This is a genomic window from Candidatus Marithrix sp. Canyon 246 (assembly GCF_001723685.1).
In the GTDB taxonomy this organism is placed as follows: domain Bacteria; phylum Pseudomonadota; class Gammaproteobacteria; order Beggiatoales; family Beggiatoaceae; genus Marithrix.
The window spans coordinates 1-50,374 of the sequence record NZ_MCBX01000020.1; the positions used below are offsets into that span (position 1 = coordinate 1).

Annotated in this window: 44 protein-coding genes and 2 pseudogenes; 34 read left to right on the top strand and 12 right to left on the bottom strand. The window is 32.8% G+C overall.

Annotated features, from left to right (window positions below):
* The 4 genes from BHU68_RS17300 to BHU68_RS10875 form a co-directional block, all read left to right on the top strand.
* A partial coding sequence (locus tag BHU68_RS17300; RefSeq protein WP_171900397.1) for a hypothetical protein occupies positions 1 to 581 on the top strand: 581 nt, incomplete at its 5' end.
* 9 nt (positions 582 to 590) lie between these two features.
* Positions 591 to 767 carry a hypothetical protein gene (locus tag BHU68_RS17305; RefSeq protein WP_171899629.1) on the top strand — a complete coding sequence of 59 codons (177 nt, stop codon included), beginning with the start codon at positions 591 to 593 and terminating at the stop codon, positions 765 to 767.
* A gap of 190 nt (positions 768 to 957) precedes the next feature.
* Positions 958 to 1,206, top strand: a complete 249-nt coding sequence (locus BHU68_RS10870) for a hypothetical protein (protein WP_069470805.1) — start codon at positions 958 to 960, stop codon at positions 1,204 to 1,206.
* Positions 1,207 to 1,305: 99 nt separating this feature from the next.
* Positions 1,306 to 2,610, top strand: coding sequence for a Do family serine endopeptidase (locus BHU68_RS10875; protein ID WP_069470804.1), 1,305 nt, complete (start codon positions 1,306 to 1,308; stop codon positions 2,608 to 2,610).
* A 48-nt stretch (positions 2,611 to 2,658) separates the two neighbouring features.
* Here the strand turns inward: BHU68_RS10875 and BHU68_RS10880 are convergent, their stop codons facing one another.
* Positions 2,659 to 3,525: a hypothetical protein gene (locus tag BHU68_RS10880; protein ID WP_069470803.1), complete on the bottom strand. Its 867-nt coding sequence runs from the start codon at positions 3,523 to 3,525 to the stop codon at positions 2,659 to 2,661.
* A 61-nt stretch (positions 3,526 to 3,586) separates the two neighbouring features.
* On the opposite strand from BHU68_RS10880, the gene mrcB reads away from it, so the two are divergent.
* Positions 3,587 to 5,884 (top strand): penicillin-binding protein 1B, encoded by a 2,298-nt coding sequence (gene mrcB, locus BHU68_RS10885; RefSeq protein ID WP_069470802.1) that lies wholly within the window; start codon positions 3,587 to 3,589, stop codon positions 5,882 to 5,884.
* Positions 5,885 to 5,903: 19 nt separating this feature from the next.
* Positions 5,904 to 6,308, top strand: a complete 405-nt coding sequence (locus BHU68_RS10890) for a tetratricopeptide repeat protein (protein WP_069470801.1) — start codon at positions 5,904 to 5,906, stop codon at positions 6,306 to 6,308.
* On the opposite strand, the gene bioD is transcribed toward BHU68_RS10890, so the two are convergent.
* Genes bioD through BHU68_RS10905 form a run of 3 tightly spaced genes read right to left on the bottom strand, consistent with a single transcriptional unit; the run spans position 6,294 to position 7,590 of the window.
* A complete protein-coding gene (gene bioD / locus BHU68_RS10895) occupies positions 6,294 to 6,899 on the bottom strand; it encodes a dethiobiotin synthase (RefSeq protein ID WP_069470800.1) in 606 nt (201 codons plus the stop codon). The genes BHU68_RS10890 and bioD overlap by 15 nt on opposite strands.
* 41 nt (positions 6,900 to 6,940) lie before the next feature.
* Positions 6,941 to 7,156 (bottom strand): hypothetical protein, encoded by a 216-nt coding sequence (locus BHU68_RS10900; protein WP_069470799.1) that lies wholly within the window; start codon positions 7,154 to 7,156, stop codon positions 6,941 to 6,943.
* The gene (locus tag BHU68_RS10905; RefSeq protein ID WP_069470798.1) at positions 7,153 to 7,590 is read right to left on the bottom strand and encodes an AAA family ATPase; all 438 of its coding nucleotides are present in this window, start codon (positions 7,588 to 7,590) and stop codon (positions 7,153 to 7,155) included. Before BHU68_RS10905 ends, BHU68_RS10900 begins: the two co-directional genes overlap by 4 nt.
* A 58-nt stretch (positions 7,591 to 7,648) precedes the next feature.
* Here BHU68_RS10905 and BHU68_RS10910 point away from each other — a divergent pair, with 58 nt between their 5' ends.
* Positions 7,649 to 8,251, top strand: a complete 603-nt coding sequence (locus BHU68_RS10910) for a hypothetical protein (RefSeq protein ID WP_069470797.1) — start codon at positions 7,649 to 7,651, stop codon at positions 8,249 to 8,251.
* Between the two features lie 19 nt (positions 8,252 to 8,270).
* The gene (locus BHU68_RS10915) at positions 8,271 to 9,416 is read left to right on the top strand and encodes an NnrS family protein (RefSeq protein ID WP_069470796.1); all 1,146 of its coding nucleotides are present in this window, start codon (positions 8,271 to 8,273) and stop codon (positions 9,414 to 9,416) included.
* Here BHU68_RS10915 and BHU68_RS10920 read toward each other — a convergent pair.
* Positions 9,391 to 9,984 carry an acyltransferase gene (locus BHU68_RS10920; RefSeq protein WP_069470831.1) on the bottom strand — a complete coding sequence of 198 codons (594 nt, stop codon included), beginning with the start codon at positions 9,982 to 9,984 and terminating at the stop codon, positions 9,391 to 9,393. The two genes, BHU68_RS10915 and BHU68_RS10920, sit on opposite strands and share 26 nt — an antisense overlap.
* A 402-nt stretch (positions 9,985 to 10,386) precedes the next feature.
* Here BHU68_RS10920 and BHU68_RS10925 point away from each other — a divergent pair, with 402 nt between their 5' ends.
* From BHU68_RS10925 to BHU68_RS10960, 9 genes are all read left to right on the top strand, one after another.
* Positions 10,387 to 11,460 carry a hypothetical protein gene (locus tag BHU68_RS10925; protein WP_069472945.1) on the top strand — a complete coding sequence of 358 codons (1,074 nt, stop codon included), beginning with the start codon at positions 10,387 to 10,389 and terminating at the stop codon, positions 11,458 to 11,460.
* 758 nt (positions 11,461 to 12,218) lie between these two features.
* Positions 12,219 to 15,905: a hybrid sensor histidine kinase/response regulator gene (locus tag BHU68_RS10930; protein WP_069470794.1), complete on the top strand. Its 3,687-nt coding sequence runs from the start codon at positions 12,219 to 12,221 to the stop codon at positions 15,903 to 15,905.
* Between the two features lie 88 nt (positions 15,906 to 15,993).
* Positions 15,994 to 20,991: an ATP-binding protein gene (locus BHU68_RS10935; protein ID WP_069470793.1), complete on the top strand. Its 4,998-nt coding sequence runs from the start codon at positions 15,994 to 15,996 to the stop codon at positions 20,989 to 20,991.
* On the top strand, positions 20,984 to 22,765 hold the full coding sequence (locus tag BHU68_RS10940; RefSeq protein ID WP_069470792.1) for a response regulator: 1,782 nt from the start codon (positions 20,984 to 20,986) through the stop codon (positions 22,763 to 22,765). Before BHU68_RS10935 ends, BHU68_RS10940 begins: the two co-directional genes overlap by 8 nt.
* Positions 22,766 to 22,770: 5 nt before the next feature.
* Positions 22,771 to 24,768 (top strand): NAD-dependent DNA ligase LigA, encoded by a 1,998-nt coding sequence (ligA, locus tag BHU68_RS10945; RefSeq protein WP_069470791.1) that lies wholly within the window; start codon positions 22,771 to 22,773, stop codon positions 24,766 to 24,768.
* Positions 24,761 to 26,932: an AAA family ATPase gene (locus tag BHU68_RS10950; protein WP_069470790.1), complete on the top strand. Its 2,172-nt coding sequence runs from the start codon at positions 24,761 to 24,763 to the stop codon at positions 26,930 to 26,932. The genes ligA and BHU68_RS10950 overlap by 8 nt, the downstream gene beginning before the upstream one ends.
* Before the next feature lie 162 nt (positions 26,933 to 27,094).
* Entirely contained in the window at positions 27,095 to 27,253 is a 159-nt protein-coding gene (locus tag BHU68_RS17310; protein ID WP_171899529.1) for a hypothetical protein, read from the top strand.
* Between the two features lie 109 nt (positions 27,254 to 27,362).
* On the top strand, positions 27,363 to 28,187 hold the full coding sequence (gene ppk2 / locus BHU68_RS10955; protein WP_102135602.1) for a polyphosphate kinase 2: 825 nt from the start codon (positions 27,363 to 27,365) through the stop codon (positions 28,185 to 28,187).
* A 3-nt stretch (positions 28,188 to 28,190) separates the two neighbouring features.
* Complete coding sequence (locus tag BHU68_RS10960) at positions 28,191 to 28,400, top strand: hypothetical protein (protein WP_069470789.1); 210 nt, start codon at positions 28,191 to 28,193, stop codon at positions 28,398 to 28,400.
* 55 nt (positions 28,401 to 28,455) lie between these two features.
* Here the strand turns inward: BHU68_RS10960 and BHU68_RS10965 are convergent, their stop codons facing one another.
* Positions 28,456 to 29,085, bottom strand: coding sequence for a hypothetical protein (locus BHU68_RS10965; protein WP_069470788.1), 630 nt, complete (start codon positions 29,083 to 29,085; stop codon positions 28,456 to 28,458).
* 291 nt (positions 29,086 to 29,376) lie between these two features.
* Here BHU68_RS10965 and BHU68_RS10970 point away from each other — a divergent pair.
* From BHU68_RS10970 to BHU68_RS10985, 4 genes and pseudogenes are all read left to right on the top strand, one after another.
* A pseudogene (locus tag BHU68_RS10970) lies at positions 29,377 to 29,835 on the top strand (ribonuclease PH); the annotation flags it as partial.
* A 101-nt stretch (positions 29,836 to 29,936) separates the two neighbouring features.
* Positions 29,937 to 30,224 (top strand): hypothetical protein, encoded by a 288-nt coding sequence (locus BHU68_RS10975; protein WP_069470786.1) that lies wholly within the window; start codon positions 29,937 to 29,939, stop codon positions 30,222 to 30,224.
* A complete protein-coding gene (locus tag BHU68_RS10980; protein ID WP_069470785.1) occupies positions 30,221 to 30,811 on the top strand; it encodes a DUF4340 domain-containing protein in 591 nt (196 codons plus the stop codon). Before BHU68_RS10975 ends, BHU68_RS10980 begins: the two co-directional genes overlap by 4 nt.
* Positions 30,812 to 31,167: 356 nt before the next feature.
* The gene (locus tag BHU68_RS10985; RefSeq protein WP_069470784.1) at positions 31,168 to 32,613 is read left to right on the top strand and encodes an RNA-binding domain-containing protein; all 1,446 of its coding nucleotides are present in this window, start codon (positions 31,168 to 31,170) and stop codon (positions 32,611 to 32,613) included.
* Positions 32,614 to 32,777: 164 nt separating this feature from the next.
* Here BHU68_RS10985 and BHU68_RS10990 read toward each other — a convergent pair whose 3' ends face one another.
* From BHU68_RS10990 to BHU68_RS11005, 3 genes are all read right to left on the bottom strand, one after another.
* Positions 32,778 to 33,008, bottom strand: a complete 231-nt coding sequence (locus tag BHU68_RS10990; protein ID WP_069470783.1) for an antibiotic biosynthesis monooxygenase family protein — start codon at positions 33,006 to 33,008, stop codon at positions 32,778 to 32,780.
* Between the two features lie 227 nt (positions 33,009 to 33,235).
* On the bottom strand, positions 33,236 to 34,321 hold the full coding sequence (locus BHU68_RS11000; protein ID WP_069470781.1) for a restriction endonuclease, SacI family: 1,086 nt from the start codon (positions 34,319 to 34,321) through the stop codon (positions 33,236 to 33,238).
* Position 34,322: 1 nt separating this feature from the next.
* On the bottom strand, positions 34,323 to 35,414 hold the full coding sequence (locus BHU68_RS11005) for a DNA cytosine methyltransferase (protein ID WP_069470780.1): 1,092 nt from the start codon (positions 35,412 to 35,414) through the stop codon (positions 34,323 to 34,325).
* 425 nt (positions 35,415 to 35,839) lie between these two features.
* Here BHU68_RS11005 and rph point away from each other — a divergent pair, with 425 nt between their 5' ends.
* The 6 genes from rph (at position 35,840) to BHU68_RS11035 (ending at position 41,988) form a co-directional block, all read left to right on the top strand.
* Positions 35,840 to 36,553 (top strand): ribonuclease PH, encoded by a 714-nt coding sequence (gene rph, locus BHU68_RS11010; RefSeq protein ID WP_069470779.1) that lies wholly within the window; start codon positions 35,840 to 35,842, stop codon positions 36,551 to 36,553.
* A gap of 163 nt (positions 36,554 to 36,716) precedes the next feature.
* Positions 36,717 to 37,676, top strand: coding sequence for a DUF4340 domain-containing protein (locus tag BHU68_RS11015; protein ID WP_069470778.1), 960 nt, complete (start codon positions 36,717 to 36,719; stop codon positions 37,674 to 37,676).
* Positions 37,677 to 37,720: 44 nt separating this feature from the next.
* The gene (gene yajC / locus BHU68_RS11020; protein WP_069470777.1) at positions 37,721 to 38,044 is read left to right on the top strand and encodes a preprotein translocase subunit YajC; all 324 of its coding nucleotides are present in this window, start codon (positions 37,721 to 37,723) and stop codon (positions 38,042 to 38,044) included.
* Positions 38,041 to 39,864, top strand: a complete 1,824-nt coding sequence (gene secD, locus BHU68_RS11025) for a protein translocase subunit SecD (protein WP_069470776.1) — start codon at positions 38,041 to 38,043, stop codon at positions 39,862 to 39,864. The genes yajC and secD overlap by 4 nt, the downstream gene beginning before the upstream one ends.
* A gap of 23 nt (positions 39,865 to 39,887) precedes the next feature.
* Positions 39,888 to 40,823, top strand: a complete 936-nt coding sequence (secF, locus tag BHU68_RS11030; RefSeq protein ID WP_069470775.1) for a protein translocase subunit SecF — start codon at positions 39,888 to 39,890, stop codon at positions 40,821 to 40,823.
* Between the two features lie 61 nt (positions 40,824 to 40,884).
* Positions 40,885 to 41,988, top strand: coding sequence for an FIST signal transduction protein (locus BHU68_RS11035; RefSeq protein WP_069470774.1), 1,104 nt, complete (start codon positions 40,885 to 40,887; stop codon positions 41,986 to 41,988).
* Here the strand turns inward: BHU68_RS11035 and BHU68_RS11040 are convergent.
* Positions 41,974 to 42,162 carry a hypothetical protein gene (locus BHU68_RS11040; protein ID WP_069470767.1) on the bottom strand — a complete coding sequence of 63 codons (189 nt, stop codon included), beginning with the start codon at positions 42,160 to 42,162 and terminating at the stop codon, positions 41,974 to 41,976. The genes BHU68_RS11035 and BHU68_RS11040 overlap by 15 nt on opposite strands.
* Before the next feature lie 36 nt (positions 42,163 to 42,198).
* Here BHU68_RS11040 and bioC point away from each other — a divergent pair, with 36 nt between their 5' ends.
* The 5 genes from bioC (at position 42,199) to BHU68_RS11065 (ending at position 48,678) form a co-directional block, all read left to right on the top strand.
* Positions 42,199 to 43,020 carry a malonyl-ACP O-methyltransferase BioC gene (gene bioC / locus BHU68_RS11045; RefSeq protein ID WP_069470773.1) on the top strand — a complete coding sequence of 274 codons (822 nt, stop codon included), beginning with the start codon at positions 42,199 to 42,201 and terminating at the stop codon, positions 43,018 to 43,020.
* A 674-nt stretch (positions 43,021 to 43,694) separates the two neighbouring features.
* Positions 43,695 to 44,891 (top strand): poly-gamma-glutamate synthase PgsB, encoded by a 1,197-nt coding sequence (gene pgsB / locus BHU68_RS11050; RefSeq protein WP_069470772.1) that lies wholly within the window; start codon positions 43,695 to 43,697, stop codon positions 44,889 to 44,891.
* Positions 44,892 to 44,906: 15 nt separating this feature from the next.
* Positions 44,907 to 45,365, top strand: coding sequence for a poly-gamma-glutamate biosynthesis protein PgsC (pgsC, locus tag BHU68_RS11055; RefSeq protein ID WP_069470771.1), 459 nt, complete (start codon positions 44,907 to 44,909; stop codon positions 45,363 to 45,365).
* On the top strand, positions 45,362 to 46,498 hold the full coding sequence (gene pgsW, locus BHU68_RS11060) for a poly-gamma-glutamate system protein (RefSeq protein ID WP_069470770.1): 1,137 nt from the start codon (positions 45,362 to 45,364) through the stop codon (positions 46,496 to 46,498). The genes pgsC and pgsW overlap by 4 nt, the downstream gene beginning before the upstream one ends.
* Before the next feature lie 32 nt (positions 46,499 to 46,530).
* Positions 46,531 to 48,678, top strand: coding sequence for a CapA family protein (locus BHU68_RS11065; protein ID WP_069470769.1), 2,148 nt, complete (start codon positions 46,531 to 46,533; stop codon positions 48,676 to 48,678).
* A gap of 93 nt (positions 48,679 to 48,771) precedes the next feature.
* On the opposite strand, the pseudogene BHU68_RS18370 reads toward BHU68_RS11065, so the two are convergent.
* Positions 48,772 to 48,885, bottom strand: a pseudogene (locus BHU68_RS18370) (hypothetical protein); the annotation flags it as partial.
* 268 nt (positions 48,886 to 49,153) lie between these two features.
* On the opposite strand from BHU68_RS18370, the gene BHU68_RS11070 reads away from it, so the two are divergent.
* Positions 49,154 to 49,438 (top strand): FIST C-terminal domain-containing protein, encoded by a 285-nt coding sequence (locus tag BHU68_RS11070; RefSeq protein ID WP_069470768.1) that lies wholly within the window; start codon positions 49,154 to 49,156, stop codon positions 49,436 to 49,438.
* On the opposite strand, the gene BHU68_RS11075 is transcribed toward BHU68_RS11070, so the two are convergent.
* Positions 49,424 to 49,612 (bottom strand): hypothetical protein, encoded by a 189-nt coding sequence (locus BHU68_RS11075; RefSeq protein WP_069470767.1) that lies wholly within the window; start codon positions 49,610 to 49,612, stop codon positions 49,424 to 49,426. The genes BHU68_RS11070 and BHU68_RS11075 overlap by 15 nt on opposite strands.
* A gap of 36 nt (positions 49,613 to 49,648) precedes the next feature.
* On the opposite strand from BHU68_RS11075, the gene BHU68_RS11080 reads away from it, so the two are divergent.
* Positions 49,649 to 50,200 (top strand): hypothetical protein, encoded by a 552-nt coding sequence (locus tag BHU68_RS11080; protein ID WP_069470766.1) that lies wholly within the window; start codon positions 49,649 to 49,651, stop codon positions 50,198 to 50,200.
* The last annotated feature ends 174 nt before the right edge of the window (positions 50,201 to 50,374 follow it).

The following is a 50,374-nucleotide window of genomic DNA, read 5'->3' on the forward strand; positions in this document are numbered from 1 at the left end:
AATTTGGCGTAAAAGAATCAATTACAGCTCTAGTTGATGATGTTGACTTTCTGCTTCAAAATAAAGGAATAGAAGGAAGTCACGATTTAATGTGGGATACTGCCTGTCATGCACCACATCGCTTTGCGGATTTGTATGATCAACGAATTTTAGTAATTTTAGATGAATTTCAAAATATTACTAAATATATATATCGAGATGAAAAATGTAAAGAAGAACCAGATGAAACTCTAGCCGGTAGTTATCATTCTCTTGCTGAGTCAAAAATAGCTCCAATGCTAGTAACTGGTTCCTATGCTGGTTGGCTATTAAAGGTTATTAGTCAATATTTAGAAGCTGGAAGACTAAGTCAAATACGTTTTTCTCCTTATTTAACTGAAGATGAAGGTTTGGAAGCAGTCTATAAATATGCTTCATTTTATGAAGAGCCGATTACTAATGACACTGCTATGCAAATTAATAAATTGTGTATGGCTGATCCATTCTTTATCTCTTGCGTAATAATCAGTAGTTATGAAGATAAAGATTTAACCACCTCAAAAGGAGTAGCAGATACAGTTGATTATGAAATTTCAGAATAAAATTCTGAAATGTACTTAACTTGGGGAGAATATATTCATCATACTGTCAATGAAGTTAATGATAAAAATGCTAAAAATATTTTATTATTTTTGAGTAAAAATAATGAAAAATATTTTACACCCAAAGACTTGAAAGACAAGTTAGGTTTGAATTTAGAAGTGAATGAAATTCATAAACACACATAGATTTAAAAGAAGCTGATTTGATTACTAGGGCTATTTAATATTACTTTCGAGGCTAAAGTTTTTTGGAAAATAAATCTACGGATTTGCACCTAATTTTAAACAAGAGTTTGCTGATCAAATTGCTGAATTAAAGAAGGAAAACCAAAAAGTTAAAGAAAGAGTTCATATTCAGCGTGAAGATGGCAAAAATATGGAACTTGATATTGTAGCTGAATCTTCATGTGGCACCTTGGTTCTGGTGGAAGTTAAAAAAACTAAGACCAAAATCGGTTTAAATCAGATTGAAGACTTTCAAGAAAAAGTTGATGTTTATAAAACTCTTTTTCCTGACACTATTGTTTTAGCGTCTTATTTATCTTTGGGTGGTTTTACTGATGAGGCTAGTGATTTTTGTTTGCAACATGTAATTGCTGTGGCTGAGAGAATTGAGGAATTGTAATTAAACAGCCTTACCGGGCATGGTAGTAACATAAGATTATATTGAAATTTTTACTATTTAAATTTATAATTAAAGTATCTACTACTCAAATTATGAACTATGTATAAAATAAATTCCTATTTAATCTCTTTATTGCTACTAATAACTGGGCAATTTGCATTTGCTCAATTACCAATGGGTGTACCTAGCCTTGCACCAATGTTAAGAACCGTTACACCGGCAGTCGTCAATATATCATCAAGCAGTCGTAGTCGTGTTAGCAGCCCTTTATTTAATGATCCTTTTTTCCGCCATTTTTTTGATTTACCTGATGTAAAGGAAAAGAAAGAACAGAGTCGTGGTTCTGGAGTTATTATTAATGCACGCAAAGGTTATGTATTAACAAATAATCATGTTATTGCAAAAGCAACTAAAATAGCTGTAACCTTGCGTGATGGTCGTAAATATACTGCGAAACTAATTGGAGCTGATCCTGAAACTGATGTTGCCTTATTAAAAATTCCAGCACAAAACTTAACTGCTATACCATTAGCTAATTCAGATCGATTAGAGGTTGGTGATTTTGTAGTTGCGATTGGTAATCCTTTTGGTTTAGGGCAAACTGTAACTTCTGGAATTGTCAGTGCTTTAGGGCGTACCGGCTTAGGTATTGAGGGTTATGAAGATTTTATTCAAACAGATGCCTCAATTAATCCCGGCAACTCAGGTGGTGCATTAGTAGATTTAAGAGGTAAATTAGTTGGTATTAATACAGCAATTTTAGCACCAAATGGTAATAGTGTAGGAATTGGCTTTGCCATACCCAGCAATATGGTAAGCCAAGTTGTAAAGCATTTAGTTAGATATGGTGAAGTAAGACGAGGTAGCTTAGGCATACACATACAACAATTAAATCCACAATTAGCACGTGCATTTGGAGTACAGGGTAAAAAGGGTGGTGTGATAGCTAAAGTTCTACCCGGTTCCGCTGCAAGTAAAGCCGGTTTACGTTCCAGTGATGTAATCATAGCAATTAATAATAAACCGGTAAAATCAGCTGCTGATATTAGAAATCGTATTGGTTTATTAAGCATTGGAGAAAGAGTGAGAATAAGAGTTATACGTAAAAGACGTACTTATAATTTCACCGCAGTAATTGCAGATAATAGAATTAAAGGTAGAGCTATTAGTAATTATTTACAAGGTTTATCTTTAAAAGATACATCAAAAGGCATAAAGGTAGTAAAAGTCACTAAAAATACCACTGCTGGGAAAATTGGCTTTCTGAAAGGTGATTTTATATCAGGTTTTAATGGCAGAAAACTCAAACAAATATCTGAATTAAAAAGAATGTTTAAATACATTAACCCACGTTCACTACAGGTACAACGTAATAATAGACTATTATCAGTTCAATTGAAATAAATAGTGCGACCAAACCTGACAGGTTTTTAAAACCTGTCAGGTTTATAGTTAAATTAATTTTTCCAACAATCGTCGAATAGTTTCTTTATCAGCCTCATTGTTCATTTCCATGAGGCGTTTTGTTAAGTTATCAATTTGTATTTGTTGTGGAGTCATATTAGCAGTTGGCTGTATAACTGTGGTATATGGAGTAATAGCATTAATTGCTTTATCTAAAGTATTATAGAAAAATTCCACACTATAACCAGCTAAAAATCCAACTACCATTGCAGAAACAGCATTATTTACAACATCATTATTAGGAATAATGTCTAATAAATTTACCAATAATCCACCAACTAATGCGCCCATAAATAAGCGTAACCATTGGGTATATAACTCTTTTGGATGTAATGTACGATTTATATAACGTTCCGTTAATGATTTATATAAATAAATTAACGCACCTAGCGCACCATATAAAAACGGATCAATAAATTTTAGAAATTCTGAATGTTTAGATTCTTCACCAAGAGTCATATATTGTCGTAAAAACATTATACTGATCAATACTATTGCAACCCAAAATAGTTGTCGAAAAAAGTTACGCCCAACTGAGCCAGAACCAAGAAATATGGTTTTCCACCACGGTCTAGCTATTTTATAATTTTCATTTGTAGCACGTAAAGTTAATAATGATACAGGACTAATTAATTGTGCTATCTTAGTATAGTATTGCTCTAACTTAGCTTCAGCTTGACAAATTTCTTCAGTATTTAAATCCTCAATTGGCGTATAAAATAATATTTGTTTGAGTTGTTTTACTTCAACAGCAAGTTCAGGAGGTTCTAATTTGCCACTTTCTACCGCAAACTCTAATAATTCTTCAAGAGCTAAGTATCGTTGTTGATATTTAGTAAGTTGGTCTTCAGACATAATTTACGCCTTAGTTTTGATATAATCAAAATATAAACAATAAACCGAGTAACATTAAGTAATGATACGCAGCACACGTAATACCAGACGACCAATTCGCCGTCGCCCACCGCCACAGCGTCGTCGTCGAACATCTTATTCTACACCAAAAAAACGTCCTAATCCTAGAAAAAAATCGGGTTTTCCTTTTAAATTACGATGGTTAATATTAATTATTGGATTTATAATCCTTAGTTATCATGTAATATCATTAGATATTAAAGTTCGTAAACAATTTGAAGGTAAACGTTGGTCTTTGCCAGCGCGTGTTTACGCTCGCCCTTTAGAAATTTATACTGGTATGCGTTTAACAACTCAAGCCTTGAAGGAGGAGTTACAAGCACTAGGTTATCGAAAAGGTTCTACTAATTCACCGGGTAAATATAATACTAGAAACAATAATATAGTTCAAATTAAAACTCGTGCCTTTAAATTTTGGGAAGCAACTGATCCTTCACGTTTAGTAAAAATTAGTTTTTCAGGTAATGAAGTTCAATCTATAACCGAATTAGAACCTACTCGTAAGGTGGCTTTACTGCGTTTGCCTCCTAAGCTAATTGGTAAAATATATCCTACTCATAATGAGGATCGTATTGTAGTTCGTTTACAAAATATACCTCAATCATTGATTAATGCTTTGATTGCTATGGAAGATCGTCATTTTTATAATCATATGGGTATTAGCATACGAGGTATTGCACGTGCGATTATTACTAATCTGAAGGGTGGGCAAATACAAGGTGGTAGTACAATTACCCAACAGTTAGTGAAAAATTTATATTTAACTTCAGAGCGTACATTGAAGCGTAAATTTAATGAAGCTATTATGGCATTATTATTGGAATGGCATTATAGTAAAAATCAAATTTTGGAAGCTTATTTTAATGAGGTGTTTTTAGGGCAAGATGGTAATCGTGCCATTCATGGCGTTGGTATGGCAGCACGATTTTATTTTAATCGCCCATTAGAAGAATTAAAATTGCATCAAGTAGCTTTGCTTGTTAGTTTGATACGTGGTGCATCAATGTATAATCCACGTCGGCATCCTAAACGAGCTTTAGCTCGGCGTAATTTGGTTTTAGATACTATGAGCAAGCTAGGAAAAATTAGCCCAATGGAAGCACGACGGGCTAAAAAGACACGTTTTGATATTGAAAAAAGTACTGCTGAAAGTAAATTTCCTTATCCTGCCTTTATGGGTTTAGTGCGTAGTCAATTACATACAGATTATCGTAAAGAGGATTTACGTGCAGATGGTAAAAAGCAAGTTTTAGATTTATCTGATGGATTAAGAATTATCACTACTTTAGATCCTTTTTTGCAAAAGAAAGGTGAACAAACTATGATGAATTCTTTAAAAAAATTATCGAGAAAACGTCGTAAATCTCGCAATATAGAAGGAGCTATGGTAGTAACTCGTTGTGACAATGGTGAAGTTGTTGCATTTATAAATGGTAAAAAACCAAAATATGATGGTTTTAATCGCCCTTTGAATGCCAAGCGTCAAATTGGTTCCTTAGTTAAAGTGGCGGTTTATTTAGCTGCTTTAGAACGTGGTTCTTATTCTTTAACTTCTAGGATTAGTGACTATCCATATAAATGGGTTGATCGTTATAGTGGTACAGTTTGGAAACCGCAAAATTATGATCATCGTTCACATGGTTCGGTTTACTTATATCGCGCTTTAGCTAATTCTTATAATTTAGCTACTGTGCGTTTGGGTAGAAAATTAGGTTTAGAAACTTTTCATAAAACCTTAATACGCTTAGGGCTGACACGTGAACTAAAACGTATATATCCATCTATGTTGTTAGGTAGTTTGTCTTTAACTCCTTTGGAGGTGGCTCAATTATATCAAACCATAGCTAGTGGTGGTTTTCATGTGCCTGTACATGCAATTCGTGATGTTTTAACTCATGAAGGTAAACCTTTGCAACGTTATGCTTTGTCGATGGAAAAGCGTTTTGATCCTGCTGCGATTTTTTTACTAAATTTTGCTATGCAACAAGCTGTGAGAAATGGAACCGGGCGTAAAATATCTAAAACTTTGCCAAAACATATGGTGTTTGCAGGTAAAACTGGTACTAGTAATGATTTACGTGATAGTTGGTTTGCTGGTTTTGGCAGTGAATTTTCAACAGTGACATGGGTTGGGCGTGATGATAATAAACCAATGGGTTTAAGTGGTGGTTCTGGTGCTATGGTGGTTTGGAGAAATTTTATACGTGCTATTAATCCACAAGCAGTAAAACCTATAGAACCTAGTGGTATAAGATGGCGCACTATTAATGGTATTAATATACCATATAAAACTAATTAAATTTAATAGATAAAACAATATGTTAAAAACAAAATTTCTAATATTATTATTATTTTTATTTACATCATTAGCTACAATGGCTGATTCAAGATCAGCGGTTGTGTCTTTAATTATGGATGCAAAAACTTATTTTGAAAATGATCAATTAGAACAATCAGCGGCTTTATTAGAACGCGCTTTACGTATAAAACCCCATAATGTTTATTTATGGCATAATTTAGCTGGTGTGCGTTTAACACAGGAGGATTGGAATCGTGCTGCTAATTTAGCAAAAAAATCTAATTCCTTGGCAGGAAATGATGGGGGACATAAGGAATTACGTATGAGAAATTGGGTTTTAATAACTCAAGCATGTGAAGGCATGGGAAATGATACATGTACGGCTGAAGCGCGTAGTCGCGCTCAAGCTTTATCGAGAAATTAAGTCTAATGTTAATGGTTTTCCTAAATAGGAAGATATTGTTTCAATAGAGGCTTTTCCGTCAAATTCTGGATCAATGGGATTGGCTATCCAAGCGGCTAATGTGCAGCCATCTCGTTGTATAGCTTCGGCTGTTAAGAGGGCGTGATTAATACAGCCTAAACGTAAGCCGACTACTAAAATCACTTTAGCATTAATTGCTAATACCATATCTTTAAAGCTTTGGCTGGCATTAATTGGTACACGCCAGCCACCAGCTCCTTCAATTACTACTGCATCTGCTAATGCAGCTAGTTGTTTATATTTCTCAATAAGAACTTTTAATTCAATAGTTTGCCCAAGTTGTTGGGCGGCAATATGAGGTGCAATGGCTGGTTCAAAGGCATAAGGATTTATTAAATCATAGGGAAGATCTAAACCACTAGCAGCTAAAATTTGTTCAGCGTCAGAATTTTTACCGCTAGCAATAGGTTTCATACCAGCCACTCGTAAACCTTGCTGTTTTAATTGTTTTATGAATGCTACACTACACCATGTTTTGCCAATACCTGTATCGGTGCCGGTAATAAACCAAGTTTGATTTTTTTTATTCATAATCTAATTTTAATGTTCAATTTTATAACCAATTTCTTTCCCTAAAACCCCAATACCAAGATAAACACACTTACGTTTTTCTTGCCTGAAATTTTGGCAAACAAGGCACGGATTATATTTATAAAACCTTCAATATCATCATTTTCTAAATAATCACGTAAATCTTCCGCCGCTGGTTGAATATCTCCTAAATCATTTTTAGTAAAACTAAGAAAAGTCATAAAAGCTTGTTTGACTTCAAAATTAGGATAATTCAATATATATTGAATTGTTCTGGTTTTTTGATTTCTAAAACAGTGCCAAGATTTTGGATATAAGACTCAAAATAAGTTTCTAATTCGGTTTGTGTATATCCTAATAGTGTGGCAAATTGTCTTGAAAAGGTAATATCTCTTACATTGTTTAATTCAGAAAATTTCAAAATACCAAAAAAATATCGCATGATTTCACGATTTTTTGTCGCTTTTTCTATATCATCAATATGCTCAACAATTGGTTTATCATATTCATCTATTAAAACCACAACTTTTTTCTGAGTTTTTTCTGATATTTTTTCAATTAATTCTCCAAATTTATCCTTAATAAATATATCAGATAGTTCAATGTCATATTTAGCGGCAGTCTTATCTAAAAATGATAATAATGATGCTTCAAATATTTTATCATTAGTATATTTTATCGTTAATCTCACATTTTTACAATCATTTAGAATATAATTATGATTGTTTTGATAAACTAGGTAAGTTATTATGTCGTATGGCAATTATTCAAACTATGAAGAAGTCGCCACAAAGTTTAAGATAAAATCTAAAGAGGAAAACTTTGTAAAAGAAGAACCTATTAATGTCAATCAAAGTATATTTACTTTTATAGATGATAATGTAAAATCTAGGCGTAGTTATGTTTCAGAAAATTCAATTTGTGAAAATATTATTGCTCCAATATTAAGTATTGTTGCAAAAGAAAATGATATTCCACTATGGTCACATGTCAGATTTGATGTTTCTGAAAAAGATGGTTTGATGGGTGTTCCTGATTTTATCATTGCACCAACTTCTGATATTGGTACTACTTTTGAAAAACCTATAGTTTGTATATCAGAAGCTAAGAAAGAAAATTTTAATGAAGGCTGGGCGCAAATTTTATCCGAAATGATTGCTGCACAAATAGTTAATGAAAGTCAATCTTTAGATGTATATGGTATAGTTTCTACAGGAAAATTCTGGGAATTTGCTAAGTTAAATCAAAATATTTTTAGCAGAGAGATCGTTGCAATTTCGGCTACCGAAAATTTACAAAAACTATTCAATTTTCTTAATTGGATAATAAAAACAGCTAAAACATCCATATAAAATATAGGAGATATAACACATGGCTTTATTTAATTTAGGTTTTAGAATTTTTTTTCTGGGAGCTGGCATATTTTCGATAGTATCGATTTTTATGTGGTCAGCAATTTTTCATTTTCAATTGCCTTTGAATATACAGACAATTTCTATCTTTCAGTGGCATAGCCATGAAATGATTTATGGTTATAGTATAGCAGTTATTGCCGGTTTTTTATTGACTGCTGTTCAAAATTGGACTGGTGTTCAAACTATTTATGGTAAGCCGCTGATATTGCTTTTTAGTTTATGGGCAGCGGCACGATTATTATTTATCTTTGGAACATCGTATTTATTTGTTGCTGGAATTTTTGATGTTCTGTTTTTAGTTTTCTTAGTCTTTGCTGTTAGTTATCCGATTATAAAAGTAAAGCAATGGAAGCAACTTGCTATTTTGTCTAAGCTGATATTGCTGATGATATTTAATATTTTATTTTATCTTGGTGCATTAAATGTGCTTGATAATGGTGTGTTTTGGGGAATTTATGGTGGTTTATATTTGATCATTGGCTTGATTTTAACTATAGGCAGAAGAATTTTACCTTTTTTTATTCAGAATGGTGTTGGTTATCAAGTTAAATTATTTAATTCCAATTGGCTTGATATATCAATCCTATTGCTTTTTATTGCTTTTTCTATATCTGAACTGTTTTTGAGAAGTCAAATAGTTTCTTCTTACTTGGCTTTAGCTTTATTTGTGGTGAATGCTATCAGGCTAATCGGTTGGCATACTTTGGGAATCTGGAAGAAAAGTCTGTTATGGAGTTTATATTTATCTTTCTGGTTTATCTGTTTTGGATTTTTATTGTTTGCTATTGGAGTGTCTAAATTTATTGCAATTCATGCTTTTGCTGTTGGTGGAGTTGGGGTAGTTACTATCAGCATGATGTCTCGGGTTACACTTGGGCATACCGGCAGAGACATTAGCAAAGCTCCTAAAGCTATAAGTTATGCTCTTGGAATTTTGCTATTCAGTGCCATACTAAGAGTAGTTATGCCATTATTAGATGCACAAAACTATGTACTTTGGATTGGGCTATCACAGGGGCTTTGGATAATTGCTTTTTTGATATTTACAATTATATATTTCCCTATGTTTATGAAACCTAGGGTTGATGGGAAACTAGGCTAACAAGCCCATTTTCCAGCCTATAAATTTCATTTGTATGTGGACAAATTGCCTCTACTGTTTCTTCGGCAGTTAGGGGTAAATCTAAACGTTCACCATAGTGGCTCATCCAAGCTATTTGACGCGCTGGCACTCCAACCATTAAGGCAAAATCTGCTACATTATGTGTTACTACACTACCTGCTCCAATAAAAGCATATTGACCAATGCTATTACCACATACTATGGTACAATTTGCGCCTAAAGTAGCTCCGCGTTTAATTAGTGTAGTTTTATATTCATCTTTACGTGATACTGCTGAACGGGGGTTATAAACATTGGTAAATACCATGCTGGGTCCACAAAAAACATCATCTTCTATAATGACATTATCATAGACTGAAACGTTATTTTGAATTTTGACATTATTAGCAATTACGACTTGATTACCAATAAAAACATTTTGTCCTAATGAACACTGTTTTCCAATTATAGCACCAGCACAAATATGTACCCAATGCCAAATACGGGTATCGTCTCCAATTTTGGCTCCATCATCAATAATCGCGCTATCGTGGGCAAAATATTTCATAAATAATACTCTCAAGGCTTGATTTAAAATTCTGTTATTATATATCAAAATCCCTTTTTCACCTGAAGGAAAAACAACATGCAATATCCCTTAGCAGAAAAAATCGGCAATCCTGATTAATAAAAATGAGTGAAACTGATGTGATTGAAAGGGGCAATTTCGGGGCTTACAAGATCGTACACTCAATTTAATTTTGCGTAACCGTTTTGGAGAAGCACTGGAATTTTGCCAGATACATGGAATTGGTACTGCTAATCAAATTAAGCAGTATTAAAACTATCAGACCTGACAGGTCTAAAACTCAATGATTATATCATTTCCAATGAATGGCCCATACTATCACAAACAGGCCATTTCAAATATTGTTTCTTATGTTTTTCAATATTAACATCAATAAAAATTATGACAAAATTTAAGTTAATAAATACTATGCTTTTATTTGCCGTATTCAGCGGCAATGCTGTGGCTGATGAGGTTTCCTCAAAAGCCATTTATGATTCCAAAACTAAAACACTATCTTTGGAAAATATTTTGGTTCCTTTTATAGATGAATTCACTGGTAAAGAAACTGATAATCAAGGAATATTTGACGCTCAATTACAGGAAAAAACCAAGCTCGTATTTGAATTGATTCCTTGGAGTATCAATTTCAAAAACATGTTTGATGGAAAAAATACTAGCGGCTATATTTTGTATGATCACAAAACTAGATCAGTAAAAATTCCTTGTTTTGAAGTTACTACGATTGCTAAATTTGGTGATGGAATTGAAGGGGATGTTATATATTACAAAGATGTCAACATGAAACAGAGGCATGTAAATTATCCAATTTTTCATGTTGATAATATGACAAAAACTGATAGTTGTGAAAGTTCAGTTATTCCAGAACCTGATGAACCACCTCAAAAACCAACTTTAACAACAACTCCAACAACAACGATAGATGACACTGTAGAAGTTGAAGTTAATGGAGACATTGGAACAACTGTTTTTGTAAATAGAGTTGATACTGGTAAAACTATTGGTTCAAGTGGTAAAGTTAAGGTTACACTTGATACTAGTGGTGATGATGGGGATAAGAGTTTTTCTATTAGTTTGAAGGATAGTGCTGGTAATGAAAGTGAGGTTTTGAGTTTTAGTATTTCTAAAAGTAAGGCAGGATACTCAGATTTCTATGTCAAAGGACAATACACTGTTTATGTAGATCCCATGTATAATAACATTGAAATAAATAATAATCATAAGACACTTACACAATGGGCAAATGAGTTAGGGTTCGAGATTGAAGATTTAGCGAATGATGTGGTTTATGAGTGCTATAATCGAAATCAAGTATATCCTGACTGTACTTCATGGGGATCAGATGAAACATATGGATATAATTATGAAAAATGGGAATTCCACAAATGCTCTTATAATAGCTGGTCATGGGATGATTGTTATAATAGACCAAAAGAAATATATATCAAAAAATAGCCTTGTAGAGTGTATAAGCGATAGGTTTGGATCCAAACTACATCAAAACCTAACCGGTGTATGACGCTTTGCTTATACACCATACACTGGCTGTAGGTTGAGCTGACGAAAGGATACGAAGTCACGGAGCGAAGCGGAGTAAGCCCAACATTTTTAAATAATTTCATTTTAGAAGCACTTCCCGGTATTACTTCCATATTTCATCAGCAACAATAAATACACTAAGTAACTGATGTTACGCACCTAGATTCGTGTCAATTTTATCAGTTGCCCCTCTTAGGGGCTGACATACTAGCCTAGGGCAACGCCCTAGGGTTTGATTTGTCTAGAATTTTAGCCCTCTTAGGGCGATACATAATACATGAGTTTTGAAAATTTCTTAAAATTATCCAAAAATACCAGATTGAATATGATTAAAATATCTAATTGATAAGCATTAATTATATACCGCCCTTTCAGGGCTAAAATATTAAACAAATCAAACCCTAGGGCGTTGCCCTAGGCTAGTATGTCAGCCCCTTTCAGGGGCAACTAATAAAATTAACATGAATCGGGGTGCGTAACATCAGTAAGTAATATAAAACAAGTTGCAATAATACCGACAAATAAAAACTTTCTGCAAATTTTTGTAAATAACTTATATTATGCATTACCAAATAATTCATAGTTAAATAATATTCTCAAGGGTTGATTTCAGATTCTGTTATTATATACCGCACTAACCCCCATTGGAATAATTATTGTACTTATCATAATATATGAAAATTTCAGTTAAAAATATCTTAATTTTATGGTTTTTCAGTTTGCAACCAGTATTTGCTGACGCTATTAAATTTAAACATTTCACTATTGATGATGGTTTATCAGATAATTTTGTAAGCCCAATATTACAAGATCATCAAGGTTTTTTATGGGTTGGAAGCAAAAATGGCTTAAACAAATATGATGGTGCAGAATTTACCATTTATAGTCATGATTCTGACAATTCACATACTATTAGTAATAACTATGTTTGGAGTCTGCTTGAAGATAGTAATGGTATTTTATGGGTTGGTACTTGGGGTGGTGGTTTTAATAAATTTGATCCTGTTACTCAAAAATTCACTCGTTATCAACATGATAAAAATAATCTCAATAGTTTAAGTAACGATAATATATGGAATATTTATGAGGATAAAGCTGGTATTTTATGGATTGGAACCGGTGATGCTGGTTTAAATAGGTTTGATCCTAAAACTGAGACTTTTACTCATTATAAACATGATCCCAAAAATCCTCATAGTATTAGCAATAATAGTGTCACCCGCATTTACCAAGATAAAACCGGTATCTTTTGGATTAGCACTTATGGTGGTGGTTTAAATAAATTTGATCCTAAAACTGAGAAGTTTATTCATTATGATTTAACTAATAATTCTTTATGGTCTCTATATTGGGATAGTGAAGATAAACTTTGGTTAGGTACAGAAAAGGGTTTAGATCAATTTGATCCTCAAACTGAAAAGTTTGTTCATTATTTGAGTGAAGATACTATCTTGTCGATTTATCAAGATAGCAGTGGCAGATTATGGATTGGTACTTATAACGGTTTGAATTTGTTTGATAAAACTAATAAAACCTTTATTCGTTTTCAGGAAAGTGATACTGATACAAATAGTATTAGCGATAATACAATCTGGAATATTAATGAAGACAGAACCAAAACCTTATGGGTGACAACAAATCAAGGCTTGAATAAATATGATCCCGGTGATTATAGATTTGCTCTGTATCAACATAACCCAACAAGCTTAAATAGTCTTAGTGATAAACAAGTTTCGACAATTTATGAAGATGAAAATGCAATTCTTTGGTTAGGCACAGAAGGTGGTGGTTTAAATAAATTTGATAGAAAAAACAATAAGTTTACTCACTATAAAAATAGTCTAAGCAATAATGTAATTAGAAGTCTGCGTGCTGATAAACATGGTGTGCTTTGGATTGGCACTGCTGGAGGTGGGTTAAATAAATTTAATCCTAAAACCGAAAAATTTGTTCATTATAATAAATCCAAGGGCTTAAATAATGATTCTATTTTAAGCATTGATCTTGATTCGCAAGGCAATGTTTGGATTGGAATGAATGGCGGTGGAGTTGATAAATTCGATCCTATCACTGAAACTTTTAAGCATTATAATAAAAAATTAATATCTAATTGGGTGACAAATGTCATGGTAGATTCCAATCAAAATGTATGGATTGGAACCGAAAATGGCTTAACTAAACTCAATCCTAAAACTGACAGTTTCATTAATTATTCTGGTTTAAGCAATGGTTTCATTAATAGAACTTACGAAGATAGTAATGGCATTATTTGGATAGGCACTAATGATGGTTTAAATAAGTTAAATTCCACAAACAATAATTTTACTGTTTATCGCACTAAAAATGGTTTAGTTAGTAACAATATAATTGATATTATAGAAGATAATCAAGGTAACTTATGGTTAAGCACCAATAAAGGCATTTCAAAATTTAACCCTAAAACCGAAAAATTCAGAAATTATAATAGTGCTGATGGTTTGCAAAATAACTTATTTTTAAATGATGCCGCTTATAAAAGCAAAACTGGTGAAATATTTTTAGGTGGTGTTAATGGTTTTAATGCTTTTTACCCAGATAAATTAGTTGATAATCCATATATACCACCAGTGGTATTGACTGATTTTCAAATCTTTAATAGTTCAGTCAACATGGGTAAGCAAGTTACTCTGTCTTATGATCAATCAGTATTTACAATTAAATTTGCCGCTTTAAATTATCGAGCCTCAGAAAAAAATAAATATGCTTATATGATGCAAGGTTTTGATAAAACATGGAATTACGTCAATAGCAAACGACGTTTTGCTACTTATACCAATTTAGATGCCGGTAAATATACCTTCAAAGTCAAAGCCTCAAACAATGATGGGCTTTGGAATCAAACTGGTGCTGCAATTAAAATAATTATTACACCACCTTGGTGGCAAACATGGTGGGCTTATTTAGTTTATAGCATAGTAATTATTGGTAGTTTTCTTGGTTTATTTATAGTACAAACTAAAAAAGAAGCGGCAGAATTAGCTAACCAAGCTAAAAGTCAATTTCTTGCTACTATGAGTCATGAGCTTCGCACGCCGCTGAATGGAATTTTAGGTTATGTGCAAATTTTAAGACGCGAACAAACGATTAAAAATAAACAAGGTTTAGATGTTATTCAACGCAGTGGCGAACATTTATTAACCCTAATTAATGATATTTTAGACTTATCTAAAATTGAAGCCGGTAAATTAGAAATCAATCCAGATAAATTACATTTGCCGAATTTTTTATCAGAAATTGCATTATTATTTAGAATGCGAGCAACCCAAAAAGGCATTGCATTTGTTAATGAAACATCTGAATTACCGAATTGCGTTTATGCAGATGAAAAACGACTCAAACAAGCTCTATTAAATTTACTAAATAATGCGATAAAATTTACTCAAACAGGGCAAGTAAAATTAACAGTAAAACATCAAGCTACTAGATTTTACTTTGAAATAGAAGACTCTGGCGAAGGAATAGCGGCTGATGATTTAGAAAATATTTTTCTACCATTCAAACAAGTAGGTAAAAAATCTAAACAAATAGAAGGCACCGGTTTAGGATTAGCTATAACTAAAAAACTCATAGAAATGATGAGTGGAAAATTAGAAGTAAGCAGCAAACTAGGTTTTGGTAGTAAATTTTGGTTTGAAATAGCTTTAGAAACATGCGAAGATATTACTATTGCAAAAGTTGATCAGCCAAAAATTATAGGATTTAAACCAAGAAATAGTGAATTTAAAATCTTAATTGTCGATGATATCTGGGATAACCGCATTATTTTAAATCAAATATTAATGGGTTTAGGATTCAAAACATTAGAAGCTAATAATGGGCAAGAAGCTTTAGAAAAAGCCAATAATTTTCATCCAAACGCGATTATAATGGATATGAATATGCCTATAATGGATGGATTAGAATCTACCAGACAATTACGTTTGCAAACTGCATTTGATAATACAATTATTATAATGATGTCAGCCAATGTATTTCAAAAACAACAACAAACAGCTTTAGAAGCTGGCTGCAATGCTTTTGTAGAAAAACCAATAGATATAGATAAATTTTTAGGATTGTTAGGAAAATTATGCTCATTAGAATGGATTTATGAAACTCCAGAAGCAACAATCTCTGCTCCTATGGAATATCCAGCGGCAGCAGAAATAGAAGTATTATATAACTTAGCCAAAATGGGTAAAATAAAAGCAATTATAGATACAGCAGAAGCATTATCAAGAAATGAACCTAAGCTAAGTAGTTTTAGTAAAAAACTTACTCAATTAGCTAGAGAATTTAAACTTCAAGAATTGAAAAATTTTTTAGAAACTTTATTGTCTTAAAAATTACAGGGATTGCATATAAGCAGAGAAGCCCATTATTGGAATAATTATTGTAATTCTAAAACAAATCAATTTGAAAATTACAATAATGAAAATTTCAATTCAATATATATTTATATTATGGTCTTTAAGTTTGCAGCTAGTATATGCTGACGCTATTCAGTTTAAACATCTGACTATTGATGATGGTTTATCTGATAATTTTTTAATTCCTGTATTGCAAGATCGGCAAGGTTTTTTGTGGGTTGGAACCAAAAATGGCTTAAATAAGTATGATGGTGCTGAGTTTAGCGTTTATAGTCATGATCCTGACAATTCCCATACTATTAGTAATAATTATATCTGGAGTTTGTTTGAAGATCGTGCTGGTAATTTATGGGTTGGCACTTGGGGTGGGGGTGTTAATAAATTTGATCCTGTCACTCAGCAATTCATTCGTTATCAGCATGACAAAAATAATTCCAATAGTTTAAGTAACGACAATATTTGGAGTATTTACGAGGATAAGGCTGGTATTTTATGGATTGGAACCGGTGATGGTGGTTTAAATAGGTTTGATCCTAAAACTGATACTTTTACTCATTATAAACATGATCCCAAAAATCCTAACAGTATTAGCAATAACAGTGTCACGCGCATTTATGAGGATAAAACCGGTATATTTTGGATTAGCACTTATGGTGGTGGTTTAAATAAATTTGATCCTAAAACTGAAAAGTTTGTTCATTATAATTTAGGCAATCATTCTTTGTGGTGCTTATATTGGGATAGTCAGGATAAACTTTGGTTAGGTACAGAAAATGGCTTGGATCAATTTGATCCTAAAACTGAAAAGTTTGTTCATTATTTGAATGAAGATACTGTCTTGTCGATTTATGAAGATAGCAGCGGCAGATTATGGGTTGGCACTTATAATGGCTTGAATTTGTTAGATAAAGCAAATAAAACATTTACTCGTTTTCAAGAAAATCCGGCTATTGCCAATAGTATTAGCGATAATACAATCTGGAATATTAATGAAGACAGAACCAAAACTTTATGGGTGACAACAAATCAGGGATTAAATAAATATGATCCCGGTGATTATAGATTTGCTCTATATCAACATAATCCAAAAGCATTAAATAGTCTTAGTGATGAGCAAGTATCTACAATTTATCAAGATAAAAATGCAATACTTTGGCTAGGCACAGAAGGTGGTGGTTTAAATAAATTTGATCGGAAAAGCAATAAGTTTGTTTATTATCAATATGATGAAAATGATCTAAACAGTCTGAGTAATAATTCAGTTAGAAGTTTGCGTGCTGATAAGCAAGGCGTGCTGTGGATTGGCACTGCTGGAGGTGGATTAAATAAATTTAATCCTGTTACTGAAAGTTTTGTTCATTATAATAAATCCAAAGGCTTACATAATGATTCAATTTTAACTATTGATCTTGATTCACAAGGCAATGTCTGGATTGGTATGGATGGTGGTGGAGTTGATAAATTTGATCCTGTCACAGAAACCTTTAAGCATTATGAAAAAAACTTAACTTCTAATTGGGTTACTCATGTGATGGTGGATTCCAGTGATAATGTATGGATTGGAACCGAAATTGGATTAACTAAACTCAATTCTAAAAATGATACATTCTATCATTATCAATATGATAAGGATAATCCTACCGGTTTAAGCAATGGCTTCATTAATACATCATATGAAGATAGTAACGGCACTATTTGGATAGGCACTAATGATGGTTTAAATAAGTTAAATTCAACTACTAATAATTTTACTGTTTATCGCACTAAGCATGGTTTAGCTAGTAATAATGTGATTGAAATCTTAGAAGATAATCACGGTAATCTATGGTTTACCACTAGTAAAGGCATTTCAAAATTTAATCCTCAAACTGAACAGTTCAGAAATTATAATCGTTATGATGGCTTGCAAAATAATTTATTTTTAAATGATGCCGCTTATAAAAGCAAAACTGGTGAATTGTTTTTAGGTGGTATTAATGGTTTTAACGCTTTTTCTCCAGATAAATTAGTTGATAATCCATATATTCCACCAGTAGTATTGACTGATGTTCAAGTATTTAATAGCTCAATTAGTATGGGTAAACAAATCCGCCTTTCTTATGATCAATCGGTATTTACTATTAAGTTTGCCGCGTTAAATTATCGAGCCTCGCAAAAAAATCAATATGCTTATATGATGGAAGGTTTTGATAAGACATGGAATTATGTTGATAGTAAACGACGCTTTGCTACTTATACCAATTTAGATGCTGGTAAATATACTTTCAAAGTCAAAGCTTCAAACAATGATGGGCTTTGGAATCAAACTGGCACTTCAATTAAAGTCATTATTACGCCACCTTGGTGGCAAACATGGTGGGCTTATTTAATTTATAGCATTTTAATTGTAGGTAGTTTAATCGGTTTTTTTATCGCTCAACAGAAAAAATTACAACAGGCTCGTGTATTTAATGAACGTTTGCAACAAGCTGATAAGTTAAAAGATGAATTTTTGGCTAATACTTCTCATGAATTAAGAACACCCTTAAATGGAATTATTGGTATTGCTGATTCCTTAATAGATGGTGTTACTGGTGAGTTATCTGATAAAACTAAGTCTAATTTAAGCATGATTGTTGCCAGTGGCAAACGTTTATCTAATTTAATTAATGATATTCTGGATTTTTCCAAATTAAAACATCAACAACTAGAATTACAACAGAAATCAGTTAGTTTGCGAGAACAGGTTGATTGTGTGCTGACGATTAGCCAGTCAATGTTAGCTAAAAAATCAATAAAATTGATTAATAAAATTGATTTAGATTTGCCTCCAGTGCTTGCAGATGAAAATCGCTTACAACAAATTTTATATAACCTTATTGGTAATGCGATTAAATTTACTGAAAAAGGTAGCGTCGAAATTTCAGCACAGCGACAAAATGATGATATAAAAATTAGTATTAGTGATACTGGAATTGGTATTGCTGCAAATAAACAAGGCAGAATCTTTGAATCTTTTGAACAAGCTGATGGTGGTATTGCTAGAAAATATGCTGGTACAGGATTAGGTTTAGCTGTTACAAAACAATTAATTGAATTGCATGGTGGCAAAATATGGTGTGAATCTACACCGGGTATTGGTTCTACTTTTATATTTACTTTGCCTATTGCTAAACAAAAATCTGAACATGGTGGGTTTCGTTATCGCTCTACCCACCCTACTGCTACTGCTACTGCAATTAATAATGTAGGGTGGGTAGAGCAAAGCGATACGAAGTCAGCGATAGCTGAAACCCACCATATTCTAAAAAATGATAAAACTTATACAATATTAATTGTAGATGATGAGCCTATTAATTTACAAGTAGTTAGCAACTATTTATCTTTACAAGATTATCGTATTATACAAGCTAGCAGTGGTGCTGAGGCATTGGCGATGATAGATGATGGTTTGAAACCTGATGCTATTTTGCTTGATGTTATGATGCCTTCTATGACTGGTTATGAAGTCACACGTAAATTACGTGAAACTTGGGGTGCTATTGATTTACCGATTTTATTATTAACCGCAAAAAATCAAATCGAAGATTTAGTAACAGGTTTAGAAGTAGGTGCAAATGATTATTTAACTAAACCTATTAGTAAACAAGAATTAATCGCTCGTCTTAAAACACATATTGGAATTTCTAAATTAAAAATTGCAAAAGAAGTGGCTGATTTAGCTAATCAAGCTAAAAGTCAGTTTCTTGCTACTATGAGTCATGAATTACGCACACCGCTGAATGGTATTTTAGGCTATGCTCAAATTTTAAAAAATGATTCTTCACTTAATCAACGCGCTCAAGATGGTTTAAATATTATTGAACAAAGTGGTGATCATCTTTTAACTCTAATTAATGATGTGCTTGATTTAGCCAAAATTGAAGCAGGTAAAATTGAGCTTGATACTAGCGATTTTGAATTATCTAGTTTCCTTAGAACTATTACTGAAATAGTTCGTATTCGTGCCGAGCATAAAAATATTTATTTTAAATATCAAATAGATGATGATAAGTTAGGAGCGGTACACGGCGATGAAAAACGCTTACGCCAAGTCTTGATTAATTTGCTTGGTAATGCCGTTAAATTTACTGATCATCAAGGTGTAACATTTAAAGTTAAAACCATCGAAAATTCATTGATTCGTTTTCAGATACAAGATACTGGTATTGGCATTGCATCTGATGACATTGAAACTATTTTTAATCCTTTTCAACAAGTTGGTGAAAAACCACGTCAAATCCAAGGCACTGGCTTAGGCTTAGCGATTAGCCACAACTTAGTTGAATTAATGGGTGGAACATTACAAGTAACAAGTGAATTAGGCAAAGGTAGCAGCTTTTGGTTTGATTTAAATTTACCAAAAGTCAAAGATTTCACTGCAATTGCCAATGTAGAAACCAGAAAAATAAAAGGCATAAAATCTGAAACCCCATTAATTTTAATAGTAGATGATAAACCAGATAATAGACAATTATTAATTGATATACTGGCACCAATCGGATTTGAAATCATAGAAGCTAGTAATGGAGTTGAAGGTTTAACGAAAGCAATTGAATATCAACCCAAACTAATTATTACTGATTTAATGATGCCAGAAATGGATGGCTTTGAAATGACGCGCGAAATTAGACAATTATTTAGCAATACAATAATCATTGCTAGCTCAGCGCGTGTTTTTGAAGAGGATCATCAAAGTAGTTTAAAGGCGGGTTGTAATGCTTTCTTGCCGAAACCAATTAAAGTTGAACGCTTATTTGAATACTTGCAACGATATTTATCTGTAGAATGGATTTATGAAGATGTTGTTTCTAGCACAGTTAGCACTGCTCCTTTAATATTACCTTCTCAAGAAATCATAGAAAATTTATTTGAACTTGCTATGAGTGGTGATGTTAGAACCATTAAAGAACAAGTGGCTAATTTGGCACAACAAGATCAAAAATTTGAACCCTTTGCAACAGAATTAAATCAGTTTATAAAGCGTTTTGAAGTTAATAAAATGTGTGATTTCTTAGAATCTTATTTAGAAAATGAATGATAATCAAAATAAAGTGTTAGTTGTAGATGATAACCCTAACACTTTAAGCCTGTTATTTGATGCCTTAGAAGAAGCTCAGTTCAAAGTATTAATTGCTGAAGATGGAAAAAGTGTACTCAAGCGCATTAAATATCTGAAGCCTGACATTATTTTGTTAGACGTAATGATGCCTGAAATGGATGGCTTTGAGACTTGTCAACATCTAAAAGCTAATGAATATAGTAAAAATATTCCAATTATTTTTATGACTGCGCTTACTGAAACAGTAGATAAAGTCAAAGGCTTTGAAATAGGGGCTGTTGATTATATTACTAAACCCATACAAATTGATGAAGTATTAGTACGTTTAAAGACTCATTTAACCATTCATAATTTACAAAATCAATTAATTCAACAAAACGAAGAATTAAAAAAAAGCAAAGAATTAGCCGAATCTGCCAACCATGCGAAAAGTGCCTTTTTAGCTAATATGAGTCACGAATTACGCACGCCGCTGAATGGTATTTTAGGTTATGCACAAATTTTAAAACGCGAACAAACTGTTAAAAATGAGCAAGGTTTAGATATTATTCAACGCAGTGGCGAGCATTTATTAACTTTGATTAACGATATTTTAGATTTATCTAAAATTGAAGCTGGTAAATTAGAGATTAATCCTGATAAATTAAATTTGCCTAATTTTTTATCAGATATTGCATTTTTATTTCAAATGCGGGCAACGCAAAAATCAATTGAATTTGTTTATGAAGCTGTATCTGAATTACCAAATTTAGTTTATGCAGATGAAAAGCGATTACGACAAATTCTCTTAAATTTATTAAGTAATGCGATCAAATTTACTAAAAAAGGGCAAGTAAAATTAATAATAAAATATCAAGAAAATAAAATTCACTTTGAAATAGAAGATTCTGGCGAAGGAATAGCTGCTGATGAATTAGAAAATATTTTTTCACCATTCAAACAAGTAGGTAAACAATCTGAACAAGCAGAAGGTACGGGTTTAGGATTGGCTATTACTAAAACGCTGATTGAAATGATGAGTGGCAAATTAGAAGTAACAAGTAAGCTTGGTTTTGGCAGTAAATTTTGGTTTAGCATTCCTTTAGAAACATGCGAACAAGAAAATATTAGTGTTGTAAAAGTTGATAAACCCATAGGATTTAAACCAAAAAGTACTGATTTTAAAATCTTAATTGTAGATGATAGATTGGATAGCCGGATTATTTTAACTAAAATACTAACTTCTTTAGGATTCAAAATTTTAGAAGCTAAGAATGGAGAAGAAGCTTTAGAAAAAGCCAATGAATTTAATCCAGACGCGATTATAATGGATATGAAAATGCCTATAATGGATGGCTTAGAATCTACAAGACAATTACGTAAACAAATGCAGTTTGAAAATACTCCTATTATAATGATGTCAGCCAATGTGTTTGAGGATCAACAACAAGCCGCTTTAGATTCTGGCTGCAATGCTTTTGTAGAAAAACCAATAAATATAAATAATTTTTTAGCAGAGTTAGGAAAATTATGTTCATTAGAATGGATTTATGAAACTTCAGAAACCACAGAATCTGCTCCGATGGAATATCCAGCAGCAGCAGAAATAGATATATTATATAACTTAGCGAAAAGTGGTAAAATAAAAGCAATTATAGATAAAGCAGAAGCTTTATCAGCCAATGAAGCTAAGTTAGAAACCTTTAGTAAAAAAGTTACTCAATTAGCCAAAGAATTTAAAGTTCAAGAATTGAAGAGCTTTTTAGAAGGATAATAGATATGAAAATCCCAAAAAAGATTGAATCTCAAGCGGCTAAGTTACGCCATACAATAAATGAGCATAATTATTATTATTATGTTGTTGATGATCCTCGTGTACCTGATAGTGAATATGATTTGTTATTGCGCGAGTTGCAGGATCTTGAGGCTAAATATCCTGATTTAGTTACTGCTGATTCTCCAAGTCAGAGAGTAGGTGCGCCTCCATTAGATGCTTTTGCTAAAATTGTACATAGTGTTCCTATGTTGTCTTTGAATAATGCTTTTAATTATCAGGAAGCTGAGGATTTTGCAAAGGATTTCGCTAATACTGAATTTTTTGCAGAGTTGAAATTTGATGGTTTAGCTGTTAGTTTGCGTTATGAGGATGGTTTGTTAGTTTCAGCGGCGACGCGCGGTGATGGATATTCTGGTGAGGATGTTACTGCTAATGCTAAAACTATTAAGACTATTCCTTTAAAGTTACGCGGTGAAAATTATCCTTCAGTATTAGAGGTGCGAGGAGAGGTGTTTATGCCCAAGGCTTATTTCAACAAGTTGAATCAAAAACAAGCGGCTAAGGGTGAAAAAATATTTGCTAATCCACGTAATGCTGCCGCTGGTAGTTTGCGACAGTTGAAGTCTCGTGTAACTGCTCAACGCCCTTTAAGTTTTTTTAGTTATGCGGTTGGAGTTGTGGAAGGGGTAGAATTACCTCAGCGTCATAATGATATTTTGAAGCTGTTACAACAGTGGGGTTTGCCGATTTCGCAGGATTCGCAATTGCTAACAGGAATTGCCGGTTGCTTAAAATATTATGAATCAGTATTAAAACAGCGTCAGGATTTAGCTTTTGATATAGATGGTGTTGTATATAAAGTCAATGATTTAGCTTTGCAGAAGGAGCTAGGTTATGTTTCTCGTGCGCCACGTTGGGCAATTGCTCATAAATTTCCAGCTCAGGAGGCAATAACTCAAATTAATGATATTGATATACAAGTTGGACGTACTGGTGCATTAACACCAGTGGCGCGTCTAAATCCTGTAGAAGTTGCTGGCGTAACTGTCACTAACGCTACATTGCATAATCAAGATGAAATGAAGCGTAAGGATGTGCGAATTGGTGATACGGTTGTAATTAGTCGCGCTGGTGATGTTATACCTGCGGTAATGCGGGTGATACTTGAAAAACGCCCTAAAAAAACTCAAGAATTTATCTTTCCAAAGCAATGCCCAGTTTGTGGTTCTGATGTAATTCGTGTAGCCGGCGAAGCGGTTGCGCGTTGTAGTGGTGGTTTCTTTTGCGCTGCACAACGTAAACAAGCTTTAAAACATTTTGCTTCACGTCGTGCAATGGATATTGATGGTTTAGGTGATAAATTGGTTGAGCAATTAATAGATAGAGATTTGGTCATAAAATTAGTTGATCTCTATCGTTTAACTGTTGAACAGTTGACTAGTTTAGAACGAATGGGTAAAAAATCTGCTCAAAATATCATTGCAGCCTTAGAAAAAAGTAAATCTACAACCTTAGCTAGATTTATTTATGCAATTGGAATTCGCGAAGTTGGAGAATCTACGGCTAATACTCTAGCCCAGCATTTTACAATAGAAGCACTAATGGCTGCAACTAAACAAGAGTTGCAAAATATCCCAGATATTGGACCAATAGTAGCCCAACATATAGTGAAATTTTTCCAACAATCTGATAATATAAATAGCATTGAAGAACTACAAACAATCGGTATTAATTGGCCTAAAAATTCTAATACTATCATCAATAAATCCTTAGCAGAAGAAGTTTTTGTTCTAACTGGTACACTGTCACAAATGACTCGTACAGAAGCTAAAACTCAATTAGAAAACTTAGGAGCGAAAGTTACTAATAGCGTTTCCAAAAAAACCACTTGTCTAGTTGCTGGAGAAAAAGCTGGTAGTAAACTCACTAAAGCACAAACTTTAGGGATAAAAATTATTAATGAAGCTGATTTAATCAATTTATTAAAATCCTATGAGTAAAGAAATAAAATCCACCATAAAAAGAAGTTATAACCTTAAAAACTTATATTTAGATCCGAATAATTATCGTTTTGTAGATAATCGTGATTACATACCAGTAGAAGATAGTCAAGTTATTGAGGCAAAAATACAAAAAAGAGCTAGATTTTTTATTGAGGGAAACAAAAGAGACAACATAAAAGATTTAATAGCCAATTTTAAATCTAATGGTTTTTTAGATGTGGATGTAATTCAGGTTAAAGATTTAGGCAATAATAATTATTTAGTGCTTGAAGGTAATAGAAGAGTTGCAACACTAAAAGCCTTACAAGAAGATTATGAAAATGGTTTATCAATTGGTAATCTAAATCCTGAAATATTTAAAAAAGTATCTTTTGACATACATGAGAATGAGACCAAAGAAAAACACCTTATCATCATGGGATTAAAACATGTTGGTGGTAATAAAAAATGGTCTGTTATAAATCAAGCACAACTTATTTATGACTTTTTAAAACAGTATTGGGAAACAGATGAATATCATGATAAAGAGATACAATTATGTGATTCTTTAGGTATTACAAAAGTTAAACTGAGAAGTTCACAAAGAGCCTATTATTTAATTTTAGCCTATAAACAGAGTGATTTTGGGGATCAGTTTGAAAGTAATGATTATGCTTTATTTGTTGAAATAATAAAAAGACCAAACATAAAAGATTGGTTAGAATGGGATGATAATAGATACAAAGCAAATAATGATAATAATCTACAAAGACTTTTCTCTTGGATGTCTAAAACAGATGATCTAATAGAAGAAGAAGAAGTTGAGCCAATAATTACAAAAGCATTTGAGATAAGAGATTTAGCCATTTTTATTAAAAATGAAAATGCACTAAATGTGATGGAGGAAACTAAAAGTATTTCAAGGGGCTTAATTGCTAGTGGTGAAATAGATAAGCTAAATTATGAAAAATCATTAAATGAAGTTGAGAAAGGAATAAATAAATTAAGAAGTTATAAAGACATGGTTTCTACAGATGATTTAGAGAAATTAAAAAGTATTTTTTTAGACTTGATTCCTAAAAAAAGTTCTCTTGAAATTAGTAGAGGTAATTATTCTGTATGTTTTGAACATGATAATAAAATTAAACATTTTGATTCAATCAAAATAAATCAATATAAAATATTTAAAGATTTTAAAATAGATCAATTAAATAGAATAAATATTTTTGCTGGATTTAATAATAGTGGTAAAACTTCACTTCTTGAAGCAATATATTATTTAACCAAACAAAATGATATTGTTTCATTTTTAGAAATTATTAAACTCAAAAATAAAATTAACTCATTAAATCCTATTTGGTTAAATGAAGTTTTTAATGAAGATGAAATTATTGACATAACCGGTATATTTAATAATGTTAATGCTTCAATCTATTTTAGTAAGTTTGAAGCTAAAGATATTGATAAAAAAGATGACTATATTTGTTCATATAAGCTTAAAGCTCTTATAAATGATAGAACATTAGAAAATGTTATTCATACATTTGGCTACGAAACATTAAAAAGACAAAATGAAAAAGTAGAACATTTATGTAATTCAATATTTAAAAGTCCATATTTTCACAACTTAAATGAGATAGTTCAAACATATAACAAAAATACTCAATATAAAGACAAAGATGGAAAAACAGCTATCAATTTGGTTGTAGATTTTATAAAAAACATTGATCCTACAATCAATGATGTAAGACTAAATGATGTTGATGACATTGAGAGATTTATTGTTGATTCTAGTAAATTTTCAGATAGAAATTTAGAAATTACAAATTACGGTGAAGGATTACAAAGAGTATTTGAAATAGCACTTGGTTTTGCATATGCAAGAAACGGCATAGTTTGTATAGATGAATTTGAAACAGCTATTCATAATTCCTTATTAATTGAGTTTACAAAATTTATTCAAGAGTTAGCAGATACTTTTAATGTACAAGTTTTTTTAACATCTCATTCTAAAGAATGTATAGATGCCTTTGTAAATAATGAATACAATAATGATGAAATATCAGCTTATTTTTTAGAGAATGTTGATAATGGAATAGAAGCAATATATGTTGGAGGAGATGAATTAAAAGACTATATTGAAAGTACAGATTTTGATTTAAGAGGCACTATCAATGGATAAATATATCATTGTTTTTTGTGAGGGGCTTTTTTAACTCGTATTTTATCTGTAAATGGTTTTTTTCCGTATAAGAAAAAGGTGAAAGAGTAGAAAATAGATTAAATAATTTAAAAGAATCATTAGATTTAGATGAATTAAACCATTATGAAATAACAAATAAAAATGATTATCAAATGCAATAATAAATCAGTGACAGAGGGTAATCCTCAATTTAAAAAGCAAAAATCAGTTATTTCAATTGCTGGGCAACTACAATTTTCAGGTTCTAGTAATGCTGTTATTATTGCTAATAGTGATTATATAAAAAAGATGATATATTGAAGAATACTCACTGTAAAAATATAATAAAATTATTTAAACAACCATGAATAAAGAAAAAACTAAACAAGCCGCTAAATTAATTAAAAAATTAACTGATCCAGATTATGTAATGTCTGACTCTAAGACTATGTCTGGTAAGAAGTTACAGAAAATAACACATAGTTTAGGGCAATATCCTTATTCAGAAAGAATTGAATTAGAGGAATATGAACATAATAAACATCTGTTACAAGTTGAATTATTAAAGGTTCAAAGTTGGGTTAAAGAATCTGGGCAACGTATTGTTGGTTTGTTTGAGGGGCGTGATGCCGCTGGTAAGGGTGGTACTATAAAACGTTTTATGGAACATTTAAACCCTCGCGCTGCACATGTTGTTGCCTTAGAAAAGCCTACTGAACGTGAACAAGGTGAATGGTATTATCAACGTTATATCAAACAACTTCCTACTAAGGGTGAAATGATTTTTTTTGATCGTTCTTGGTATAATCGCGCTGGTGTTGAACGGGTAATGGGTTTTTGCACTGATAATGAATATTTAGAATTTATGCGTCAAACTCCAGCTCTTGAACGTATGTTGGTGAATTCTGGAGTTCGTTTATTTAAGTTCTGGTTTTCAGTAAGTCGTCAGGAGCAGTTACGTCGTTTCCATTCCAGAAAACACGATCCGGTGAAACAATGGAAATTAAGCCCTATTGATGTGTTATCATTAGATAAGTGGGATGATTATACTAAGGCTCGTGAGGCGATGTTTTTTTATACTGATACTGCTGATGCGCCTTGGATAATAATTCGTTCTGATGATAAAAAACGGGCACGCATTAATTGTATGCGTTATTTTCTTAACCAATTAGATTATCCAGATAAAAATCTGGAGTTAGTTTCTAAAGCGGATCCATTAATTGTGGGTACGGTAAATTCAATTTATAAGGATTAAATTATGGCAGATAAACAAGAACTTAAGAAAGCTATTAAAGATGCTGTTAAAGCAGCTAAAGATGCTAATAAAGCAGCAAAGATCGCTAAAAAAGCGGCAAAACAAGCTAGCTTAGCTATGATAAATGTTAAGGCTTCCGCTGATACTGCAACTAAGCGTGTCAAAAAAGCGGTTAAAAAAAGCAAGGTACAAAAGAAAGTAAAAGATAAATAAGTAATATTTTTAGACTCATCTGACAGGTTTATTAAAAATTTGTCAGACAATGTGTTTATTTCTTAGCTACTTCCCCATACCCAGATATCCCTCCTTCATTAACATTAGCTTGGCTGAGCAAATCAGTATCTTGTACAAAAATTTTATAACCCTCTTTACAGCTTAAATATAACCATTGTTCTGCTGGATGTGCTGGAAATTTAATGCGTTTGAACTGAGTGGAGTTATCTATACACTTAGCTTCTATGTCTGTCTTGTCACTTAAAAGGTAAGAACAAAAACCTTCAGAAAGATAAAACTCATTTTTAATTGTATCCCCCTTTTTCACCTTTTGATCCTCAAGAATAGTATCCTGCTGAACTAAATAATTTATTTTTGGAGTGATAGAGTAATAGTTGATAAGACTGATTTTATCTTTAGTCCATGGGTGATAAATACCTGTTTTAATGCTGCATACCTTCTTCTTGCCAAGATTCCTTAATGAAGAGTATCCGATAACTGTACTCCAGTTATTTTTACTAGGTTGAACATGAATTACAGGATTTGGATATTCTCCACTCCAGAAATTGTAAGTGATCATCGTGTGAGTAACTCCATCACGAGTGATGGGGAGTAAATAGGAGTCTTCGCTAGCATGAAGAAGCCCTGTAAAACTAAGTAATAAAAAGCTTACTAATAACTTCATTTGTTTTTTTCTCCAACTTAATTAATAAATTTCAGACTATTTCCAGTTCTCAAGATAGGCAAAGGCGGATATGGTCAAAACAAGCTTTAATATCCGTATCCAAAATCCATTTTGGCTAATTATTTTTTTTGATGTTACCATATAGTAAAATATTTTTCAAGAAAATAAAAACTGTCAGACCTGTCAGGTTTTAAAAACCTGACAGGTCTTTAGGCCAAAATATTTGAAAAACCTCTAATACACTTCATAAAGCAGAGTGCTTATCATCAAATTTAAACACAAGGATATTTCATGCGCCCAAGTGGTAGAGAAGCTAATCAACTTAGAAAAATTAAACTGACTCGCAATTATACTAAACATGCTGAAGGTTCCGTGTTAGCGGAATTTGGAGATACTAAGGTGATTTGTACCGCTAGTATTGAGGAGCGTGTGCCTAGATTTCTGAAAGATAAAAAAAGTGGTTGGCTTACTGCTGAATATGGTATGTTACCTCGTTCTACCAATTCTCGTATGGCACGTGAAGCTTATCGTGGTAAACAAGGTGAGCGTACTATTACTATAGATTGTGATGTCATTCAAGCTGATGGTGGTACACGCACTACTGCAATTACCGGGGCTTATATAGCATTAGTTGACGCTGTAGATTTTTTAATCAAACAGCAAAAAATTAAAACCAATCCTATTAAAGGGGCTATAGCCGCTGTATCTGTAGGTATTTATAAGGCTGTATCAATTTTAGATTTAGATTATCTGAAACGGAATTGCAAGCAATATTAAAATGAACACTACAAATATTTTTGTAGAAAATACATAATATTTAAGATTAGATAAAACACAAAGCAATATAAAAAATGAACACAAAAAATCTCACAGTATTAGCAATATTTACAATTATTATAGTCATTGCTGCGGTAGTTTTAACGCAGCCAAATGATATTAGCCATGAACAGAAAAAGTTCTTTCCTAATTTAGCCAGTATCATTAATGAAGTTACTGAAATCAACATTCAAACTAAGGATAATACTATTACTTTAGTACGTAATGATAAGCAGTGGTTTGCCAAAGATAAGCATAATTATCCAATTGATATGGCTAAAGTTAATAAGCTATTATTAGGTGCGATGAATCCGCTTTATTGACTTTCAAAAATGCAAAAGCTGAAAAAATTATTAGTCTCATAGTTGGAAAAAATAAGCCTGCAAAAGTTGATTCCAGCTTAAAAGAAATTTATCTACGTTTGCCAGCAGATAAGCAAAGTTGGTTAGTTTTAGGGCAGTTGCCGATTGAAAAAAATGTTACCTTTTGGTTAAATCAACAAATTGTGAATATTGAGGATGATCAAATTCGTAAAGTCACAATTAAGCATCCTGATGGTGATAATTTTAGTTTTGCTAAGGCAAAGCCTGATGATGAAGACTATCAATTAGAAAATTTGGCTGAAGGTGAAAAAGTCAAATTGCCATATATGCTTAGAAGTATTGCTACAACTTTAAGTAATTTAGAGTTTGATGATGTTTTTGTAGCAACTGAAATTGAATTTTCTGATACTACTACTGCGGTATTTACTACTTTTGATGATAAAGAAATCACAATGACAATCATGAAAAAGGATGGTGAATACTATGCCAAATTAAATACAGTTAAAGATTGGGTGTATGAATTAAGTAAATATAAAGTTGATTACTTAATGAAAAAACGTCAAGACTTAGTTAGTCTTAATCCATAATTTATGGTGTTTTATTTTTTATTAATACGCCCTCAAACAAAACAGAGTCAACACTCACCTACTTGCCCGACATTGTCTCTTTGGCATCGTAGCTCTAGCTTCGCAGCGTTTACGACTCTTAAACGAAGGTTCAATTAGTTTATTCCTATCAGCGGTTTTCCCAAAATCTTTCTCTGTGTGCTACTCAATCAATCTTTACTATAGATATCTGCAAATGAATTGATATTTAAATTTACAAGTTAAATTTACTCGTAAAATTAAGCCCTATTGATGTGTTATCATTAATCAGATTATCCAGATAAAAATCTAGCTTTAGCTTCTAAAGTAATTAATAGTGGCTACGGTTTTCCTTAAAAATGACTGAGAAACAATTAATAGAATTATTAAATAATTTGATAAAACAGCCATATGAAAATGAATGGGTTGAATTTAAACTTAATTTTCATTCACCAGAAGAAATTGGCGAACGCATATCTGCTTTATCAAACGGGGCTTGCATACAAGGGCAATCTTTCGGTTATTTGGTTTTTGGTGTAGAAGATAAAACGCATATTGTTAAAGGAACTTCATTTCAAGCCAAGTCGCACAAAAAAGGAAACGAAGAGCTTGAACATTGGTTAGCTAACCGTTTAAATCCTCGTATTGATTTTTCTATTTACGAATTTGATTACGAAATTGATAAACATATATCTATATTTGTAATACCTGCGACTAAAAATCGCCCCGTAGAGTTTTTGCATCAAGCCTATATTAGAATAGGAAGCATTACCCGCAAGCTTAACGATTTTCCAGAAAAACAAGCTAAAATATGGAAAAAAGACACGATTCCTTTTGAAAAAGAAATTGCAAAAGACAACTTAAATGCTGCCGATATTACTAAATATTTAAGCACTGAAACTTATTTCGATTTAATTAAATTACCCTATCCTTCTACTCTGCAAGGCGTGATTGATAAATTTATTGAAGAAAATTTAGTTGTTAAAAATAAAGGATATGCCATTACTAAATTAGGTGCTTTATTATTTGCTAAAAATCTAAAAAATTTTGAAAGTGTCGAAAGAAAATCAGTAAGAGTCATTGTATATAAAGGTAAAAATAAAGTTGAAACAGAAAGAGAACAAATAGGGCTAAAAGGTTATGCTTTGGGCTTTGTAGGTTTGATTGATTGGATAAATAGTCAATTACCAGCTAATGAAGAAATTGGCAAAGCCTTGCGAAAAGATACCCGAATGTATCCAGAAATTGCTGTTAGAGAATTGGTAGCAAACGCATTAATTCATCAAGATTTTACCGTAAAAGGGTTTCCAATGATAGAAATATTTACTGATAGAATAGAAATATCAAATTCTGGCACACCATTAGTTACACCAGATAGATTTATTGATGGCTACATTTCGCGTAATGATAAATTAGCCGATTTAATGAGGCGAATCGGTTTTTGTGAAGAAAAAGGCAGCGGTTTAGATAAAGTAATTTTTTACAATGAACTTTATCAACTACCACCAATCAATGTTATTGTTACTGAAAATAGAACTCATGTTTCTATTTACAGCTATAAAACGCTCAATAATTTAGATAAGAAAGAAAAAATTAGAGCTTGTTATCAGCACGCTTGTTTAAAATATGTGTCAAATGAAAAAATGACCAATCAATCATTAAGAGAGCGTTTTAAAATTGAAAATAAAAATGCGGCAATAGCATCAAGAATAATACGCGATGCTTTAAAAGATGGTGTAATAAAAGAAGATGATCCAGAAAGTAAATCAAGAAAATATGCGGGTTATTTGCCAATTTGGGCTTAAAATCTTATTTGATGATTATTTGATAATATATAAGCACCATATCTTAACATATTGATACTTTGTGTTTTTTTTATTTGATGGTTATTTGATAAAACGATAATATATGAACGAAGCCGAAACAAGAACAGAACTTATAGAACCAAAGTCACTTCATTGGTAATGTTCTACTTCCATTCTTCATATTTCTGAGATTTCCTGAAGCCAATTTCATGATCTTCGATAGTTTCCCAGTTTACCAACAAAATGTATTTATGTTGCTTTTCTATACATTTTTTAAGGTCATGGCTAATATAGCCTGACATTGATGATATTATTTTTTCGGCTTTACTGAAGCTTTCTTCAAATAACTCATTTTGACCTTCTTTAATATTCAGCATTGCGACTTTCAGTACCATAATTTTGTTATAAATATGTCGGTTTCAGACTGTGATCGAAAGGGGTATACCCATCAAGTTAGCTATCAGTATTGGAATGAGTTCAAAGGGATACTATCATTTAGCCAAAACCAAAGCTATGCAAATGGGCTTAACCAAACGGCTAGTGAACCGCCCCTTGCGGATCCGCATGAGGAGTGGTGTGGGGAAGGTTAGAGAAAAACTAGCCCTTACCCGATTTAGCCATTTTATTTGGATTCCCATTGAAGCTCAGAAAATAACTGAACCATCCATTCCTTAGTTTGCTCTTTGCAATTGACTGATTCTGAGGTTGTTATCAAACTTTTTATGAAATCTTGTTTTGTACAATCAGGCAACCTAAATAAAATATTCCTTATGTGTGAGTTAATATCCTGAATTAGCACAAATAATCCATTTTTTTCAAATTCCTTTGTCTTCTTAAATATTGCCTCTTCATTAAACTCTGCCTTAGTGCCATAGATAAAAGCGGCTTTCTTCCCATGATTATGTAGAACTTTATTAAAAGCATGTTCTACATCGTATTCGTTGAAGTTTTTATCTTTTACTTCTATAGAATAGTAAAATTCTCCATCACTATAAATATCAATATCTCCAACCTCTTTTGAGGAAGCACCACTTTGGTTTACCTTGTGGGTTTTAACGGTATAACTACCTTCAATATATAGATGAAGCAGCAATTCAAGGGAGCCAACAATAATAGCTGATGTTTCACCTTCAAAAGATTTGCTGGTAAACAGTAGAGAAAACTCATAAATTTCTATAAGCTCTGGGCTGTAATTGCAAACACTTTCAAAAGTCTTATTTGCCTCTTTAATTTGTTCTTGCAGGACAGCAAAGACACAAGCTAAATATTCCTTTGCTTCCTCTGAAGTTTTTATGGCTGAAAACATTTTGATGAGTAGCAATAGAGTTTCTTTATCTTTCCCCTTTCTCACTGCATTATCTTTGCTGATATGAGTAAACCTTGCTGGCTTATTAAGAAATGGCTCATTTGAACCGCCAAGAATATTTTTGAGAAAATCACGCTCAAAAGGAACTAGTATTTTATGGCATAAACTTCTAGCATCAAAAGCACCAGATAAAGGCGCACCTGCTTGTAATGCTATTGGGTTTGCATCATTGTTTGATGCTTTTGCCAAGATGCCATTAACCAAAATATATTTGTATGTTTTGTGTGTTCCACACAGAACAGTCTTAATCCCCATAGTTATCTCATCACTTTTTGAGCAAGTGCCACGATGAGCTTTTAATATGATTTCTTCTGCTTTTTTATGGTCTATATTTACTGGCATATTATCCAACTAACCTGAATTGTACGGGCTGATTGACTAAAGTTTCGATTTTTTCGTTATTTAAACTATCTAATAACATTGAAGCTACAGCATAGCCAAGATTACAAGGAACAGCATTACCGATTTGTTTAAATATTGATGATTGTGAACCCATGAATTGATAATCAATAGGAAAAGATTGAATAACTATTGCTTCTTGTACAGTAAGTCTTCTTAGTCTTTTTGGAGCTACCTGATAAGGCAAGGGTTCTCCACCATCCATAATGCTTTTATGATAACTTTCAATCCAATTATCTTTCCCATTGTATAAAACTTCTTCATCAATAATAGGGGTTTTATTGCCTCCCATTGTTGCAGGTAAAGTCGCACAAAAACCATCAATTTTCACAGGTCTACCTAAACCATTAAATAGCATTCCTGCATATGGGGATTTTCTCATTATAGGGTTTGGTGTAATTGTTATTTTTGCTTTTGCTGTGTTTTTATTATTACCTGTACCAGCCTTATCTAACACACTTAATGCCTCCCTAACTGTTTGTGATTTGACTTTATAAGGCTCAATCATTTTCATTAGATCGGGTACAATTTTTGAATTGTCTTTAAAGCCAATAAAAAAAACTCGTTCCCTAGCTTGTGGTACATTAAATTCAGATGAGTTTAAGATAATAAAATTTACTATGTAGCCAGCATTTCTAAATGTTTCAAGTAATTCATTCCTAAGAGGTTCCCATTTTTTTAACTTTCCTAGAGCCTTTACATTTTCCATTACAAATGCTTTTGGATTAATTTCTTTTACTATTTCAGCAAATGTCCAAATATGCTTACTTCTTGGATCGTTAGAATCCATTTTTCCTGCAACAGAAAATCCTTGACAAGGTGGGCCACCAAATATCAAATCAATATCATCAGCCACTTGATATAAGTTTGGCTTTAAATGATCTATATCTCCACAGCGGATATGATTACCAATATTTGCTTTGTATGTTTCGCAAGCGTCCTTATCAAAGTCATTCGCCCATATAATATCGGCACCTGCTTTTTGAAATCCTACATCAAGACCTCCTGCACCAGAAAATAAGGATATTGCTTTCATACTTCCTCCGTTCTTCTATTTTGAATGCGATATTTTATCATATGGCAGTAACTTTGTATTGATGGCTAACGTTATAGCATTTATACCCCATAATAATATTAAATATACCCAATATTTAGATAATTCCATTAAGAACTAAGGGGTAAGCAAGAAAGAGGAACATTGCACGGACTCCTTATCTATAAGGGGATTACTTTCTATTTTTCCTTTTTGGACAAGATAGGCAAAGGCGGATATGGTAAAAACAAGCTTTAATATCCGTATCCAAAATCCATTTTGGCTAATTATTTTTTTTGATGCTACCATATAATAAAATACTTTTCAAGATTTTTTAACCTAAAATAAGGGGCAAAATATTTGAAAAACCTCTAATACACCTCATTAAGCAAAGTGCTTATCATCAAATTTAAACACAAGGATATTTCATGCGCCCAAGCGGTAGAGAAGCTAATCAACTGAGACAAGTTAAATTTACTCGTAATTATACTAAACATGCTGAAGGTTCCGTATTAGCGGAATTTGGAGATACTAAGGTGATTTGTACCGCTAGTATTGAGGAGCGTGTGCCTAGATTTCTGAAAGATAAAAAAAGTGGTTGGCTTACTGCTGAATATGGTATGTTACCTCGTTCTACCAATTCTCGTATGGCACGTGAAGCTTATCGTGGTAAACAAGGTGGGCGTACTTTGGAAATTCAACGCTTAATTGGGCGTTCTCTACGAGCGGTTGTAGATTTAAAAGCTTTAGGCGAACGTACTATTACTATAGATTGTGATGTAATTCAAGCTGATGGTGGTACACGCACTACTGCAATTACCGGTGCTTATATAGCATTAGTTGACGCTGTAGATTTTTTAATAAACAAGCAAAAAATTACAACCAATCCTATTAAAGGGGCTATAGCCGCTGTATCTGTAGGTATTTATAAAGGTGTACCAATTTTAGATTTAGATTATCAAGAAGATTCTGATGCTGAAACAGATATGAATCTTGTAATGAATGATAAATTAGCCTATGTTGAGATTCAAGGTACGGCTGAAGCTGATCCTTTTACTGAAACTGAATTGCAAGCAATGCTAAGTCTAGGAAAAGATGGAATAATTCAATTACTTGAAAAACAACAAACAATATTAAAATGAACACTACAAATATTTTTGTAGGGTGGGTAGAGCGACAGCGAAACCCACCATTGGCTATATTGGTGGGTTTAGCTTCGCTGACTTCGTATCGCTATCGCTCTACCCACCCTACGAGAAAATACATAATATTTAAGATTAGGTAAAACACAAAGCAATATAAAAAATGAACACAAAAAATCTCACAGTATTAGCAATATTTACAATTATTATAGTCATTGCTGCGGTAGTTTTAACGCAGCCAAATGATATTAGCCATGAACAGAAAAAGTTCTTTCCTAATTTAGCCAGTGTCATTAATGAAGTTACTGAAATCAACATTCAAACTAAGGATAATACTATTACTTTAGTACGTAATGATAAGCAGTGGTTTGCCAAAGATAAGCATAATTATCCAGTTGATATGGCTAAAGTTAATAAGCTATTATTAGGTGCGATGAATTTGCGCACTATCGAAGCAAAAACCAGTAAATTGAAATTTTATTCCAAAATTGGAGTTGAAAATGTCACTGAGGAAAATGCTGAATCTGCTTTATTGACTTTCAAAAATGCAAAAGCTGAAAAAATTATTAGTCTCATAGTTGGAAAAAATAAGCCTGCAAAAGTTGATTCCAACTTAAAAGAAATTTATGTACGTTTGCCAACAGATAAACAAAGTTGGTTAGTTGTAGGGCAGTTGCCAATTGAAAAAAATGTTACCTTTTGGTTAAATCAAGAAATTATCAATATTCAAGATGACAAAATTCGTAAAGTCACAATTAAGCATCCTGATGGTGATGGTTTTAGTTTTGCTAAGGCAAAGCCTGATGATGAAGACTATCAATTAGAAAATTTAGCTGAAGATGAAAAGGTCAAATTGCCATATATGCTTAGAAGTATTGCCACTACTTTAAGTAATTTAGAGTTTGATGATGTTTTTGTAGCAACTGAAATTGAATTTTCTGATACTACTACTGCGGTATTTACTACTTTTGATGATAAAGAAATCACAATGACAATCATGAAACAGGATGGTAAATACTATGCAAAATTAAATACTGTTAAAAATTGGGTGTATGAATTAAGTAAATATAAAGTTGATTACTTAATGAAAAAACGTCAAGACTTAATTAGTCTTAATCCATAATTTATGGCATACTAGTTTTTTTAACTTTCAATAAAGGAAATAAGATGGATTTTTTTATTCAAAATGCTTTAGCGGCAGATGCCCCAGCCGCAGATGGGGGTTTATTTAACCTTATTATGTTAGTCGTGTTATTTGTGGTGTTTTATTTTTTATTAATACGCCCTCAAACAAAACGCGCTAAAGAGCATAAACAAATGGTTGAGACTTTACAAAAAGGTGATGAAATCGTTACCAATGGTGGTTTATTAGGCAAAATTACTGAGCTTGGTGAAAATTTTATTGCCATTGATCTTGGTAATTCTCAAGTCAAAATACAGCGTCAAGCCATTGCCGCAGTTATGCCTAAAGGAACAATGAAAACTTTATGAATCAATACCCTACTTGGAAATATTTACTGATTGCGAGTGTAATCTTTATTTGTGCGCTGTATGCCCTTCCAAATTTATTTGGGGAAGATCCTTCTGTGCAAATATCTCCTGCTTATGCACGAGATATGAAAATTAATGAGCAAGTGCAAGATCGAGTTGAAGCTAAACTCAAGGAAGTTGATATTAGTTATACTAGTATCGATAGGAATCCACGTCAATTATTAGTACGCTTTAAAGATACCGATACACAATTAAAAGCTTATACTATTTTAAAAAAGGCTTTGTCTGAATATGTGGTAGCACAAAATTTAGCACCAGCTACACCTGACTGGTTACGCAGCTTAGGTGGGCAACCTATGTATTTAGGTTTAGATTTACGTGGTGGCGTGCATTTCTTAATGCAAGTCGATATGGAAACTGCTATTCGTCAGGATGAAGAAACTTATATTGCTGAATTACGTAGTCGCTTTCGTGAAAAGAAATTGCGTTATAAAGGTATTCATCGTGTAGTTGATGGCAACGGTGGCATTATGGTTACTTTCAGTGATCTTGAAGTGGCTGCTGAAGCTAAAAAATTCATTGAAAAACAATATAATGATTTAAATGTTCAGGCTGATGAATATAGTTTATATTTAAGCTTTACAGAAAAGGCATTAAAAGACAATAAAGAAAAAGCCATAGAACAAAATATTACCACTCTGCGTAATCGTGTTAATGAATTAGGTGTTTCTGAACCTATAATTCAACGTCAAGGCGAAGATCGTATTGTAGTTCAATTACCCGGTGTGCAAGATACAGCGCGAGCTAAAGAAATTTTAGGTGCTACTGCTACTTTAGAATTTCGTATGTTAGCCAACGATGATGATGAATTTGGCTCACGTTTATATAAGCGTCGTAATGGTGAACCCGTTAAACTAAAACGTCGTTTAATTGTAACTGGTGATCAAATCAATGATGCCGCTGCTACTATTGATCAACGTTCTGGAAGCCCTGCCGCTGTTGTTAGATTAAACAGCGAAGGTGGTAAAAGAATGTTGCAGACTACTCGGAAGAATGTTGGTAAACCGATGGCAGTTGTTTTTATTGAATATCAAGTTGAAACTAAATATGTAGATGGTAAAAAAATAGTTAATCGTAGTAAAACTGAAGAAGTTATCAATGTTGCCACTATACAAGAAGAATTTGGTAATAATTTTCAAATCACTGGTTTAACTTCTCGTGAAGCTAACAATCTGGCTTTATTATTACGCGCTGGTGCATTAAAAGCTCCAATGGAAATCATTGAAGAACGCACAATTGGACCAAGTTTAGGTAAAGAAAATATTGATATGGGCTTATTGTCTATCGTCTTAGGTTTTCTTTCAGTGATGTTATTTATGTGGATGCGCTATAAAAACTTTGGTATGGTTGCTAATTTAGCATTATTATCTAATGTCATTATTTTAATAGCTTTATTATCCTTGTTACAAGCTACATTAACCTTGCCCGGTATGGCTGGTATTGTACTGACATTAGGTATGGCTGTTGATGCTAACGTCTTGATATTTGAAAAGATACGTGAAGAAATAGCTAACGGCAATAGTCCACAATCAAGTATTCATATTGGTTATGAAAAAGCTTTCCACACCATTTTTGATGCTAATATCACAACTTTAATTGCAGCGGTGATGTTATTTAGTTTTGGAACTGGACCAATTAAAGGTTTTGCTATCACTTTATCATTAGGTATTGTCACTTCTATGTTTACAGCTATAATGTTGACTCGTGGTGTGATTAATTATTTTTATGGTGGTCGTAATTTAACTAAACTTCCTGTCTAAATATAAAAAGAGAATAACTATAAATGTTTTTAAATCGTTTTGATTATAAGATTGATTTTATGGGAAAACGCAGTATTTCAATGGCGTTATCCGTATTATTAATGGCAGTTTCTATATATTCTATCTTTACACAAGGTTTAAACTTGGGTTTGGATTTTACTGGTGGTACTTTAGTTGAAGTTGGTTATAAAGAAGCTGCAAAACTTGAAAATATTAGGAAAGTTCTAAAAGAAAATGGTTTTGCAGAAGCGACAGTACAAAATTTTGGCACTAGCCAAGACGTACTAATTCGTATTGGTAAACATGAAGAATCAAAAGATGATCCTTTAAGTAGTCAAATTTTGCGTATTTTACAAGCTGAAAATAAGGATGTAGATATGCGCAGAGTAGAATATGTTGGTCCACAAATTGGTAAGGAATTAGTAGAAAAAGGTGGGTTGGCGATTCTATATACTTTATTGGCTATCTTGATTTATGTTGCATTTCGATTTGAATATCGTTTTGCTTTAGGTGCCATCGCTGCTTTAATTCATGATACTGTAATAACAGTAGGCTTATTTTCGGTGTTGCAATTAGAATTTGACTTAACTGTATTAGCGGCTATTCTTGCCGTGATTGGTTATTCACTGAATGATACTATTGTGGTATTTGATAGAATACGAGAAAATTTTGTCAAATTACGTAAACAGGATTCAATTAAGGTGATGAATACTTCTATTAATCAAATGTTAGGGCGAACTGTGATGACATCAGTTACTACTGCATTGGTATTAATAGTATTATTCTTTGTGGGTGGACAATTAATTCATGGATTTTCAATTGCTTTACTCTTTGGTGTAATTATTGGTACTTACTCTTCAATTTATATAGCTAGTGCTAGTGCTTTAGCTTTGGGAATTAGTAAAGCTGATTTAATGCCAGTGCAAAAAGAAGGTGCTGAACAACAAGAACAGTTGTAGATATGTATGTATAAACCTGACAGGTTTTTAAAACCTGTCAGGTTTTTTTTAAGAGAAAATTATGGAAAATTTTAAACTTGGTCATGCTAGTGCAAGCACTTGGCAAGATGCAGCAGAATCCTGCCTCATTCAATTAGGCGAATTAAGTAGCTCCGACAATCTAGGGTTTTTATATGTAACTGATTTAATTGCTGGGGAACTTCCTGAAATTCTTGATTTTTTTAAAGCTAATACTCCTGTTACAAGTTGGGTTGGTACTGTTGGAATTGGAATTTGTGGTTCAGGAAAACAATATTTTAATACTCCTGCTATAGCAGTAATGTTAGGAAATTTTCCAGAAAATTCTTTTTATGTTTTTCAAGAAAATGAAAATCTCAATCAATTTGCAGCTAAGAATCGAGTTTTATTTACTGTAGCTCATGGTGATCCACGTTCTAAAGAAATTGATAAAGACATTACTAATACTAGTGAAAGTTTAAGTGAAGGTTTTTTAGTTGGAGGGCTTACTAGTTCACGTCATGAGATATTACAAATAGCTGATGAAATCCGTGAAGGCGGCGGCGTATCTGGTGTCATTTTTTCTAATGAAATTGAAGTTTCCACTCGTTTAACTCAAAGTTGTTCAGCTATTGGTCCCTATCATAGAATTAGTCAATGTGACAATAATATTATTATTGGTCTGGATGATAAGTCAGCATTGGATGTATTTAAGCAAGATGTTGGACCAGAATTTACTGAGGATTTAAATAAGGTAGCAGGCAATATTTTTGCTGCTATACCTATTCAGGGTTCAGATACTGACAATTATGTTATTAGAAATATCATTGGTATTGATCCAGAACATCATTTATTAGCGATTGGCAGCAAGCTGAATCTTGGTATGTCAATTGGATTTACTCGCCGCGATGCTAATGATGCTTATAAGTATATGCTTCAAATGCTTAATCAGATTAAAGCTAGTTTAAACGGCAGAAAAATTAAAGGTGGTTTATATTACTCATGTATGGGGCGTGGTGAAAATTTATTTGGTAATGATTCTAAGGAATTAAAAGTTATCGAACAATTTTTAGGTGACTTCCCATTAGTTGGTTTTTTTGCCAATGGAGAAATTTTCTATCAACGTTTACATGCTTATAGTGGCATATTAACCCTATTTCTTGAATAATTCAAAAAATCCCTCTTTACGTAAATACCATAATATACCGCCTAATAAACCTCCATATATAATAATTTGAATTAGGTACCAAAACAAATTAATGATACTTGTAGAAACTACATAGGCTAAATAAAGTCCAATTATAGCTAGTGTTGCATATATAATATATTGTTGTGGTGTCATAATTTTTTACCATTCATTTAATCAGCTTACAATTATATGATAGAAAAACAGAAAGTGGCAGAATCATTTGATCGCGCCGCCTTAACTTATGATCAATGGATCACTATACAAAAAAATATAGGAGATAATTTATTAGAACGTGTTGAATGGTTAGGCATTGAACCTGAACATATTTTAGAAGTTGGAACTGGAACTGGTAGATTAACCAGAGCCTTAACTGAACAGTATAAAGATGCTAATGTGTATGCGATTGATATATCGAATCATATGCTAACACAAGCAGCTACACTTTCTAAAGAACAGTTTATTTGTGCAGATGCTGCACAATTACCAATTGCTGATAATAGTATAGATATATTAGTATCAAATTTAATGTTGCAATGGTGTCAAGATATAAATAGTGTGATTCAGGAATTTGCACGAGTCTTAAAACCTGATGGAGCTTTATTTTTTTCTAGTTTTGGTCCAGATACTTTACAAGAATTACGTGCTAGTTGGGCTACAGTTGATGATGCTATTCATGTTAATAATTTTATTGATATGCACCATTATGGTGATAGCTTATTACAAGCTGGATTGAAAAATCCCGTGATGGATATTGATAGAGTGCAATGGCAATATAAACAAGTAAAAGAATTGATGATGGAATTAAAGAATATTGGCGCACACAATATTAATTCTGAAAGATCACGCGGTTTAATGGGAAAACATAAATTTCAGGCAATGATAGCGGCTTATGAAAAATACCGCTTAAAAGATGGATTATTGCCTGTAACTTATGAAGTTATATATGGACATGCTTTAGGAAAGCAGATTGTTACAGATACTAATGTAATTCATTTTCATCCATCAAGATAACTACAGAGATTGCATGTAAGCAGGGATTTTCTTAATTAGTTGTACTATATTTATAAACCTGACAGGTTTGGTTAGTTATCGCTTCACAATCAATTTTCCAGTTTCAGTCCAAACACATCCGGTTCATACATGCCATGAGTTGTTTTCTGTTTCTATCTTGGATCTGGTTCTAAGCCGCCGGGCACTGCGTCATCTACTACTACAAAGTATCTTGGGCTTGGAGTTGTTAGTTTTATCCATTTGCCAGCGCGTTCTACATGGTATTGTCTTTGTACTTCTATACCAGCTCATAACTAGCAGTCACAGTATTATATCTGATTAGTATAATATTTTGGAAGAAAAATTCAACAACATTATATGTTTTTTAAAAAGATTAATTTACTTGCTTGAGTATTTTATATGCAAGTTATTGTTTTTTTATCATAATTTTATATTAAATAACATACTTGTTTGTGCTTATTTTGAGTTTGTGTTGTTATTGCAATTTTCAAATATTTCATTAGTTATCTGATATTGGTTATAAAAAAATTATTAACAAATAAACTTGAATTGTTCTTTTGTAGTCAATAATATATGAGCTGGTTTTAGCTTAGACCTAGAATGATTTTAGCAGTGGTGTATATTTTATAATCACTATAATAATAATAATAATTTGTTAGGAGCAAACATAATTTATGACTACTTTTGGAATAATAACAATTTCAACGATTGTTTTCTTACTTTACCTTCTATTAGAATATGTTTTTCATATTCAGAATTTAAAGTCTATTCCCGTTAGAATACATGTAAATGGAACTAGAGGTAAATCTTCTGTAACTAGATTGATTGCGGCTGCTCTTAGAGAAGCTGATTTGAAAGTAGTTGCCAAAACTACTGGCACTATTCCTCGGCTAATCACTGACCAAGGTGTAGAATTGCCTGTTTATAGGCTGGCAGATCAGCCTAACATCATTGAACAATTGAAGATTGTTTCGTTTGCTGCTAAAAATAAGGCAAATGTATTGGTTATGGAATGTATGGCGCTGAATCCTGAGCTTCAGTCCATAACTGAACTAAATATGATTAAATCAACTCATGGTATCATCATAAATACACGGGCTGATCATCTTGATGTTATGGGTCCAACGGAGCGAGATGTTACACTTGCTCTTCTTGGAACGACTCCTAAAAATGCCAAGCTATTTACCAGTGAACGGAATTATATGCAAGAATTTACAATGGCTTGTCATGATCGCAATAGCGAACTAATTGTTGTTTCTGAGCAAGATGATAACAAAATATCAGATGAAGAAATGAGTAATTTTTCTTATATGGAACATAAAGCAAATGTTGCTTTAGCGATTAAAATTTGTCAATCTTTAAATGTCCCTAAGGATGTAGCCTTACAAGGAATGTATAAGGTGATGCCTGATGTGGGAGCTGCACATGAATATACTCTTGATGTTGATGGTGTAAAGCAAGTTGCTTTTATTAATGGTTTTGCGGCTAACGATCCACAATCTTCTCAAGAAATTTGGGATAGTGCTATTGAACGTAATCAATCAAAACCACACAAAATTATGGTGATCAACACCAGATCTGATAGATTAGACCGATCAAAACAGATTGCTGAATCAATCTCTAACTGGAAGCTGGCTGATAAATATATAATCATAGGTTCACATTGTTTGTTTCTTATAAAGACAGCTATGAAACAAGGATTAAGTTCAAATCTTTTTGTTAATGCTGAGGGAGCAAAATCAGAAATGATATTTGATATTATAATGGATACCTTTGACTCTTCATCAGTTGTGGTTGGTATTGGTAATATAAAGAACGAAGGATTGGAACTGATCCAATTTTTCCAGAACCGATCTCAAGTCACAACATAAGGAATAATTAAAAAAATGATCGAAAGTCTTTTAACTGCATCAATTTCTATTGGTATTCTTGTAAGCTTTTTGTTTTCAATGATCGTTGGAATATATCCCGGGGGGATAATTGTACCGGGATATATTGCGCTCTATATGGATCAGCCTTTAAACATTGTGGTGACATTTGGCGTAAGTTTGTTTACCTATTTTGTAGTCAGGTCTTTTAGTAATATTACTATAATATATGGTAGAAGAAAAACAGCAATTACAATTCTGCTTGGATTTTTATTCGGATATCTATTTGATATATTAATATATACTAACTATATAGCTGAAAAAGATATATCAGGGCTAGACGTTATTGGCTATATTATTCCAGGATTGATTGCTTCAAGTATTAATTCTTATGGTATAGTTACTACTTTGTCAAGTATTATTACATGCAGTGTTATTGTGAAATTGCTTCTTATTATGTTGGGTGTTGAACTATGAAAAAAATATATTGGAAATTACATGAACTTGATTGGAAAGTACACTTAACTGTGGCAATAGTCGCGTTAGTAGGCTTTTTTTGTGTCAAACATTTTAAAATTTATATACCTGCTCCCCATTATGAGGAAAAACTTGAGGCTGCTACCCTTATGAAAAAAGGTATGGATGTAATAGATAACTATCGTATAAAACATATAAGTGATGATACGGACAACTCGAAAGCTGAAATGAAGTCAGCTCTGATAGGTATTCCTTTTTCACCGATTACAAGTATAATTTCTCATCGCGAATATAAACAGATCACAATTAATCCTAATTGGGCTGCGGTAATGATTGACTTTTATAAACAAGCAGGGGTCAAAAAAGGAGATACTATAGCTGCTGGCTTCAGTGGTTCTTTTCCGGCATTAAACCTTGCTGTGTTAGCTGCCGCAGAAATTCTGCAACTTAACGTAATTGCGATCAACAGTGTGGCAGCTTCAAGTTATGGTGCTAATATTCCTGAATTATCATGGCCTGACATGAACAGAATTTTAAATGATAAAGAGATTATTTCAAGTACTTCTGTAGCAGCGTCATTGGGAGGTGGACAAGATATTGGACGTGGAATAAAAAATAACGGAATAGAAATACTTAAAAATATTATAAGCAGGAATAAGCTTGATTTTATTGATACAATAACTGAACCAGATAATTTAAATAAAAGGATGGAAATTTATTATAAATATGCTAGGAATAATGACATTAAAGCCTATGTGAATGTTGGAGGTGGTATCATGTCTGTGGGTGGTTACCGCAGCAAAAAAGTTTTTAAACCCGGACTGAATAACATTATGTCGGAACGACCTATTAGGTTTGACAGTGTGATGGTAAGGTTTGCTAAACAATCTGTGCCTGTAATCCAGATAAGACATATTCGAGAACTTTGTAAAACCTCTAATATGCCGTGTGAACTTAATGAAATACCGTCTCCGGGGGAGGGAGTTATTTTTGGCAGTTATGAATATAATCAATTCTTGGTGATTTTGGTGTTGATAATCATTTGTGGTTTACTTTTGGTGTTAGTAAAAACTGAATATGCCAAAATAATATTTCATTCTAAGAAACCACGATCTTCAGAACCCATGATCTAACCTTATTACTAGACTTTTATTCTTTAAATATTATGTATATTTATAATTTATTTTTATTAGTAATTTTTCTCTATGCGGGCTTGCCAATAACTTATGCTGGTGATCAGATTGATAATCATCATGTTAAGGTCATCACTGGGCGAGTCATTAGTTTGACAGGCTTGCCGATCCAAGGTGTGAAAGTCACCACTTCTGCAAGTCAAGTGACCAGTAATGCGAGTGGTTGGTTTGAAATTCCAGCTTCCTCTGCTTCAGTTCAATGGGTTACAGTCAAACATCCAGACTATTTATCTCGCACTCGTGCCGCTCAAGTTGGCGAACCAGTGTTATTTCGCTTAACACCTGATGATGGTCAAACGATAGCTATTACTTTTGGCGGCGATACTATGTTTGGACGGCGTTATTATGATCCTAATCAAGATGGCAATAGAGAGGATGGTTTGTTGTCAATTAATACTGGGACAGAAGAACATTTATCTCTGTTGAAGTGGGTACATCCGTTACTGGAAAATCCTCATATTACTGTATTAAATTTAGAAACACCCTTAGCTAAAAATCCTTATTATAATAATATTTATGAACCAAGACCAATAAGTTTTCATCCTGATAAATTCATTGCCTTTGCCACACATGTCAGTGCTGCTCGCGCTCTCAAACAGGCAGGCGTAGATTTAGTGGATCTGGGTAATAATCATATTTATGATATGTTAGAAACTGGTATTATTAATACAACTGTTGCTATCAATAATGCCGGTTTATTGCATGTAGGAGCGGGTCTTACAGAAGCAGAAGCTTGGCAACCAGCAGTCATTACTATAGCTGGACAAACCTTTGCTTTCTTAGGTTGTAATGCCACTAGACACTTGGATGGGATAGGTGTATTTGTTTCTGATAAACAAAACAAGGGAGGTGCTGCTGATTGTCAGGAAAATAATATTCGCGAAGCTATTGTGAAAGCTAAAGCACAATATGATAATGTTATTATGATGATTCATAGCGGCAGAAAATATTACTACCGTCATTTGAATGATAACATCAAACATTTAGTAGCTATTGCTCGTGAATCAGGGACAACGCTGGTGATTAATCATGGTTCACATGTTGTCGGTGGTTTTGACTGGGATGGTCAATCCTTTGTGGCTTCGACACTTGGTAATTTTGCTTTTGATCAAAATTACTGGATGACTTTTCAAAGCTATTTGCTGACTGTACATATTCGTAAAGGAAAAGTTATACGTGCCTATACAGATCCGCTTATGATTGAAAATTATATTCCTAAAGCTGTTAGTGGCAGATTTGCAGATTATATTGCACGTGAAGCTGCTGGTAGAGAGATTGGACCTTTTGTGATTGAAAATGGCACAATGGAAACTGATTTCAATCAGCAGGCGAATAGGCAAACTACAACGGTTTCCTTAGATGGTGGTGTGTTCCCCGGTAAGATTTTAGCTTTGCCTCGCTCACAGTGGGTTTCTGGAAAAACTGGCACTGGTTTGATGCGTTTAGGCCGCGATCTACTTTGGACGGGAAGTTTGGAACGTAATACTGTCGATGAAAACTCTGAAGGGGGTGCTTTATGGCGCTTAGCTATGGATGAAATGTCGGTCTCTGAAGAAAAGCGCAATTTAGCTTTATGGCGTTTGAAGGGGGAAAAAATGTTTATCGGTCCTGAATATGCACACACAGGGGAACGCGGTATTCAATTGCGGCGCAATAGTAAAGACAAAAGTAATATTATATTGACTTTGGTGGACAGAGTACAAATGCCAGCTTCTACAAAGAAAATATCAGTAACTGGCTGGTTGCGTACCAGTGAAAATGCTAAAGTAGTTTTGAGTGTATATTGGTATGACACTCGTTTCAAGTCTTCTATAAGCCACAAAATTGAAGAATTAGTGGTTCCAGCCGCTCATACTTGGACACCCTTTAAAGTTCACCTGACAGTTCCAGCACAAGCCATTGCTGTGAAGCCATTTTTACGTTTAGATTCTCCTAAAACTGGAAATGTTTCTGCTGATTTTGATGATCTTCGCTTAATTGCTTGGGCTGCTGGTGAAACCACATATAGTCCTTTGTATGATCATGTTTGGATAGTTGATAATGTTGATCTTCAAATTAGTCAGGATATTCTGCCGGGTGCGGAAGATTGGATAGTTAAACCTTTGCTAAAAGTGTATTAAAATATTTATACATTCTTTATCACTGAATTTTGAGTTTCTGTTGTTATTGCCATATTCAAATATCTCATTAGTAAACCTGTCAGGTTTGGTTAGTTACCGCTTCACAATCAATTTTCCACTTTCAGTTTTACCAAACACATCCGGTTCATACATTTCTTCGGCATGGGTTGGCATTACGTTGAATTCGCCGGGAGCTATGGCTTGGGCTACGTAGGATAGGTGCTAGTTGCCTGCTGGTAAGTCTTTCATTCTAGCGTGATTGCATTTTATATGTTTATTTAATTGTTGTCAAAAATAAATACTAGACCAAATTATTTCAAAGCTGTTCAGCTATTGGTCCCTATCATAGAATTAGTCAATGTGACAATAATATTATTATTGGTCTGGATGATAAGTCAGCATTGGATGTATTTAAGCAAGATATTGGACCAGAATTTACTGAGGATTTAAATAAGGCAGCAAGCTGAATCTTGGTATGTCAATTGGATTTACTCGCCGCGATGCTAATGATGCTTATAAGTATATGCTTCAAATGCTTAATCAGATTAAAGCTAGTTTAAACGGCAGAAAAATTAAAGGTGGTTTATATTACTCATGTATGGGGCGTGGTGAAAATTTATTTGGTAATGATTCTAAGGAATTAAAAGTTATCGAACAATTTTTAGGTGACTTCCCATTAGTTGGTTTTTTTGCCAATGGAGAAATTTTCTATCAACGTTTACATGCTTATAGTGGCATATTAACCCTATTTCTTGAATAATTCAAAAAATCCCTCTTTACGTAAATACCATAATATACCGCCTAATAAACCTCCATATATAATAATTTGAATTAGGTACCAAAACAAATTAATGATACTTGTAGAAACTACATAGGCTAAATAAAGTCCAATTATAGCTAGTGTTGCATATATAATATATTGTTGTGGTGTCATAATTTTTTACCATTCATCTAATCAGCTTACAATTATATGATAGAAAAACAGAAAGTGGCAGAATCATTTGATCGCGCCGCCTTAACTTATGATCAATGGATCACTATACAAAAAAATATAGGAGATAATTTATTAGAACGTGTTGAATGGTTAGACATTGAACCTGAACATATTTTAGAAGTTGGAACTGGAACTGGTAGATTAACCAGAGCCTTAACTGAACAGTATAAAGATGCTAATGTGAATAGTTTTATTGATATGCACCATTATGGTAATAGCTTATTACAAGCTGGATTGAAAAATCCCGTGATGGATATTGATAGAGTGCCATGGCAATATAAACAAGTAAAAGAATTGATGATAGAATTAAAGAATATTGGCGCACACAATATTAATTCTGAAAGATCACGCGGTTTAATGGGAAAACATAAATTTCAAGCAATGATAGCGGCTTATGAAAAATACCGCTTAAAAGATGGATTATTGCCTGTAACTTATGAAGTTATATATGGACATGCTTTAGGAAAGCAGATTGTAACAGATACTAATGTCATTCATTTTCATCCTGAGTACAATCACGCAAACTAATTTGTAGGGTCGGTGATAACCGACCATTTAACTGTTTAATACTGCTTAATTTGATTAGCAGTACCAATACCAACCATCTGGCAAAATTCCAGTGCTTCTACAGTAAAGCCACCTAATGATAAAAAAGCCGGTAAAATCAAAGATTTTTCTAATATTTTGCCATAGACTTCCACC

Bases quoted from the DNA above. Each gene is read 5' to 3' on its own strand.
- BHU68_RS17310 (WP_171899529.1), top strand. From the start codon at position 27,095: ATGATTATCAAATGCAATAATAAATCAGTGACAGAGGGTAATCCTCAA.
- secF (WP_069470775.1), top strand. From the start codon at position 39,888: ATGTTTTTAAATCGTTTTGATTATAAGATTGATTTTATGGGAAAACGC.
- BHU68_RS10940 (WP_069470792.1), top strand. From the start codon at position 20,984: ATGAATGATAATCAAAATAAAGTGTTAGTTGTAGATGATAACCCTAAC.
- yajC (WP_069470777.1), top strand. From the start codon at position 37,721: ATGGATTTTTTTATTCAAAATGCTTTAGCGGCAGATGCCCCAGCCGCA.
- bioC (WP_069470773.1), top strand. From the start codon at position 42,199: ATGATAGAAAAACAGAAAGTGGCAGAATCATTTGATCGCGCCGCCTTA.
- BHU68_RS10880 (WP_069470803.1), bottom strand. From the start codon at position 3,525: ATGTCTGAAGACCAACTTACTAAATATCAACAACGATACTTAGCTCTT.
- BHU68_RS11000 (WP_069470781.1), bottom strand. From the start codon at position 34,321: ATGCCAGTAAATATAGACCATAAAAAAGCAGAAGAAATCATATTAAAA.
- BHU68_RS10890 (WP_069470801.1), top strand. From the start codon at position 5,904: ATGTTAAAAACAAAATTTCTAATATTATTATTATTTTTATTTACATCA.
- BHU68_RS11075 (WP_069470767.1), bottom strand. From the start codon at position 49,612: ATGACACCACAACAATATATTATATATGCAACACTAGCTATAATTGGA.
- BHU68_RS10965 (WP_069470788.1), bottom strand. From the start codon at position 29,085: ATGAAGTTATTAGTAAGCTTTTTATTACTTAGTTTTACAGGGCTTCTT.
- BHU68_RS11080 (WP_069470766.1), top strand. From the start codon at position 49,649: ATGATAGAAAAACAGAAAGTGGCAGAATCATTTGATCGCGCCGCCTTA.
- pgsC (WP_069470771.1), top strand. From the start codon at position 44,907: ATGATCGAAAGTCTTTTAACTGCATCAATTTCTATTGGTATTCTTGTA.
- BHU68_RS11065 (WP_069470769.1), top strand. From the start codon at position 46,531: ATGTATATTTATAATTTATTTTTATTAGTAATTTTTCTCTATGCGGGC.
- BHU68_RS10930 (WP_069470794.1), top strand. From the start codon at position 12,219: ATGAAAATTTCAGTTAAAAATATCTTAATTTTATGGTTTTTCAGTTTG.
- BHU68_RS10990 (WP_069470783.1), bottom strand. From the start codon at position 33,008: ATGGTACTGAAAGTCGCAATGCTGAATATTAAAGAAGGTCAAAATGAG.
- BHU68_RS10875 (WP_069470804.1), top strand. From the start codon at position 1,306: ATGTATAAAATAAATTCCTATTTAATCTCTTTATTGCTACTAATAACT.
- BHU68_RS10925 (WP_069472945.1), top strand. From the start codon at position 10,387: ATGACAAAATTTAAGTTAATAAATACTATGCTTTTATTTGCCGTATTC.
- BHU68_RS10960 (WP_069470789.1), top strand. From the start codon at position 28,191: ATGGCAGATAAACAAGAACTTAAGAAAGCTATTAAAGATGCTGTTAAA.
- BHU68_RS10985 (WP_069470784.1), top strand. From the start codon at position 31,168: ATGACTGAGAAACAATTAATAGAATTATTAAATAATTTGATAAAACAG.
- BHU68_RS11015 (WP_069470778.1), top strand. From the start codon at position 36,717: ATGAACACAAAAAATCTCACAGTATTAGCAATATTTACAATTATTATA.
- pgsB (WP_069470772.1), top strand. From the start codon at position 43,695: ATGACTACTTTTGGAATAATAACAATTTCAACGATTGTTTTCTTACTT.
- BHU68_RS10915 (WP_069470796.1), top strand. From the start codon at position 8,271: ATGGCTTTATTTAATTTAGGTTTTAGAATTTTTTTTCTGGGAGCTGGC.
- ppk2 (WP_102135602.1), top strand. From the start codon at position 27,363: ATGTCTGACTCTAAGACTATGTCTGGTAAGAAGTTACAGAAAATAACA.
- BHU68_RS10870 (WP_069470805.1), top strand. From the start codon at position 958: ATGGAACTTGATATTGTAGCTGAATCTTCATGTGGCACCTTGGTTCTG.
- secD (WP_069470776.1), top strand. From the start codon at position 38,041: ATGAATCAATACCCTACTTGGAAATATTTACTGATTGCGAGTGTAATC.
- BHU68_RS10950 (WP_069470790.1), top strand. From the start codon at position 24,761: ATGAGTAAAGAAATAAAATCCACCATAAAAAGAAGTTATAACCTTAAA.
- BHU68_RS11005 (WP_069470780.1), bottom strand. From the start codon at position 35,414: ATGAAAGCAATATCCTTATTTTCTGGTGCAGGAGGTCTTGATGTAGGA.
- BHU68_RS11035 (WP_069470774.1), top strand. From the start codon at position 40,885: ATGGAAAATTTTAAACTTGGTCATGCTAGTGCAAGCACTTGGCAAGAT.
- BHU68_RS11040 (WP_069470767.1), bottom strand. From the start codon at position 42,162: ATGACACCACAACAATATATTATATATGCAACACTAGCTATAATTGGA.
- pgsW (WP_069470770.1), top strand. From the start codon at position 45,362: ATGAAAAAAATATATTGGAAATTACATGAACTTGATTGGAAAGTACAC.
- BHU68_RS10935 (WP_069470793.1), top strand. From the start codon at position 15,994: ATGAAAATTTCAATTCAATATATATTTATATTATGGTCTTTAAGTTTG.
- BHU68_RS10975 (WP_069470786.1), top strand. From the start codon at position 29,937: ATGAACACAAAAAATCTCACAGTATTAGCAATATTTACAATTATTATA.
- mrcB (WP_069470802.1), top strand. From the start codon at position 3,587: ATGATACGCAGCACACGTAATACCAGACGACCAATTCGCCGTCGCCCA.
- bioD (WP_069470800.1), bottom strand. From the start codon at position 6,899: ATGAATAAAAAAAATCAAACTTGGTTTATTACCGGCACCGATACAGGT.
- ligA (WP_069470791.1), top strand. From the start codon at position 22,771: ATGAAAATCCCAAAAAAGATTGAATCTCAAGCGGCTAAGTTACGCCAT.
- BHU68_RS11070 (WP_069470768.1), top strand. From the start codon at position 49,154: ATGTCAATTGGATTTACTCGCCGCGATGCTAATGATGCTTATAAGTAT.
- BHU68_RS17305 (WP_171899629.1), top strand. From the start codon at position 591: ATGTACTTAACTTGGGGAGAATATATTCATCATACTGTCAATGAAGTT.
- rph (WP_069470779.1), top strand. From the start codon at position 35,840: ATGCGCCCAAGCGGTAGAGAAGCTAATCAACTGAGACAAGTTAAATTT.
- BHU68_RS10910 (WP_069470797.1), top strand. From the start codon at position 7,649: ATGTCGTATGGCAATTATTCAAACTATGAAGAAGTCGCCACAAAGTTT.
- BHU68_RS10920 (WP_069470831.1), bottom strand. From the start codon at position 9,984: ATGAAATATTTTGCCCACGATAGCGCGATTATTGATGATGGAGCCAAA.